This window comes from Paenibacillus chartarius (assembly GCF_042432825.1).
GTDB lineage: Bacteria > Bacillota > Bacilli > Paenibacillales > NBRC-103111 > Gordoniibacillus > Gordoniibacillus chartarius.
In genome coordinates, this window is record NZ_JBHLWN010000039.1 from 1 (window position 1) to 44,023 (window position 44,023).

33 protein-coding genes, 1 pseudogene and 1 riboswitch are annotated in these 44,023 nt (G+C 44.9%); of the genes and pseudogenes, 24 read left to right on the plus strand and 10 right to left on the minus strand.

Annotated features, from left to right (window positions below; translation table 11 throughout):
- Positions 1-174 precede the first annotated feature (174 nt).
- From ACFFK0_RS10340 to ACFFK0_RS10390, 11 genes are all read left to right on the plus strand, one after another.
- Complete coding sequence (locus ACFFK0_RS10340; RefSeq protein WP_377470126.1) at positions 175-783, plus strand: EAL and HDOD domain-containing protein; 609 nt, start codon at positions 175-177, stop codon at positions 781-783.
- A gap of 44 nt (positions 784-827) precedes the next feature.
- Positions 828-2,558 (plus strand): methyl-accepting chemotaxis protein, encoded by a 1,731-nt coding sequence (locus ACFFK0_RS10345; protein WP_377470086.1) that lies wholly within the window; start codon positions 828-830, stop codon positions 2,556-2,558.
- Positions 2,559-2,700: 142 nt separating this feature from the next.
- Positions 2,701-3,063 carry a response regulator gene (locus ACFFK0_RS10350; RefSeq protein ID WP_377470087.1) on the plus strand — a complete coding sequence of 121 codons (363 nt, stop codon included), beginning with the start codon at positions 2,701-2,703 and terminating at the stop codon, positions 3,061-3,063.
- Positions 3,064-3,729: 666 nt separating this feature from the next.
- Positions 3,730-4,026: an S-layer homology domain-containing protein gene (locus tag ACFFK0_RS10355; RefSeq protein WP_377470088.1), complete on the plus strand. Its 297-nt coding sequence runs from the start codon at positions 3,730-3,732 to the stop codon at positions 4,024-4,026.
- A 22-nt stretch (positions 4,027-4,048) separates the two neighbouring features.
- Positions 4,049-4,306, plus strand: a complete 258-nt coding sequence (locus tag ACFFK0_RS10360) for an S-layer homology domain-containing protein (RefSeq protein ID WP_377470089.1) — start codon at positions 4,049-4,051, stop codon at positions 4,304-4,306.
- Positions 4,307-4,810: 504 nt separating this feature from the next.
- Positions 4,811-4,896: riboswitch (cyclic di-GMP riboswitch) on the plus strand.
- A gap of 86 nt (positions 4,897-4,982) precedes the next feature.
- Positions 4,983-5,699, plus strand: a complete 717-nt coding sequence (locus ACFFK0_RS10365) for a response regulator (protein ID WP_377470091.1) — start codon at positions 4,983-4,985, stop codon at positions 5,697-5,699.
- A gap of 219 nt (positions 5,700-5,918) precedes the next feature.
- Positions 5,919-6,485: a hypothetical protein gene (locus tag ACFFK0_RS10370; protein ID WP_377470093.1), complete on the plus strand. Its 567-nt coding sequence runs from the start codon at positions 5,919-5,921 to the stop codon at positions 6,483-6,485.
- Between the two features lie 233 nt (positions 6,486-6,718).
- Positions 6,719-7,048, plus strand: a complete 330-nt coding sequence (locus ACFFK0_RS10375; protein ID WP_377470094.1) for a helix-turn-helix domain-containing protein — start codon at positions 6,719-6,721, stop codon at positions 7,046-7,048.
- A 552-nt stretch (positions 7,049-7,600) separates the two neighbouring features.
- Positions 7,601-8,020 carry an RNA polymerase sigma factor gene (locus ACFFK0_RS10380; protein WP_377470095.1) on the plus strand — a complete coding sequence of 140 codons (420 nt, stop codon included), beginning with the start codon at positions 7,601-7,603 and terminating at the stop codon, positions 8,018-8,020.
- Between the two features lie 117 nt (positions 8,021-8,137).
- Positions 8,138-8,545 (plus strand): DUF6075 family protein, encoded by a 408-nt coding sequence (locus tag ACFFK0_RS10385; protein ID WP_377470096.1) that lies wholly within the window; start codon positions 8,138-8,140, stop codon positions 8,543-8,545.
- Between the two features lie 32 nt (positions 8,546-8,577).
- Complete coding sequence (locus ACFFK0_RS10390; RefSeq protein ID WP_377470097.1) at positions 8,578-10,602, plus strand: C40 family peptidase; 2,025 nt, start codon at positions 8,578-8,580, stop codon at positions 10,600-10,602.
- 421 nt (positions 10,603-11,023) lie between these two features.
- Here ACFFK0_RS10390 and ACFFK0_RS10395 read toward each other — a convergent pair whose 3' ends face one another.
- Positions 11,024-12,076, minus strand: a complete 1,053-nt coding sequence (locus ACFFK0_RS10395) for an ATP-binding protein (RefSeq protein ID WP_377470098.1) — start codon at positions 12,074-12,076, stop codon at positions 11,024-11,026.
- Between the two features lie 228 nt (positions 12,077-12,304).
- On the opposite strand from ACFFK0_RS10395, the gene ACFFK0_RS10400 reads away from it, so the two are divergent.
- Genes ACFFK0_RS10400 through ACFFK0_RS10410 form a run of 3 tightly spaced genes read left to right on the plus strand, consistent with a single transcriptional unit; the run spans position 12,305 to position 16,070 of the window.
- Positions 12,305-13,405, plus strand: a complete 1,101-nt coding sequence (locus ACFFK0_RS10400; RefSeq protein WP_377470099.1) for a GerAB/ArcD/ProY family transporter — start codon at positions 12,305-12,307, stop codon at positions 13,403-13,405.
- Positions 13,402-14,922, plus strand: coding sequence for a spore germination protein (locus tag ACFFK0_RS10405; RefSeq protein ID WP_377470100.1), 1,521 nt, complete (start codon positions 13,402-13,404; stop codon positions 14,920-14,922). The genes ACFFK0_RS10400 and ACFFK0_RS10405 overlap by 4 nt, the downstream gene beginning before the upstream one ends.
- On the plus strand, positions 14,922-16,070 hold the full coding sequence (locus ACFFK0_RS10410) for a Ger(x)C family spore germination protein (protein WP_377470127.1): 1,149 nt from the start codon (positions 14,922-14,924) through the stop codon (positions 16,068-16,070). Before ACFFK0_RS10405 ends, ACFFK0_RS10410 begins: the two co-directional genes overlap by 1 nt.
- A gap of 335 nt (positions 16,071-16,405) precedes the next feature.
- Here the strand turns inward: ACFFK0_RS10410 and ACFFK0_RS10415 are convergent, their stop codons facing one another.
- A complete protein-coding gene (locus tag ACFFK0_RS10415) occupies positions 16,406-16,846 on the minus strand; it encodes a hypothetical protein (protein ID WP_377470101.1) in 441 nt (146 codons plus the stop codon).
- A gap of 12 nt (positions 16,847-16,858) precedes the next feature.
- Entirely contained in the window at positions 16,859-17,911 is a 1,053-nt protein-coding gene (locus tag ACFFK0_RS10420; protein WP_377470102.1) for a DUF3231 family protein, read from the minus strand.
- 467 nt (positions 17,912-18,378) lie between these two features.
- Between ACFFK0_RS10420 and ACFFK0_RS10425 the strand changes: the two genes are divergently transcribed.
- The 4 genes from ACFFK0_RS10425 to ACFFK0_RS10440 all read left to right on the plus strand — a co-directional run bounded on the left by ACFFK0_RS10425 (position 18,379) and on the right by ACFFK0_RS10440 (position 20,406).
- Positions 18,379-18,585: a hypothetical protein gene (locus ACFFK0_RS10425; RefSeq protein ID WP_377470103.1), complete on the plus strand. Its 207-nt coding sequence runs from the start codon at positions 18,379-18,381 to the stop codon at positions 18,583-18,585.
- Positions 18,586-19,074: 489 nt separating this feature from the next.
- A complete protein-coding gene (locus ACFFK0_RS10430; protein ID WP_377470105.1) occupies positions 19,075-19,506 on the plus strand; it encodes an HTH domain-containing protein in 432 nt (143 codons plus the stop codon).
- A gap of 35 nt (positions 19,507-19,541) precedes the next feature.
- The gene (locus ACFFK0_RS10435; protein WP_377470128.1) at positions 19,542-20,255 is read left to right on the plus strand and encodes an IS3 family transposase; all 714 of its coding nucleotides are present in this window, start codon (positions 19,542-19,544) and stop codon (positions 20,253-20,255) included.
- Positions 20,256-20,262: 7 nt separating this feature from the next.
- Positions 20,263-20,406, plus strand: coding sequence for an IS3 family transposase (locus tag ACFFK0_RS10440; RefSeq protein WP_377470107.1), 144 nt, complete (start codon positions 20,263-20,265; stop codon positions 20,404-20,406).
- Positions 20,407-20,494: 88 nt separating this feature from the next.
- On the opposite strand, the gene ACFFK0_RS10445 is transcribed toward ACFFK0_RS10440, so the two are convergent.
- Positions 20,495-20,833 carry a hypothetical protein gene (locus ACFFK0_RS10445; RefSeq protein WP_377470108.1) on the minus strand — a complete coding sequence of 113 codons (339 nt, stop codon included), beginning with the start codon at positions 20,831-20,833 and terminating at the stop codon, positions 20,495-20,497.
- A 442-nt stretch (positions 20,834-21,275) separates the two neighbouring features.
- Between ACFFK0_RS10445 and ACFFK0_RS10450 the strand changes: the two genes are divergently transcribed.
- Positions 21,276-22,407, plus strand: a protein-coding gene (locus ACFFK0_RS10450; protein WP_446686272.1) for an IS3 family transposase whose coding sequence is annotated in 2 segments (ribosomal slippage) — positions 21,276-21,547 and positions 21,546-22,407 — 1,134 coding nt in all. Because the reading frame shifts where the segments join, the coding sequence is not laid out codon by codon here.
- A 77-nt stretch (positions 22,408-22,484) separates the two neighbouring features.
- Here ACFFK0_RS10450 and ACFFK0_RS10455 read toward each other — a convergent pair.
- From ACFFK0_RS10455 to ACFFK0_RS10465, 3 genes and pseudogenes are all read right to left on the minus strand, one after another.
- The gene (locus tag ACFFK0_RS10455; protein WP_377470110.1) at positions 22,485-22,937 is read right to left on the minus strand and encodes a hypothetical protein; all 453 of its coding nucleotides are present in this window, start codon (positions 22,935-22,937) and stop codon (positions 22,485-22,487) included.
- 226 nt (positions 22,938-23,163) lie between these two features.
- Positions 23,164-24,801, minus strand: coding sequence for an IS21 family transposase (istA, locus tag ACFFK0_RS10460; RefSeq protein WP_446686273.1), 1,638 nt, complete (start codon positions 24,799-24,801; stop codon positions 23,164-23,166).
- A gap of 787 nt (positions 24,802-25,588) precedes the next feature.
- A pseudogene (locus ACFFK0_RS10465) lies at positions 25,589-26,506 on the minus strand (IS256 family transposase); the annotation flags it as partial.
- A gap of 1,429 nt (positions 26,507-27,935) precedes the next feature.
- On the opposite strand from ACFFK0_RS10465, the gene ACFFK0_RS10470 reads away from it, so the two are divergent.
- A complete protein-coding gene (locus tag ACFFK0_RS10470) occupies positions 27,936-29,663 on the plus strand; it encodes a recombinase family protein (protein ID WP_377470114.1) in 1,728 nt (575 codons plus the stop codon).
- A 31-nt stretch (positions 29,664-29,694) separates the two neighbouring features.
- On the opposite strand, the gene ACFFK0_RS10475 is transcribed toward ACFFK0_RS10470, so the two are convergent.
- Complete coding sequence (locus ACFFK0_RS10475) at positions 29,695-31,227, minus strand: recombinase family protein (protein WP_377470116.1); 1,533 nt, start codon at positions 31,225-31,227, stop codon at positions 29,695-29,697.
- 746 nt (positions 31,228-31,973) lie between these two features.
- Here ACFFK0_RS10475 and ACFFK0_RS10480 point away from each other — a divergent pair.
- Positions 31,974-32,666, plus strand: a complete 693-nt coding sequence (locus ACFFK0_RS10480; RefSeq protein ID WP_377470117.1) for a helix-turn-helix domain-containing protein — start codon at positions 31,974-31,976, stop codon at positions 32,664-32,666.
- Between the two features lie 294 nt (positions 32,667-32,960).
- On the opposite strand, the gene ACFFK0_RS10485 is transcribed toward ACFFK0_RS10480, so the two are convergent.
- On the minus strand, positions 32,961-33,425 hold the full coding sequence (locus tag ACFFK0_RS10485; protein ID WP_377470118.1) for a hypothetical protein: 465 nt from the start codon (positions 33,423-33,425) through the stop codon (positions 32,961-32,963).
- Positions 33,426-33,558: 133 nt separating this feature from the next.
- On the opposite strand from ACFFK0_RS10485, the gene ACFFK0_RS10490 reads away from it, so the two are divergent.
- A complete protein-coding gene (locus ACFFK0_RS10490) occupies positions 33,559-33,909 on the plus strand; it encodes a helix-turn-helix domain-containing protein (protein ID WP_377470120.1) in 351 nt (116 codons plus the stop codon).
- 625 nt (positions 33,910-34,534) lie between these two features.
- Here ACFFK0_RS10490 and ACFFK0_RS10495 read toward each other — a convergent pair.
- Positions 34,535-41,716, minus strand: a complete 7,182-nt coding sequence (locus ACFFK0_RS10495) for a cadherin-like beta sandwich domain-containing protein (RefSeq protein WP_377470122.1) — start codon at positions 41,714-41,716, stop codon at positions 34,535-34,537.
- Positions 41,717-42,106: 390 nt separating this feature from the next.
- Here ACFFK0_RS10495 and ACFFK0_RS10500 point away from each other — a divergent pair, with 390 nt between their 5' ends.
- Positions 42,107-42,487 (plus strand): hypothetical protein, encoded by a 381-nt coding sequence (locus tag ACFFK0_RS10500; protein WP_377470123.1) that lies wholly within the window; start codon positions 42,107-42,109, stop codon positions 42,485-42,487.
- Positions 42,488-42,710: 223 nt separating this feature from the next.
- Positions 42,711-43,967: a methyl-accepting chemotaxis protein gene (locus ACFFK0_RS10505; RefSeq protein ID WP_377470124.1), complete on the plus strand. Its 1,257-nt coding sequence runs from the start codon at positions 42,711-42,713 to the stop codon at positions 43,965-43,967.
- Positions 43,968-44,023: the final 56 nt, after the last annotated feature.

The window sequence follows — 44,023 nt, forward strand, 5'->3', positions numbered from 1 at the left end:
CTTTCAAAAAGCGGGGTGGTCCCCACCTCTATTCCCGCCAACAGGTCGATTCCAAATATTCGCTCCTCGTCAAATCCTATCCAAGGGAGCTTTGGATGTCAAAGAAGAAAACATGCGAAAAAGTGAGAAAAACGGAGAAAACATTAATTTATTGAGGGAGAAGAGGTCGGCAGCCTGCGTACTAGCGTCATTCAAATTGTGAACGAATTAAATAAAGATGAACCCGATTATCAAGTGATTACCGAGATCATCGAAAGGGATCTGGGCTTATCTTACAAGCTCCTCAAGGCAGCTAACTCGGTTGCCTACGGTGCAGGGAACAAAATATACTCGATCAAGCAGGCTTTAGTTCGTTTTGGGATCGAGGAAATGAAAAAGTGGATGTACCTAATGATGCTTCAAGAGAAACAAAACGTGGATAATCGGGAGCTTATAAAAACATCGCTAATCAGAGGAAAGTTCATGGAGTTGCTATCACTGAAATTAGGAAAGAAGCATAGACACTTCGAATTTTTCTTGACAGGCGTGCTATCCTCCATGGATACTTTGCTACATAAGGATATGCTAGAAGTCGTTCATGAACTGCCCCTAACTCCGGATGTGAAGGAAGCGTTGCTTGGTAAAGATAACGAACTTAGACAAGTTCTAAACTTTGTACTTTTACTTGAAAGAGCGGATTGGCAGCTAGCAGATCGTCAACCGCTATTTAATTATGTACATAAAGAGATCGTTATGTCTCTATATCTCAAATCGATAAAATGGTTCATGAAGCTCAATCACTAATGCTTTCTTCATGAAAATATATAAATATATCTGGGAGGGTCAAGATGAATCTTTTCCATAGAAAAACAAAATCGTGGAATGAATACATCGGCAATACAATTTCATCGGATATCTCGCATGTTGGCGAACGAGTTAAAGAGCGTTTGGGCCTTATGGGGATCAACCAGGACTTACTTACGAAAGTGAAAGAGGCAGCTTCCATTTTAGCCCCGTACAAATCACAGATCGTAGCCCAGTTTTACGAGTCTATCACATCCGTTGAGCAACTTAATAAAATGATTGTTCAACATTCTACCCTAGATCGCCTGAGAATGACGATGGAAAAGTACCTGGAACAGTTCCTGCATGCAGAGGTCAATCAGGAGTATGTGATGACGAGGATTGTTATCGGCCAAGTCCACAGTCGCATTCACTTGACTGCGGAACATTTTATTACAGCCCACCATCTTCTGATTCAGATTATGACAACCATTCTGATGGAAAAGTTACATCATACTCCGGATCGGATGATGAAGGCTGTTCTCGCTGTTCAGAAGCTCGCGGCATTTGATCAGCAGTTAATCGTAGAAGTGTATATGGAAGAAACCTTTAAGTCTTTTTTGTTTGGCGTTTCCGATATGCTCAATCATATTTCTCAACTGGATACGACGCGACAATTGATTCGAGAAATGGATAAGCAGATGGAAGAAACCCACAGTGTTGCTGCGGCAACGGAGGAAATGAACGCTTCCATATTAGAGGTAGCGAATTATGCAACCAAGGTATCGGAAGGAACCGATGATGCCGTTCAATCCGCGGAGCAAAGTAAGCGAGTGATTAACAATGCTTTAAGCGGTATCCAACAAATGGGCGTTGTATACGATCAGGTGATGGAGCAAATGAATCACCTTCATAAGGAATTTGAACATACGCAAGATGTGGTGAAAATCATCAGAGATATTGCAGACCAAACCAATTTGCTTGCATTGAATGCCAGCATTGAAGCTGCCAGAGCCGGCGAGGAAGGAAGAGGCTTCTCGATCGTCGCGGCAGAAGTTCGTAAATTGGCGGAACATACAAAGGAACAAATCAATCAGATTACAAAGAATGTGGCGTCTTTACAAATGGTATCAAATCAAGTCAGACAACAATTAACGGAAACGGGTAAACTTGTTGAGAAAAGCGTCCATGAGGCTCAATTGGCCGATTCGGCGCTTCAAGAGATTGTGTCAACGATTCAGAAGATCAACCATGCAACGACGCAAATCGCAGCAATGGCCGAGGAGCAAACCGCTTCTGTAACGGATATCGCGTTTAGAAATTCTGTTATCTCTAACCATAGTACCGACGCTCAAGAAATTGCTAGGAAAACAGCAAAAACCGTGTTTGATCTGAGTAAACAAATAGAGGGTTACCGAAATTCTTTCTTCAACATTAACGTGAAATTAAACTTCAAGGATACGATTCGCGTCGCCAAAACCGATCATTTATTGTGGAAATGGAAAATATATAACATGCTACTGGGTTTGGAGACACTCAGTTCGGAACAAGTGGCTTCTCACGAGGTTTGCAGGCTTGGGAAATGGTATTACGGGGAATTACCGGATCAGATAAAAAATCAGGCTTCCTATAAGGAGCTTGAAGAACCTCATAAGGCGGTTCACAGTTTTGCGAAAAAAGCCGTAGAGAAATATGAATCCGGCGATGTTGCTGGTGCCCAAGAAGCTTTTAATCAGCTTCAGTTAGCTTCTGATCAGGTTATCGCTTTATTGACTCAGTTGGAGGCGGAATTGTAAGAACGTTAAAAAAATTAGGGCTTGCTGTGGGCTTCAGTTGATGGGGGCGAGTTGATGTAGCCATGACTTGCCCCCATCAGTTTTATATTTTTTTCAGTAACTTTATGATCTAATTGACGAATAATGGCGGGTGACCTTTCTAATGGCGAAAATCATGGTTGTTGATGATACAGCTTTTATGCGACATATGTTAAAATCGATCCTCACAGAAAACGGGCATGAGGTCGTTGCCGAAGCATCGAACGGTGCAGAAGCTGTAGTGAACTACAAGCATTCGCGTCCTGACTTGGTAACGATGGATATTACCATGCCGGAGATCGATGGTATCGAAGGATTAAGGCAAATCATGGAATTTGACCCGAAAGCTAAGGTAATCATGTGCAGTGCCATGGGGCAGCAGGCGATGGTGTTGGAAGCCATTAAAAACGGAGCAAAGGATTTTATCGTCAAACCCTTTCAAAACGAACGAGTAATTGAGGCCGTGAACAAAGTGCTTAGCTTGTAATGCGTATACAATTCTCTTAATAGGGGATCAAAAAGGAAGAAATGATAGAGGGCGAATTAATTTCGAGATTTATATAGATAGACAATATTTTGCCGTCACAAATGGATTCTTGTTAACCGATATTACAATGTAAGGATCATTGGAACGAGCTACACCGCGTACGATCCATTGAACCCGCCGACGTTCGCGGGTGATATAACCGTGAAGGTACGCGTGAAGGATTGTCGGGGCCGATGTCACGATGGAATATTCGACCGACGTTTCACCACCTTAATACCAAAATTTTGGCATCGTCTGCCGTCACATTCGGCGCGGCGGGCGCTGACGGGTTTGTCGTGAACGTTAATGTCTTGTCTGCTCCTGCTGGCGTTCCCGTACCAGCGTGAGTAGCCATCCCCCTCCAAACAACGTCATAACCAGAACTAAAACCATTCGTTCTGGGTCGCCATTATCACCGGAGGACCCGAGCGCTTGGATTTCTCGTGCAAGCGAATGTCACGGCGACGACGTATACGTTAACCGGTTTGACAAACGGAACAACCTACGGACGGCACGGACCCGAACAAGATTACGACAGGTGTCGTCGTCGAACCGGATGGGACGGTCCGTCATGTCCCAACCAAGATCGTTCTCATCGACGGCAAGTATTACGCGAAAATCAGCAGTTTGACGAACAGTACGTATTCGGTGGTTTGGCATCCGCTTGCATTCAGCGACGCCTCGAATCACTGGGCGAAAGACGCGGATAACGACATGGTATCACGCATGATAATCGACGGCGTCGGCAACGGCCGGTTCGATCCCGATCAGGACGTTACGCGGGCGGAATTTGCGGCGATTATCGTTCGCGCTTTAGGACTCAAGTTGGAGAGCGGACCGAGCGTCTTCCCGGATGTGAAGGAATCGGCCTGGTACAGCAGCGCAGTTCGCACCGCTTATGCGTACTACTTGATTGGCGGATAAGAAGACGGCACGTTTCGGCCGAATGACAAAATCACCCCGCGAACAGGCGATGGTCATTCTCTCCAGAGCGATGACGATTACCAAGCTGAAAGCTAAGCTCCCCGTTCAAGCGGCTGACATTGTCCTTCGAACGTATAGAGATGCACATGAGGCATCCGGATGGGCGGTAAACAGCATTGCCGACTGCTTGCAGGCCGGTATCGTATTAGGAAGAAGCGGTACTGCGCTTGCGCCGAAGGATTTCATCACCAGAGCCGAGGTTGCGGTAATGGTTGAGTGACTGCTTCAAAAGTCTGATCTGATATAGTTCGTGGTTCCTAAACTAGGGTTATCCTGTTCATGTCAGTAAGAGGCATGATCGGGATAACCCTTTATTATGGAAAAAAGGGGTTCTTGCCTTTTGGAGGAATTGAGCGGGATTTATGAGAGAAAGGCGATTGAAACAACGGTTATTTCGAGTACTCGTTGTGGTTACTTCCTTGTTCTGCGTCGCCGAAAGCATCACTTCGAGTAACGACTCCAAGCGTGTTGAAGATGTTGTCATTTTTACATATGAATGTTTGATTGTAAGTTACCTTCAGATTTTAGGGAAAAAGCTCAAGTCCGGTTAGGTATATTATGTAGACATAATTGATTTTACATATCATTGAAGTTGGCCGTGGCTAGTCAGCATTTGACAACACGTTCGGAATGGAGAAGAATATTATGAATACGAGGTTTTGAGAAATTACAACGAAGAGCATGGGGCTACCATGTGAATGACGCATAAATCATTTAATAAATGATAGGAAAACGGCAAACCAGATCGAAAGACTGGGACGCAAAGCCACGGGTCTTCTGCATACGTGCAATGATCGCCGGGTTACCCTTTCCAATATGCTGTCAGAACAAGGCACGTCCACCCGAGGGTACGTGTCTTTTGTTGTTATTCCAGAATGAAAACGGGGTGATGATCGATGGAAGAGCGTGCAAGTTATACCACCATAGAAGCCAAAGAAATCATGAATTGGAAAGAAGGAAAAATACAAGTACTGCTAGTGGATAGTGACCCCGTTTGGCAACAACGGATTGTGTCGCTAATCGATACAGAGCCGGATATGAATATATTTCATATTGCAGCAAACAAGGAATCGGCCGTTCGAGCCAGTGTGCAATTAGATTTAGACGTGATAATTCTTGATCTTGCATTAAATTCATCCCAACAGGAAGGATTCGATACAATTGACGAAGTTATGAAGCTCAAACCGTTACCTATCATTATCTTGTCTTTGCTCGATGAGCCTGAAGTCATAGTGGATGCGATACTATCCGGCGCACTCAATTATATTACCAAGATCAACTACGCAGATGTCATAAATGCAGTCAGGGAAGCCTATCGTGGGCAATCTTCTCTTCATTCCGATGTGGCATCCATTATCCGTAATGAAATTGGGCTTGTTAAGCGAAAAGAACTGCATCGAATGCTGACGACTACTGAAAAAGAAATCTTGCAGTTGATCGGTTGGGGCTATAAACAGCCGATAATCCGAGAGTTGCTAGGCATCACATCTAACACAATGAAGACGCATGTCCGTAACATTATTCGAAAATTCAACGCGCGTTCCATTCATGATGCAGCGGAAAAAGCAAAACGCAGAGGCTTGTACGTTCAGCAAGATCATATCACAAGTTAGCGCTTCGCCCTCGTTTCGAGGCGTTTCGTTCTCGTTCGACATTTTATTGAATGAATGGCGTGACGGAAAGATCACCCTCCATTTTTGCTCGTTTTATAGGTACAATGGTGGAAACAGATGGATATTACTAGGAGGTTCTTACCGGAGGTGAAAGACAAAAAGAGGATCGAAGTTGTGAAAATGGTACCACTTTAACTTCTTCGATTTCGCAGGAAAGGAATGATGACGGTGAAAATGGAGCGTGAAACATGTACAACGATGTCGATTGACCATTCAAGCTGGCGTAAATCGTTGAGAAACAATTCACAACAAGGAGGGACTAGTGATGACGCTACTCTAAAACCTATCCCCTACGAGAAAGTAGAAACTTGGTTGAAGTCCTATAAGGACTGGAAGGCGAGACTCAAGTATCTGCAATCGGAGCTTACTTACATACCAGAATTGACGCGAACACTAAATATGGTTGCGGCTCACAGCAGCGGCAGAAAACAAGAAACGGTATTACGAACAGTCATACAACGCATACAAATCACCGAACATGAAATACCGTTGCTGCTTTCCAGAATTGGCCTAATCGACTATGCTTTCTCGGCTCTCACCCCAGAAGAAAGCTTGTTTATTCGGTTGCGATATATTGATAATCTGGCGCCTTCAGACGCCATGAGCCGCCTGGCCCTCTCCCGCCGAGCGTATTTCTATCTTCGGAAGCGGATATTACGCAAGATCTATATGAAAATCAAAGATCGGGCGATTTTGTTAGATTTCGAGTCGTTTGAAGAAGACTGACCCGTTTCAGAAGATGCGAGAATGCATCTTCCTTTTTTGCGCCCATTTTCCATTTTAGTCTTTTATGACTCAATCTGTCCAACCTCAATAAATACGAAGAATATCACGACAACTAATTCGATGAGGTCAAAGTAATTGTATCACACATCATAGATTCTGTTAATACTGAATCTATCGAGTGTTCATTTGATTTTCCCCGCCTTATATTCTGAAAGAATAAGGTGGTGGAAATATTGAACTCTATTCGAAAATTATTAGGTCAGCGCATTCGCACATTGCGGGAACAAAGTGGATGGACGCAAGAGCAGCTTGCAGAGCGGGCTGACCTTCATCCTAATTATATCGGACAAATTGAACGCGGACTCAAAAATGTTTCACTGGATAATATTCATAAGCTAGCTGTTGGTTTGCGCATAAATTTATCTCAATTATTCAATTTTGATGACCAGGAGCTTCCAGCGGCGTCATCAAGGATCGTCCAAATGCTTCAACAATGTTCCAATGAAGATTTGGATTTCCTCATGCAGCATATCGAACATTTGCTGGATTGGAAACAAAAGTAAATTGTGTATCCATAGACTCACTGGAATTGCATCGTACTTGCACTGAACATTGCACTTACTCTGCTCTTGAGGTGCACAAAGTTAGCACGTGATATGCACATGATTCATGTTATGATGATAACGTGGACAAGCAGTACAGCCGCAACCAATCATGATGGCCAGCATTACCCATCGGCAAGCGCCAGTTCTTCCCCTGCTGAACAAGCGGAAAGAACTACGGCGTTTTTTTATTTTGCCAAAAATTCCGGATACGAAGGTGTTGAACCAAGCATAGGGCAGCGCCAAACATCATAGGTCCGAAACTTTCTCGCACGGTGTTGCCGAGTGAGAAAGCGGGTGATGTTGATGTATCCCTGTGACACATAACAGTAGTCGGCGAATTCATTGGTATAAACGTAACATAATTTTACAATCAGGCCTGGTCGCAATCGAGCGTTGGCACGCTCTGCGGCGAGGTCTTTTTTGTTATGCTTCCTGCTTCCCGGGAAGCGTTGGTTGCCGTTCTCCCCCTCCGTTTTGGTTTGCCAACAAACCAAAAACGGAGGGATATAAATGAAAAGAATGAATTTGCGGGAAATGTATCCTTTTTTCAAGACGGATGTATGGGTTGATGTAGACGAAGTAGTTGCCCACGAGATCCACCGTTTCGATTTGAAAGAAAATGCCTACAAACTGAAAACGTATCGCCACCGGGCCTACTATTCGCTTGACCGCGACGACGGGATTGAGCAGGATGTTTTGTTTCTTTCGATTTCACCGGAGGAATATTACGAGCGTAAACTTTCACGCCAGCAACTTTATGAAGCCATGTGCCAATTGCCGGTGAAATCCGCCAGACGGATTTATGCCCATTATTTCTTAGGCATGAGTAAAGTCGATATTGCTAAAGCCGAACATGTCGATGAGCGTGCCGTTCGTAAATCGATCTCCAGAGGATTGAAGCAGATGGAGCAGCTGCTCAAAATCATGTAATTGTAACGCCGAGGGTCCGATTTTCCCGCCAAAATGAATGGATAAATAGAAGGAACGTTTACAGTCAGCGGCTGGTTGCAACCAGCCGCTCATTTTCCATGGGAGGGGCTAGTTGTTATGTATCCGATTCGATTTCGAGATGAAGAACACGAAAGATTCTATGTTCAAATGCTGGAAGACAGACAATGCAGTGATAGTTACCACCGGGCGCTGTTCTATACATTGGGCATTTCCAAAGATACCAGAAGTCATATTCGTGACTTGTTTGATTTTTCGAATGGCGGTATTAAGCCCGAAAGTCTATCAGCCTCTTGGCAAACCGGCAGTTCCATTCGTGTGTGCCGTCTCGCCTTTAATTTGTGGAACGGATGGACCGAAGCAGGCGGAGAACGTTACTCCACTCCCCATGAACTTTTTGATTGCAGCTTCGCCATATATTTTTTTGAAGCAATTCGTCTTCGTTATCCTGACTATTGCCAAAGCCAAGAGCGGATTTTCAGAAAGCTAACCGAACATATTCGCTAAATAGTTTGCATCGACTGGAGTGACTATGGACGATGAAAGAGATTAAACAGAGAACTGTTGTGAAAGACATCAAACGTTTGAACCGAAATCCAAGATTGATGGATCGTGCAAGGAAATCTATCGCTCGTTTCAATCGGCAGACAGACGATGATAAGAAGCCTTCACAATCTCCAGTTGAATATGCGCAGCATCGCTCCATTGGGGCTGCGAAGAAAATGATGCGTGCCCAAATAGGAATGAGTGTGTATGTCAACAACAGATTGATTCGGCGTATTCAAAAAAAGCTGATTCTGCCTGATACCGAAATGGCAATGCAACAGGGGGTTGGTAACATTCAGACTGAGCCTTCGGTCACGCCTAACACGCGACTTACTCGTAGGTTGAGTCTGCGCAAGCCGGCTGATGGAAGATACCTCTTGTCTTCGGGATCGTATTTAGGAAAACACCGCTTTATTCAAAGCCGGGTTCGCGCCCGGCTTTTGCGTTCTCGAACAGATAGCTTTCCTAGCCAAATGAATCGGGATGACGGTCATTCACAACCGGCCGGGAAAAAAGAATCATTCTCTGCTTCGGTGCCTCGTTATACAAGTGGACGTATGAATCGTCATAATAGGCAATCCCCCGAAGGTATGGAGCGGCGGCATTTCAGGAAACCATTCTCCCGTATTCCTTCCGTAATATCCAAAAAAACAGGTTATTCGATCAAACGGAGGGAACGTAATTTTAAGAAATTAACGCCAATTATTAAGATGGGGCAACATTTTGGACAGGGGAAAAATCGTTCGGATGCACAAACGGAAGGAAAAGCGAACGCTATCAAAGAAATCCAACGGGCTGTGCAGATGGCGGTTTCAACTCGTCGATCTATTCAAACCGCGAAAGCTGCCGCGAGATTGAATCTATTTATTATTAGAATGGTTGTAAGAGCCGCGGCCTTGCTTGTCAAGGGATTGACGGCAGTTATGGGAGTCGGGGGTTCGATCATTGCAATTTTATGTATTGTTATGGCGATTGCATCGGTTATTTCCTCCCCCTTTGGTATCTTTATGTCTGGTGAAAATACGGATGCCGATGTGAAGCCACTTTCCCGAATCGTTCAGGAAATGGACGATGAATTTGCCGCCCGACTTGTAGAAATACAGAAATCCGCAGGAAATGTAGACCGTGTTGAATTTCATTATCTTGGCAGTGCAGACAACACGCGAATCGATAATTGGGAGGATATTATCGCCGTTTTTGCTGTGAAGACCGTCATGGATGAGAAGAATGGAATGGATGTTGTCACCCTTGATGCGACAAGAATTGGAATTATCCGATCGGTGTTTTGGGATATGAATCCAATCGAGTCGAGCGTTGAAACGATAGAACACAAGGAATCGATTACGGTAGAACATGAGGATGGGAGCACCAGCGAAGAAACGACTACTCGTTATGAGCGCATACTGCATATTACCATCGCGAGCCAAACTGCGGAGCAACAAGCCGACCAATACAAATTTACGAACGAACAGAGGGAATTGATGAAAGAAATGTTGTCCACGGAGTTTCGCCCGCTTATGTTTGCAATACTTGGTAAAGATTTGGACTATGGATTGACGCCGGATCAACTTGATATTGTTCAAAATCATTTGCCCGAAGGCACTCGTGGCAGCGATGCGGTCAAATTGGCGCTGACTCGTTTGGGCGATCCGTATAGTCAACCGAAAGCCGGTCAGGATCATTATACAGATTGCAGTTATCTTGTCCAATGGGTGTACCGGCAACTTGGGATTAACTTGCCGCGAACAGCGGCAGAACAAGCAAAATTTTGCGTGGAAAATGGCTTAATCGTAAGCGCAGCCGATTTGGTTCCAGGTGACCTTGTATTTTGGAGCTATGAGCAAAATGGCAGATTCATGGATATTACCCATGTCGGCATTTATGCGGGAGATGGTAAAGTGGTGGATGCTTCCTCCAGTCGTGGGCAAGTGGTCTATCGCAATTTATTTGATTCGGATAAACGAGTCCTGTATGGACGACCTCATCATTCTAATCAATTCCCTGATTTGAGAGACTGAAAGCTTTGAAGCTAAGAAAAATAGGAAAGCTGGCAGATGCCCGCGACTCGACAAAGGGCTTTGGGGATTAATAGCAATACAAACTCGGCTCCGGCTGCTCAAGACATGTTTGCCCGAAGCTTGTCTGGATATCCGATCCGAGGAAAGGCCGTCGGGAAGAAGAGGGACAGGAGCCCCTCTTCTTTCGGCACAAATGCCTACGACACATGATTTGAGCGTTATCGTCCAAGATGTGAAGCGCTGAATTGATTTTTACCATTGCGCTTTTTTTACTTTGTTTGAAAAAACGAAATCGTCTGAAACTTTTGGCGTCAGGGCATGTATTAGACGCCTAGAGTGCTAAAAGTATCAGCGTGTAAATGGTATGTTTACGGACAAATAAGGATTCCTTTCCCATTTCTTAGATTCACTTTCATCAGAGCTAACAAGCTATCGGCAATAAAACCTTGACGGTCGTTCCTTGTTTGACGACGCTTTCAATATGAATGCTTCCACCATGATTCTCAATGATTTTGAAGCTCATCATCATACCTAAGCCCGTCCCTTGTTTTTTTGATGTAAAGAATGGTTGCCCAATTTGCATCAGTTTGTCAGGCGGTATCCCACAACCGTGATCGATTACCACAATTTGCACTTCCTTTTCCGATGCTTGTATTTCAATTCGGGCCTCTCCGCCGTCTGGCATCGCATCGATCGCGTTTTTCAAAATGTTAATGAATACTTGTTTCATTTGGTTTTCATCGCATAATACATACAATGTACGCAAATCAGAAGTAAACCGAATGAGGACATTGCTCATTAGTGCTTGAGATCCCATCAGCGTAACAATATAACGTAATAAATGAACAATATCTTTCCGCTGCATCCTTGTTTCATGTGGCTTTGCCAGAATAAGTAGTTCCGCCAAAATCAATTCGATTCGCTGAAATTCGGAGAAGACGATTTCAAAATAGTTCGGTTTAACCCCTTCGGTTTTCATTAACTGAAGAAACCCCCTGATTGCCGTTAAAGGGTTGCGAATTTCATGAGCAATGCCCGCGGCTAATTGTCCAGCCAACGATAACTTGTCTGAATGATGCAGCAGTTCCTCTGCCTTTTTTCGCTCCGTGAGATCCTGAATCTGTGCAATGAAATACGCAGCCCCCGAATCATCGATGACGACTCTCGATGCATGCACTAGCACCCAAATGGTATGGCCATCCTTATGTACATAACGTTTCTTAACTTGAAGGGTGCAAGCCTTCCCTTCAACAATTTGCTGAAATTCTTCCAAGCTTTTTTTAATATCATCAGGGTGAGTGATGTCTTGGAACGTACAATTCATTAGTTCTTCTTCCGAATACCCCAAAATGTCGCATAACGATCGATTAGCACGGAGCCATTTTCCGGTAGGGGAAGTAAGCGCCATGCCGATCGGAGCGTGCTGAAGGGCGGTCGCAAAAAATAAAGCATCGCTATTTATTTCTGTTATCAATTCTGATCACCTCTCATTGTTGTTAAAGGGAATTAAACAAATATCTTCTTCTACAACGGATTTCATTTTCCTGTCCAGGCCGAATTAAATCCATATGTCCAGCATCAGCTTAGATTTCTTGGCTTTTTTGTCCATGGAATATTTCCTCGATTTATGGGAAGGAATGTTGATATGTGAAAACTCAACTAAATGTGAATGACTAATGGTTTGGTTAGGGGACTAATCGTTATGCTTAATAAATCAACTGCGGCCATTGGCACGATTCCATCGTTTTGTATCATCGCCTTAGCTGTAGGGCTAATGAACCATGTCATGGTCATTCCCTCTTTGTTGCAAGAGGCGAAAAGAGACGCATGGTTAAGTGTTTTGTCCATGATTGTGCCGTATACAATTTGGGCGTTACTGCTTTACTACATTATGAAGAAGACCCATCAGCAGCAGATCGTGATTTGGTTACGAGAAAATTACGGAACGATGGCTAGCATCGTGTTTCGAATTTTTTTTATTACCTACCTTTTTTTGATTGTTGTTTTGACCGTTAAGGATACAACCGTTTGGACACATGCTTCCTACCTGCCAAGAACACCGCAACTGGTTTTATCCGCTTCCTTGGTTGTATTATGCGGTTTTGCCGCTCAGTCCGGACTTCGACCTCTTGCGATTGCATCGGGTATTTTGCTGCCATTCGTCGTTATATTTGGGGACTTTGTCATGAGTGCCAATCTACCGAAAAAAAATTACACTTTACTGACGCCTATTATGGAATATGGGGCGGGGCCCGTACTTAAAGGATGCGTGTATGTGGGGGGAGGCCTTGCAGAGTTGATCATTATTCTGCTGTTCCAGCACAGGATAAAGTCGAACATTCGTCCGTGGTCACTATGTCTTTTAGGTATATTTTTGATCCTGTTGGTATTTGGGCCAGTTACAGGTGCTATAGCCGAATTTGGCCCTTTTGAAGCCTCGAAACTGCGATACCCGGCTTATGAAGAATGGCGTCTCGTTTCGATCGGAAAATATATTCGGCATGTGGATTTCTTATCCATTTACCAATGGTTATCGGGGGCATTTGTCCGTGTTTCGATCTCGTTGCTTTTGCTCATCGAGCTATTACCGGGAAGTCGTAATAAGAACGGGAAACTCGTTTGGCTGACGATTCTTGGTATCTTCATTCTAGTCCTTGTCGAGCTTCCCATTAGTGACATGCAATATGCCCGTTTTCTGAAACAGGTGTATTTGCCTTTATCATTATATATGGTTGTAGGGGTGTCGTTTTTTTTGTTAATAGCGGTGATCATCAAAAACTATACTGGGGTGCGACCAAAATGAAATTTATCCGGATATGGAAATCCATCTTTACAAAAAGCACAAATCATATGACCTCGTCTGAAACATTTGTACCTAAGCACCAAAATCACGAATTGTCACCCGAAGGTCTCCGAGCATTGTTTCGCAATTGCGCGGATGTAAAGATGGACAAGTATGACCTTGGCGATGCTGAATCCATACAAGCGGTATACCTCTTTTATTGCGAAGGTTTGGCTGATGTACAGCAAATAAACGAATACGTGCTCCCGCGGCTGGAAAGCATGCTGCATCATTCGAAACCGGGTATGGAACTGGATAAAAAGTTGGAATTGACCCAAATCGTACAGACGCAGGATATGATCACACGCGTTTTTTCGGGGCAGCTCCTTATTTATTATTCCGGTTTGAATACGCTGTACGCGTTGGACATAGCTTCTCCTCCCCATCGTAATCCTTCGGAATCAAACACGGAAATATCCATTAAGGGTCCGAGAGACGGGTTTGTGGAAGAATTAACAACCAACGTGGCCTTGGTACGGAAGCGTCTTCGCACCAACTCCCTTTGTTACGAACAGTTTACGATTGGAACAAGGAGCAACTGCAAAGTTGCTTTACTCTACATCGAAGATATCATTCAGCCTGAAATTATTAGGGAAGCACGAGCACGCTTAAAGCATATTGATATCGATATCTTGTTGGGAGGCAGTCAATTGGAAGTAATCATTTCTGATTCTTCTTCCAGCATATTTCCTCTATTGGATTATTCAGGGCGACCTGATTATGTAGCAGACTGTCTTGTACATGGGCGATTTGCAATTATTGTCGACGGTGGGCCTAATGCGATTATCGGCCCGGCCAATTTAACACTCCTATTAAAGTCGCCTGAAGATCCTTATTTTCCGTTTTATTATTCTACATTTGGGATGTTTTTGCGTTTGATTGGTTTAATAACTACATTACTATTGCCGGGTTTTTGGACTGCTCTTTCGTCCTATAATATTGAGCAAATACCGTATCCGCTCGTAGCCACAATATCAATGTCAAGAATAGGACTCCCTTTACCTGGGCCTCTAGAGGCTTTTTTGATGATCGGTATGTTCGAACTGTTCCGCGAAGCGGGGGAGAGACTGCCCAAAGCAGTCGGTCAAACGGTCGCTGTTGTCGGGGGGATTGTTGTTGGAGACGCTGCGATCCGAGCCGGTCTTGCTTCAACGACTTTACTTGTTGTAGCTGCTTTAACCGCAGTTTCTAGTTTTACATTAGTAAATCAGTCGCTCACAGGTTCGGTTAGCATTATTCGCCTTTGCGTATTGGTTTGCTCTTCCGTGCTGGGGATGTACGGGTTCATTCTATCTGTCATAGCGATTGTTTTTTATCTTTCCCGGTTAGAATCATTCGGAGTGCCTTATCTTGCTCCCTTATCCCCAATAACCTGGAAGGATGTTGTTGCCGCTGTCACCCGAAAACCATGGCACAAAATGAATCGCCGCCCCGAAATCTTAAATACAAAAGACTCTTCAAGGAGGGGGAAATCTTGATGCCCTATTGGAAAAAAGTCATCACTATGTGGTTGATATTCCCGCTTCTTTTAACGGGATGTTGGGACAAAAAGGATATTCAGGATATCAATTATATAACAAGTATCGGATTTGATTACGTCGACAACCAGTATGTCGCGTACGTACAATTGATTGATTTCTCTAGTGTTGCAAAGATGGAATCAGGTAAGCCAAACCAGCCGGTCCCCGTGTGGATCGGTAAAGGTAAAGGAGATACAGCGATAAGTGCTGTCAATGATATATATCCAACATCACAGTTGCGTCTTTTTTATGGCCAAATCAACTCGATTGTCATGAGCGAGAATGTACTGAAAAAGGGGTTAAAAGATGTTGATGAACTGCAACATAGGTACTATGAAATGCGTTACACCCCTTGGGTTTTTGGCACCAGAGAATCATTAGATAAGATTTTTGCGGCTACCCCCTTTTTCAATCTTTCCCCGTTCATGTCTGTGCTTCATCAACCGCAGGAGGGATACAAGCAAAAATCCACTATTCAACCTTTACGTTCAAGAGAATTTGTGTCTAATATCCAGGAACCGGGAATGGCAGCTCTTTTGCCTTCCTTATCCATTACCAATCGGGCTTGGTTAAAGGATGAACACCCGCATGCGATGCTTGAAATGGACGGGGTATTCGTTTTCCAGGACGGAAAATATGAAGGATGGGCCGCTGAGAAAGCCGTTCCCGGACTCCGCTGGGTAAACCCCAAAACCAATCGCAGTCCATTGATCCTTCGTCAAAATGGGGAACCCCAGGCTGCCTTATCACTCGAAAAACCAAAGGTCGACATCGTTCCGAATATCCAGGGGAAGGAAGTTTCCTACACCGTTGACGTAAAGCTTTCTGGTTATATTAGCGAGATCATGCAACCGATGTCCGAACAGCTTATGGAAGAAAAAGCGGCAAAACAAATCCAGGAAGAAATCAAAAAAACATTCGTAAACGGACTTGATATGAAATCGGATCTTTTACAGTTGGGACACGCGCTATATCGTCAGAAAAATAAAGATTGGAAAAGGTTGTACTCTGAAAAAGAGTTGATTTTGACACCGGACTCCCTTAAAGACATAAAGGTGTCCGTTCAATTGAATCACGCAGGCAAATTGAAAGCTACAAATGGGTAATACAACTACAAATTCTATAACAAGGGGGCATGACAAAATGACTTGGATTCGGAAATTTTTATGTTTGCAGATTCGAATCAGTATCGCACTAAACTGGATTATTGCGTTTGTATTCGCATTCCACTTTGCTATAACCGGAAGTATGTATGTACCGGGGCTACCGGTGACCTCACTATTCGTGATATTTTCCAGTATTACGGATGCTGTTATTGTCTTACCGCATTTTCTTGGATACCTGCAGAAGGTTAATAACGCTGAAGATGAAGTAAATGATACTTAGGCCACAGGAGCTTCGTTTCCCCGCCCCAATCTGGAAACAAAAAGCGCCCAATTCCTCATCTAACTTTTCCTAAAAATGTTTTTAGGATCAATCCGATTCCGATTCCAACAATCAATCCTGCAATTCCCAGCCATACAGGTCCTAGAACATCACGGGAATAGATAATTCCTCCCGTGGCAAAGAATGCTCCAAAAGCAAAAGGGAGTACTGAATAAGGAGTTGCTCCACCTCCTGCATCCTTATACGCATCCCACATGCCAAAGATATAGACACAAGGATAAAACATCAGCCACTGGTAGTTTGTCTGGTTTATCGTCCAATCAATTTGACCATGAAAACTTGAGATAATGATCTCGTTTAAATGGGATTGGATGTTGATAAGAAACTCCAGACTGATCAATATGATCCCCTTCAAAATCTTCCCGTTTAATAATTGTCCAAATCCGGGCAAAGCAATACTCCAAAGTAACATTTCGATACGCTTTGACTTTTCCATGTTAATTCAGCATCATGATTTAGCTAACATTTTACGATCTGGAGCAAGCGGGGGTTGTTGCAGCCATCCGTTATCGATTAATACTCTGGATACTTCGTAACCCAGTTTTCCTTTCCTCGCCATTGCCGCAGAATAAATGGGCGCCAAATCCATTCGGGTGCTGACCGACATTCCTGAGCCATAATTGGAAAGAGAAAGTGAAATTAATGTTGAAATAAATGTAAGCATCATTCGATCTGAAAATGGAGGAATTTTCGAATCAGTGATCTCGGAATCCCAGAGCCTGGGTGAAGGTAAAAAATCATTGTGAAGGACGTTCATAAATTCCTCGATGTTATTTTGAGTTGTTTTGACGTTTTCTAACATGACCTCCCGAACTTCTTTTAAATTTGCCACTTGACTAAACGCAATAGCCAATGCTTTATGCAAAATTGTTTTCTTCAAATTAGCGTAAATACTGGATATTTCGAGAACGTCAAGTGTTCGCGATGGCCCTCGAAACCAGCTCAACAAGTAACTTTGCTGATGGGCAAATTCTGGTATACCCGGTATTGATATTTGCGGAAAATTATCAAACACTTCAAATTCTTGCATCAAATTTAGACTCTTTTCATAAAGTTCGATTGCTTGGTTCATGGCTTCTTTGTTAAACTGACGAACCATTTCAGATACGGATATTCCTATAGATAAAGCATATCCAATCATTCCGTTAACAGACATTTCGTTAAGGAAATATAGCCAAAAATGGTCACTGAACAAGCGAGGAGCTTTTAGATTCACATCCGCGTCTGTGAACCCGATTGGAACCGGAAAATCTAAGTCGTGAAATATCTCTTCCAGCTTGTCAACATTATATTGAGCATATTGCAAAGTCAATTGACACAATTGCCTTATTTTGGGATCGTCAAGGAATTGAAGGCTATATTGGTTAAATACAACGTTGATACTGTTCCCCGTATATGCTTGCCAAAGATTTGAAATATTCGTTGGAACAGATTTATTTTGAGGTTCTTGTTGCTGCTGCTGAGCTACTTGCTCAGATCGTTTAATTTCTTGCTCAATCATTAGAAGTTAAACTCCTTTTCGGTTTGTTGAAACACTTTCTCCTGTTGGTTGAGTATAATTTTCCCGTTCTGAACTGGGATACTCTCGCCATTTTGTGGGGGAGTCGAGCACGACGCCCTCACCGGCATTATTAGGTGGAGGGAAGCATTTTTACAGCAGCCCGATGGCCGACTGGATTCCGTTTTCCGATACGTCGGTAGTAGGATGTACTGCAAACGTACAGAAAATTCATCATTTCCCTTGGAACCAAATCATCGACATCGAATATGATAACTGGCTACCTCCCTTGCCCAGGGGAAATTTATTCTTGGTCGGTATAAAAACCGACCCTTTTAATTATCTCGTCCGGGACAAACGTACAAAAAAGTTTTGCCGGAACTAGGTAAATGCCGTTTTCGCATTGGGTTTGAAACCATAAGCTGTCGTTGTAAGTCAATCGTCTAAATTCCAAGGAGGAATAATTCCGGATGCACACATTTACTAAACATGCAATGCCGCTCTATACCCAAGACCATATTACTTATTGCAAACAAATGTATGAGTGGCACATGAAAATGATCCAATATCACGATCAAGTAAGGGCGTATCATATGGAACGGGCTAAACATTTTCAAAAGCTTATGGAGGAAAGAAATAAAACGACCGAAAAATCCAAAGAAAACGACGCTGCATGAAAGTGAGCTGACATGGAGCGATATATGGATATGGAAGGATTCAGGAGAAAGCTCTGGGACAAATATTTAACGACCAGCACCGTTCAAAGAGTAAATATCAGTTTCGATGACTTTTGGTATGATTTTTTGGTGCGCCACTTTGCTTCCGAATCGGCCACAGAAAGGATTTTCGATGAAGTCTGCAAAGACTTGGAGGAAGGGAGGCTGCTAGCTTTATTTATTCTTCATAGCCCGATTTCCCCTCCGTATGTATGGATTACACCCTAACCAACTAAAGATGTGCGCAATTCGCCCCCAACAAAAACGAATTTTTTACATGCGCTCAAAAGTTGTGACAAAAACATTAAAGTCAAAACTCAGCCAAAGGCCCAAACAAAAAGCAGCCTTCAATCGTGAACTGTGACCTACAAGATGGACACTTTGAAAAAAGTGACCTCTTGTGGGTCATTTGTGTTTTAATCAAGGTATAAGGCGAGGAGCGATACGAAAATGGGGAAGTTGAAACGGGTGCTCTTTACAGAGGAGCAGATGAAGAAGCTGGAGCAGAATCCAAACGTACACCACGTGAGCGAGGCGGCCATCACATACACACCTGCATTTAGGCTGGAGGCGCTAAAAGCTTACAAACAGGGGCAGGCACCTTCGGAAATCTTTATTCGTGCCGGCTTCGACCTGGACGTTATTGGCCATAGGAAGCCCAAGGACAGCATGAAGCGGTGGCGTGAAACCTTCGAGCTGTACGGTGAGGAAGGATTGGCTACAGAGCGGCGTGGCAAGGGCAGCACGGGGCGCAGGCCAGCCGGTCAATTGTCAGCAGAAGAGGAATTGAAACGGGCAAAGGCCAAGATCAAGTTGCTGGAAGCGCAGGTAGACCTGCTAAAAAAGGTCGAAGCGCTCGAGCGGCAGAAAAAGAAACGCTAACGTCCTCCGAGCGCTATGAGACCATTAACCGCACCATTCGGGCGTATGGCCTGAAACGAATGACACGCTATCTATGCGAGCTTCTGGAAGTAAGTCCAAGTGGCTACTACAGGTGGATCGGGGCCGAAGAGCAGCGTCAGCTTCCTACAGCCGCCGACGAACGGGACATCCTTATCATCAAACAACACTTTGACGCACTTCGCGGCAAGGCAGGCGCGCTCGTCATAAAGATGCGTTTGGAACAGCTAAGTGGTGTAGTCATGAATCATAAGAAAATTCGCCGCCTTATGCGCAAGGCCGGCCTGGTGGCAGCCATCCGTCAGGCGAACCCCTACCGCAAGATGGCGAAGGCAACTCAAGAGCATATGACGTGTCCGAATCTGCTGGGACGTATATTTAACCAAGGCGAACCAGAGAAAGTGTTTCTCACTGACATCACTTTTTTGCGCTATGGAAGCGGACACTGGGCATACCTTTCCTGTGTAAAAGACGGGGCGACCAGGCAGATCCTTGCCGATTGCGTGGCAGCAACACTCGAGCTTCGGATTGTCGAGCGGACACTACAGCGTCTTTTAGAGCAATTGGATGGAAACATTCATCCGGAAGCAATCCTTCACTCCGACCAAGGGATGCATTACACGCACCCCAAGACCCGTCTTCTCATCGCTGAGGCAGGATTTAGCAGTCGATGTCGCGCAAAGGCAATTGCTGGGACAATGCCCCCATGGAATCCTTCTTCGGTCACCTGAAGACGATGTGGATTTTAGCGATTGCCAAACCATTGACGAAGTGAGAGTGCGAGTGAAGGAGTACATAAGCTACTACAACTCAGAACGATACCAGTGGACATTAAAAAAGACGACCCCCGATGAATTCAGAGGCCATCTACTTGTTAGCTAAGCTCGAGGCGGTTTATTTCAAACTGTCCACAAACCGGGTCACAGTTCATCGGGAGAGGCTGCCATATTTAATCATGAAAAACAAGATACTAACGCTTTGTGCTACTTTTATTTTCCAACATGTAGATGGCTGATGTAATTAATATTAAAAAAGAGCCAGGAAGCAAAAATAATCCAACTGACATCATACCCAGTATTGAAAATACTGTTAACGCTGCTCCGCAGAATAAGGTGCTCTTCCAATTAGCATTTATAATGAAATAAGCGGACAAAAGAAAAATAAGCAATGACAAGATGCCATAAGAAATAATTAGAACTGCGTTGGAATCATCATTATTGTAAGTAAGTGAAGATATGCCAATATAGAGCAAATACAAAGCACCAATAAATCCTAGGACAACGCCAGCGAGGCCTACTTTTCTACTCACGGCTGTTCACCTCTCGTAAAAATAAATAAAGGTAAGGCTCTAACCTTACCTTTATTATATAAAATTTCTTATGGATTATTAATCGGTGGATTCGTACCTGAAGTTATTACTCTAGAGTGTAGAATTAAAAAGTCCTCGCCTGATGCATTTGCAGACCACGAATAAGCCCAAGTGCCTAAATTATTCGCCAGAATAGATGCCGAATGATTGACATATGTTCTCTTGGTTTTGTCGTTCCAGTTATCATTATAATATGCAGAACTATAATCTACTGTTAGTGAACCGAATCCAGAAGTTGCAGAACCAGCAGTGCAAGAAGTTTTATACCATGTAGTAATACCATCGTAAGGAGTGCAATCTGCTGCTTTGGATACGACCGAAGGTGTACAATGAACCCATAGGGTGAGACACAAGGAGGCGATAAATAAGTTATACTGAAGCTATGGAGAAACGGAACCGATATACCGCAGAGTTTAAGACGAAGGTTGTTTTGGAAGTGCTGAGAGAAGAGCAGACAGTGAATGAGATCGCAGGGAAGTATGAACTCAGCCCGGTCATGTTGAGCCGGTGGAAGGCAGAGTTTTTGGAGCGAGCCTCCATGGTGTTCGGGCGGGAAACAAAGGAAGCGGAGAAGGTCAAAAGGAACTACGAAGACAAACAAGAACAACTGGAGAAACTGGTCGGCCAACTGACGCTAGAAGTCAATTGGCTCAAAAAAAAATCTGGTCTCTAAGACAGCGACAAGAGATCGGCAAGCCATGGTGGAACGGGATAACCGGGAGATCAGCATCAAGCGCCAGGCAGAGCTCTTGGGGATCCATCGTACGAGTGTGTACCGGCAGCGGGAGCCACGGCAGGAAACGCAGGAGAATGTTCAACTGATGCACGAGATTGACAAGTTGTACACGAAGCATCCGTATTTCGGCTATCGGCGGATGGCAAGCAAATTGCGAGAACAGGGATGGGCCGTGAATCGCAAACGCATCCAGCGGCTGATGCGCCTAATGGGAATTGAAGTGATCTACCCGGGGCCGAACATAAGCAAACGGTATCATGCCCAGTATATTCGGCCCTACCTGCTACGCGGCTTGGCCATTGATCGTTCGAACCAGGTCTGGGGAATTGATATTACGTATTTGCGGATGGGCAAAGGCTTTATGTATCTCTTCGTGATTATCGACTGGTACAGCCGCAAAATCATCGATTACGAGCTCTCCAGCACACTGGAGAAGGCCTTTGTCTTGAAATGCTTGGAACGGGCGCTGGGGCGCTGTCAGCCGGAGATCATGAACAGCGATCAAGGCAGCCATTTTACGAATCCGGATTACCTGGATTTGTTGGCGGAGCATCAAGTAAAAGTGTCTATGGATGGCAAGGGCCGTGCGCGGGACAACAGCCGTACGGAACGCTTCTTTCGTTCGCTCAAATATGAAGAAATCTATCTGAATGAGTACGAAAATCCTCGAGCGCTTCGTAGAGCGATTACAGCCTATCTACGCTTTTACCATACCCAGCGTCCACATCAGTCGTTGGGTTATGCCAAGCCGGATGAAGTGTATGCGCGGACCGCTTAATGGCGTCCGCTCCCCACTACAAATGAAGGAGGACATAACTTATTTTTTTCGGAATTGTGTCTTGACAATGGGGGGCATTACAGTGTACCTCCTAATGTACCGTCATCTTTCCAAGTCAAATTAAATTTGGAATCTGCTACATTAATGAACACTGGGTCTTCAGTAATAACTCTAACCTGAGCATTATATTGAGCCAATATCCCCAATGGAGTTAATACGTTTTGAGGCTTATCTGAGGGGACTGGAATAATTGTTGTGGTATAAGTAAGATTATTTGGATTAATGTCTATTGAATACGCGTTCGAGGGATCGCCAGTTCTATGAACGCCACTTCCATGTATTTCAATATGATCATTTGTTTTAACAATCCATACTCGATCAAGAATAACTTCACTATCAGAAGTAGGTGATAGATCGAATGTTCCGTTAGCCTGATCACTTACGAGGGCGGTAGATGATGCCGATGCAGAGAAAGGGGTCACAAATGCAGCGAATAACGTAGCTACCATAACTAGACGAAATAGTTTCATTTGAGCACTCTCCCTTTTATCCTTGATAGGTGATGAGCACTTTTCTTCCTGTTAAAAATTACTGAAAACGACACTCCCGTACAACTAACCCAAGTTCAAGATCACAATTCCCGAGGTTTTAACATTATCCTGTTACTGCTAACGCATAATGTCCGCCAATTGACGGCGTAAGTTGTCCTGCTGGTGACGGTCATTCTGTCCGACCTAGATCAGAGAAAAGGGAGAATCACGATAATTCTCCCTGGATAACGCGCTTGATCATGTGATCGTCGATAATCCGATGTTTGTTCTGAGATCCATAGATGAGAGCGTGCGTACATACCTTGTTGATGAGCCGGGCAGCGCCGCTGGAGAAGCGATAAATGTCGTCGATCGCTCCGTCGGTGAAAATGTCATGATCGGCCCCGGCAAACGCAAGGTGGCGACGCATGTACTCGCCAGTCTGGGCACGATCATAATGCGGCAACTTGCACTGCAGATCGATACGTTGCCGAATCGCCGCATACGCCTGAAGGTTCAGCCTATCCCATAGTTCGCTCTGCCCGACAAGAATGAGCGCCATGGGACTCTGCGCATCCATCTTGAAGTTAAGCAGAAACCGCACTTCCTCAAGCATCTCCCGGTCCAGCAGATGCGCCTCGTCCACGACGACGACCGGCTGAAGGCGGTGAATCCCGCGCATGAGTTCGATCTCGCGATGCAGCTGCCGCTTGGCGTCGCCGCGGTAGAACTTCGACTCACAGCCGAGCTGCTCGAGCAGCCCCTTGTAGAAGTGCCTCGGCGTGAGCTTGGAATCCGACAGATACAGCACTTTGAACTTCGCCGGATATTTGTCTACCCGTCCGTAGAGTACACGAGCGGCATCAAACGGGGGCATGGCAGGGAGAAGGAAAGAGCGTTCCTGTTCCAGTCGTTCGATCGCCGTCTGGCCGCTCAACTCGGTTTGCGGTTTTTGGTTGCGCCGTGTACATACCTGCTGCAGATATTGGTTCGCTTCCTCTAACGAGTCGAACTCGTCCCGAAAGGCGAATGCTTTTCGGCGTACGACCTCCACGCTGCGCTCCACATGACCTTTTTCATTGCCGCTGTGGATATTGCAAAAACGGTGCTGAAACCCATAATAAAGCGACAACTGCAGAAGACCTTGCGTCGGCTCCTTTCCCGTTCCAACGAACCGTTTGACCGCCACTTTCATGTTGTCATACACCATCGTTCGATGTACGCCGCCAATATGCTGAAAAAACAAGGCATGTGCTTCCTGAAAGCATTCTGTCGTTTGTTTGGTAAACAAATACGCAAAACGGTAGTTCCCATAAGCGGATGTGAAAACCGCCATTTGAAAAGTTTGTAGTCTACCATTGATTTTAAGTTTCACTTCACCCCAATCGAATTCACAGATTTCCCCAGGTTCATACAGTGCCTTGATGAATGCTTCCTTGGGTTTGCGTTCCAAACCACGGATTGTTCGGAGAACCGTACTGTAGCTAATATCTACGCCTTCGGCTTCCAGTGCTTCGAAGATGTCCATTGCCTTCTTTTGTTGTTTGCGTTGCCCTTGGTTTCGCTTGATTTCATTCTCATTCAAATGCGCTTGGATTTTTTTTGCTATTTCATCGGTCAGTTTCCGTTTCGGTCGGATTCCTACATTGTACTTGGGAGCGGTGGTCAGGGCATCAATTAATGCTTGAATATCTACTGAGTCGTTCCCCTCCGCCAACAACTGCCGTCTCCTTTCCTCATATTGGTGGATGTATTTTCCAACCGTTTCTCGATGAATCCCGGTCAATCTAGCAATTTCCCGGCGTGACCTTCCTTCATGGATGTGCATCATCAAAATCTTCTGCATAATATTCATCGTAATCATTCTCTCCCGGCACCCACTTGTCGATTTATTCTCCAAGTAGGTTTATCGGTTGTGGCCGGTTTTTCAATGATTACGGTGGCCTGTTTTTAAGTTATCATAGACAGTCATTATATTCAGCAACTCCCGGACAGGCAATCCCGCCAGCAATCGGACGTTATGTTTCAGCGGAAACAATTATCCTTCCATAGAAACCCTCCCTCAGTTAATATTTCTTTTCAATATTATAGACACTTTTAGATGCCAATTCGTTTCAAATAGAACAGAAAAATTAAATTTACCTGACGATATAGCTTCAAACTCTAAATAGGGATAGCTAGACGAGACGATTATGCATCTTGAAAAACATGGTGTACCTCTGCAAAGGAAAAAGAAAGCATCAAAATCGAAAAGTTTGTTTGGTTTGAAGAACCTGAAGAATGACTGGTCGAGCTTCTGGAGAACTAACGAGTTGTCATTCATTTGCCACTGAATACGCAGAGAACGATAGCGTAATAATACTTCGGCAGTCAAAGACTTTTCCAAATCCCTGTTCGCCGCTACGTCTTTTATGGGTCAGTCTAAGACATATCTTACGGAAGTTGCCGATTATTCTTTTCAAAAAACCGTGTAGGATTAACAAATTCAGCCTATTACTTTATTTCCCCAGGAAGTGTCAATAAGTTTGTGTAATTAAAGTAGGGACATCCCAATTACTGAGTGCGAGATGGTTATTGAAACTGCAGAGATAGGGTCCAAGGAGAATGTAGCCCAAGCGAAGGCGCGGGAGGCCGTTCTTTTAGTCTTGAACTTAGGCTCCCTCCGAGTAACGTTCCTCGTACATTTCAGCAAGTTTCATTTGCGTATAGGGATCACCGAAGCCTCGTATCGTCTTATTCATCCATTTCTCGTTGTACGCCTGAGCTTCGAGATAAATGATTTTCTCCGCTGCATCCACGCTGGTGATGCTGTTCATAGGGCGGAGACGTTTTCGGAACTCTTTATTCAGCCGCTCAATGGGATTGGAGGTATAAATGGCATCTTTAATGAGCGGCGGGTACTTGAAAAAGGTCAGAAGGGTAGGAAGTTGTTCCTCCCAAGATTTGATCTCTTTCGGGTATTTCTTTTCCCATTTTCCTTTTACGGTATGAAACGCCGTTATGGCCTGATCATGATCCGGAGCGTTATAAATGGTCTTCAGGTCATCCAGAAATTCCGTTTTATCTTGTACACGGATTTTGGGGAATGTACCGTGAACCTTGTGGACGATACAATGCTGGACATCCGCCTGGGGATAGACTTCACGGAAGGCATCCTCCAAACCCGGAAGTCCGTCAAACACGCCGAGCAGCACTTCTTTGGCCCCTCGGCGGTATAGGTCCTTGAGAACGTCTCTCCAGCCATTGGAGCTCTCTTGACCCCCCACATAGAAACCAAGAATTTGCCGGTTCCCGCGTTCATTAATGCCCATGACCAAATAGATCGCTTCACTATCGACGGTATTTCGTCTTAGTTTCACGAACATCCCGTCCAAGTAGATGACCGAATATCGGGTTTCGAGCGGCCGATTTCGCCAGGATTCAACGTCCTCCAGTACGGTGCTGGTAATGTTGCTAATGGTCGTCGGAGAGTATTGCGAACCAAACATGCCCTCGATGAATTTCGCCACCTCCCGCGTGCTCATGCCGCCCTTGTACATGTGAATGACGGCTTCCTCTAACCAACCGTCTAGTTCTGAAAGAGTAGATTGTTGTATAGTTGCCATGAGTAGGGTTCCTTTCTTGGTGACTTCAGCAATCCCGAGAATACCCTACTTTTTTGTTGTCAAGTAAGACTCCAAATCTTACTACACAAACTATTTTACGTCATCTTTCCCCATGACGATAGCCCCTTAAGAGCGATGTTTTTAGATTAAACGACGGGCAACAAGACGAAAAAGCAGACCAAGGCCCAGGTCGGGGCGGTCTACTTTTCGAGTTTGCCGTTTAAAACTTGATGAATTATGATTAAGTTTAAGGGAGAGGGTGGCTGCTACCACCCACTTACATGGCAACCGCTATTCAGGGCGGTCGGCTGAAAAGGTTTAGGCGAAATGGACCGTTACCTTCGCAGGGGGGCGGTCCATTTTCGTTTGGACATCGAACATGTAACAAGCAGCCATGTGAAACCGTAACATGGCTGTTTTCCTTTGATTTCAATTCTCAAATGGCGAACAAACAGCCGATATGGTACATAGGAAAACTTGACAATTTTCCATTTCTACATAAATGAAGTTTGCGTCCCGTGTTCGGGGCGCCTATTTTTTTAGGCGATATTAGAACCCACTGAAATTACTTGGGATAGGCTTTCATTCTGGCAATTGTGCATTTTCAAAAGACGTCTATACCTCAAAGTTTGTCCCATAAGGCGCAAAAGGTTCGACGCCACTGAGCTTCTTTCAAAAAAATTTGATAGTGGGGAGGTCCGATTTTCTACGAAAAATGAAATGAATTGTAGAGGGGCATTATTGTGCCTCTTATCGGATCTTTGAAAACTAAATACAATCTTATCCGGTACGTTCCCCGCTTGGCCTGAAAAGGATAGCCGCATTGCAGGCGCGCCACGACCATTTTGCCGCTTCTTATTTCTGCACGCGCAAAATAAGAACTGGTATAATGCGAGCGATTTTGCCCATGCAATCCATAAATGGTGGTGCCATTTAAGGCGATGACCCATGCGGAGGGATAATGATACTTCCGTCCAGCCACAGTTCAGCGCAATGGGGGCGGCTTGCAGCGATCCTGGAAGAGGTTTGAAGCCTATGAGGACGGCTAACCACTGTCCGCCGGGTAGGATTATTTTGAAGCAACCAAAACAGAGGCGGAAACAGGGATGCGCGACCAAGGTTTTGTTCGTTGCGCATCTCTGTTTTCGGTTTTTAAGAATGATTGGGAGGTAGCTATGAACCATAAGCTGATCCGTTACAGTATGCAAATCGCTATGTTGCGGCAGTTGCTGGCCTTATGTTTGATTACCGAGAGCGAGTTTCATTTGGTAAAGAACAAAACAATGCGGGATTACGGTATCATTTCGGACCTTACTTCTTGATTCGCACATTTGTCGGTCCGCCCACCTCTTATTATACTGATGGCGAGTAAATAAGAATGGAGGACAACACCATGGCTCTTGAAGTTGAAGTGATTAAAGCAAGTCGGAAAATAACGGATCGCAATGCCGGAAAGTTATCGGATGTTCTTCGCGTTGCTCCTTATGCCCGCGTAAGTACAGACACGGAGGAGCAATTGAACAGCTACAAATCGCAAGTCGCCTACTATACCGATCTCGTAAGCAAACGCAGCGACTGGGTGCTTGTCGATATTTATGCGGACGAAGCCATAACCGGGACACAGGTAACGAAGCGCGAGGATTTCCAGCGCATGATTAACGATTGTATGGACGGGAAAATCGATATGATCATCACGAAGTCTATCTCCAGGTTTGCAAGAAACACGCTGGATACGTTGAAATATGTCCGAATGTTGAAGGAAAAGAACATCGCTGTATTTTTTGAAGACGAGAACATCAATACGCTGACAATGGACGGCGAATTGTTACTTGTCATTCTAAGCTCCGTAGCGCAGCAGGAAGTGGAAAACATCTCTGCTAACGTCAAAAAAGGCTTGAAAATGAAAATGAAGCGCGGCGAACTGGTCGGCTTTCAAAGCTGTTTGGGATACGATTATGATGTGAATACAAAAAAGATTACCGTCAATCAAGAAGAAGCCGAAATCGTCCGCTATATTTTTGAACGATATACATCGGGGATCGGCGCCTACGTTATTGCAAAGGAACTTACTGAGGCGGGACATAAAACCAAATACGGAAGAGTCGAATGGCAGGACACAACCGTTCTTGGTATCATAAAGAATGAGAAGTACAAAGGCGATTTGTTGCAAGGAAAGACATTTACTGTCGATCCGATCTCCAAGAGAAGGCTTGATAACTTAGGCGAGGAAGATCAATTTTATATCAGGAATCATCATGAGCCGATTGTCAGCGAGGAAGTTTTTGAAAAAGCGCAGGACATATTGCATCGAAGGGGCGAGAATCGCCGCCGCGGCGCGAAAGGCAAGAGGGACAAGTACAGCAGGAAATTCGCTTTCAGCAGCAAGTTAGAATGTGCTTTTTGTGGAAGTAACCTCTCGCGGCGGAACTGGCATAGCGGAACCCCGCATGAAAAGGTGATATGGCAATGTGTGACCGCCACGAAGAAAGGGAAGAAGTATTGCCCTCAAAGTAAAGCTTTGGAGGAAAAATTGATCGAGGGCGCTTTTGTTGAATCGTATAAATTGGTTTGCCGCAACAATTCGGACGTGTTGGACGAGCTTATGAAAAGAATGGAGTCCGTGTTTAGCGACCAAAATAATCAAAAGCGACTGAACAAAATTATCAGCGATATTCAATCTACGGAGCAAAAACGTTGCAAATTGATTGATTTGTGTCTGGACGAGAAGATTGACAGGGCTACATACGAACAGAAGTATGCGGAGCTCGATGCTTCACTCTCTAAATTGCTCGAAGAAAAGGAACAGTTGGAGCAATCCGCGCAGGATGAAATTAACTTGGGGAGACGGCTTGAACATTTTCGCAAAGTGCTTCAAACGAATGAAGTTCTTACCGCATTCGACCGGAATGTATTCGAAAGTATTGTTGATAAAGTCATTATTGGGGAGAACTCCAATCAGGAAAGTCCCGAGCCGTATAAGCTAACCTTCGTATACAAAACAGGCTTTCATAACAGCATCCAAAGCAAGATGCATAAGCAAAAAAAGACCATGCGAAATGAAAGGGGGAATTTGCCTTCCTATTCCGAGCACAACACATGTGGAGTGTTCAGTGTTACTTAAATGGGCGGGGGATTGATGTCCCCCGCTTGATTTATGCCCCTAATGAAGCGGGGCGGGCGATATTGTAGATAATCTTGATGCTACCATCCGCATGTACTTCGATCTTATTAATGAGCTTTTGGATGATATGCTTTAGCACTTGCTCATTGTCAACGTCTAGCTTCGCTATTTTGTTTACTTGGCGTTGGAAGTCTTGTAAGTAGCGTTCTGTATCCTTTTTGGATTCAATCAATGTTTCAAGTTCTGTTTTTCGTGCGGTCAATCGACTTTGTTCAGCTTGAATGTTCTCGTTAGTAGACTTGAACTGCTCAATGCCTATTACTTTCTGTTGGAATAAGGCTAGTAAGGAACGGAACTCGCCCTCAAGCTTTGCAAGTTGCTTGTTTACTCCTAGCAACTCTTTTGAATATGAAGTCTGATGTAATTCAAGTTCCCCGCCCGCAATTTTGTATAGTTGCTCCATTCGTACATTGTTCGTAATCAATTCCCGCAAGTCGGCTTTTACGAAGTCCAATAACTTATTATTAGCGATGATATGTGAAGAACAATACGCTGACGTGTGTTTTACATATCCCCCACATACGTATGCACCGCCTTCTTTCCTCAGGCGGTCTTTCCGATACATCATTCCCTTACCGCAATCGGAACAACGAGCCACATGAGCAAATGTACTTTCTTGACCGTTGCTTTTATGCTTGCCTTTAGCCCTCATTTTCTCTAGTGCGGCAATGTGTTCCTCATGTGTGATGATGGCGGGGTGAGCATCATTAACGATTATTTGCTTATCAGGAGCTACAGTCTTGCGCTTTTTAGAGATGAAGTCCATTGTTTCCTCTCGATGCTGAACGAGCGCCCCAGTATAGACAACATTTTCTAGGATGACTCGGATACTGCTCTCAAGCCACATCGTCCCCCTGTTGCTCCCACCTGATACAGTTCTAGGCGTGGGGATATTCCTTGAATTAAGATAGCTAGCGATTTTATACCATCCCCAGCCTTTGTATAGGTATAGGTCGAACATTTCCCTGACTATGGGGCTGTATTGCTCATCTAAAGCAAGCTTCCCATCGTCCCCTCGTTTATATCCAAACGCAGTGAGCGAAGCTTGATACTTGCCTAGACGTGCTCCTGTTTGCCTACCAATTTTAATACGGGCTGATAGCTTACGACTTTCTTCCTCGGCAAGTATAGCCTTTAGCCTGAACATGAATTTGGTGTCGCTTGTAGCCGTGTCATAGTTGTCCTCAGGGAAGATTAGTCGAATATTATATCGTTGCTCTAGCTCGTCGGCTACAGTCATACTCTCAACTGAACTTCTACCGAAGCGGGATACAGACTTGGCAATAACAACATCAAATTTCTTTTTCTTGGCATCATGAATAAGTTGCTGAATCGCTTCCCGCTTTAAGAAAGTCGTACCGCTAACCCCATCATCAATGTATGTTCCTGCTAACTGCCAAGCGTTATCTTTAACAATGTTAGTTGTGAATGTAATTTGATTATCAAGGCTGTTACGCTGTTCGTCTCTTTTTGTACTAACTCTTGCATAAATTGCACACCGCATAGGTAGTTCCTCCTCGGAATGGTTTCACCGAACCTATACGAAGTGCTCAAGCCATAATTTAGCCCGCTAAACTACCCCATTCCCCTATCGTATAGCGATAGTAGCAGGAAGGGAGGGCGGCAAACATGAAGCAGGAACCCGAATACACTGGAATACAGACGGTGCAAGAGTCATTGGAACAACTGATAGTTGAATTGGTGCGAGCGGGACTAATAACAATTGATTGTGATGAAGCTTTAACAAGTATATAGACAATGGAACGCTTCCTGTCGCTCATGTGGACTTTGGGAAGCGTTCTTTTGTTTGACCTGACTCTAGACTGTTCAGATTCCATTTATAGCGTCTTATGTCCCCGGGTGACCTAATTCTTGATTATCGCCCTCCCGCTCCCCTAGCCGCCTTGTAGGGCGACAGTATTCGATAATTGGGGAGCGGGGCAAAGCTATTCAGTTTTCAAAGAACTTTAAGCAGGAGTATAAAAGGGGAAGTAGAGTCGGTCAAGAAAAAAAAGAGTCACTGGAATTCGATAAATTTTTTATGTATGCTTCACCTCCCCCTATACCTTGGAGAAAACCGCTTTACGGGGGCGGGGAAGAGAGCGAAGTGATTTCTACCGAGAATTTGTGCAAAAAGTCGGTGCGTCATAGAAGATGAAGCAATAGTAATTTTTCGCGATATTGTTTAATGCTTAACTGCTAGTGATTCCTCCCGTATAGGTTCAGTAGATCAATTTAGGGGGTTACAAAATGAGCGCTAAGAAAGGCATTTTCGACAGAATGATTGAATTAGCAAGCGATAAAGATAATTTGTATTACATCAGCAATAAGCAATATTTCCCGCTACCGCTTCGCATTTCAAGATGCCGGGGATTAAGCTCCCAAGAAAAACTTGTTCTAATGGAATTACTCTACTGTTTTGGCGATAATGATGAAGCGTTTCCTTCTATCGAATATCTAGCGTTTCAACTAGATGTGGATGACAAGACGGTTAGCAAAAATATTAAGAAACTAATTGAAAAGAAGTTCATTAGCGTTTACAAATCACCGAATCGAGTTAACCGTTATTACATTCACTTATTGGAGTCGAATCCTTACATCACTCTTAGCGAGTTGACATTGTGGTTTGAAAAGACGATTCAAACTAGAGGGATTCCAAAACAAGACCTTATACCCCAAATCCGCAAAGAGGTAAGGCGAGTAACCGAGAGCGCAGAATACACTAGCTTCTTGTCCCGCCTTATGATTGTATGTGCAGAGCTTCTGAAATGTTGGAATGAGTACTGTAAGCATCCTGATGCACTATATGCAAAGTCAGAGTATGATAAAAGCTGTCGTCAGGAAAGAGAGATACTAAATGAATATCTTGCTTACTTAAATGAAGTGATGAACGATAAATTTGGAACTAATGTTAGAACTGTTCAACCGTTAGTGACTGTCTAACGGTTTTTCTTTTTGATATCCGTTTTTAGTAGAACCGTTCAAATAGTGAATTGTAGTCCTAATTTGGTATCTGTAACGTACTAGAATTGGAGTTAGCAAACGCCAAATCGGTTTTTACTAGAATACATTTTGGGAGTTGCTATTGGAACAAAAGGGAGAGTAATTACATCTTATTAAAACTATTCAAAATACATATCTTAAAAAAATAAACCACCTGCTGTTTGGCAAGCCAAACAAGCGATGGTTTCAAGGGAGATAATTGGATTATAGAATTATAGGCTTGGTAACATGAAGTTACTTGTGACTTACTTTATCTAGGAACTCTGCGATAAGCTGTGAAGCATCCTCGCCATCATATTTATTAGTATTCGAGAACTTTCCAATCGCTAAACCATTTAAGTTTTGAAATTTCATAGCGTCTTTTGGTCTATAAAGAATATAAAAATTATCAGAGTAGCCAACTCTAATCCCCGCGAGTTTACCGCCCGATCTTGAATCAAAGATTTCAATATCATCAGCACGAACATTCAGGTTATAGTTCGTTCTGTAATAGGAAGCCATTGAACTTTTTAAGTCACTGTTAGGAGCGGGGGCACAGGATTTTAGCATTGCACCGAATAGAAAAAGTGCTCCAACAATAATGATAGCTATGATTCCGAAAAATTGTATAAAGAATAATGTGCTTTTTATCTTATCGTTCGTTTTTCCTCTCCCCGCACTTCTTTTTTTAACTTTGTTTTCAGTAGATTTAATGTTCAAAATAATCTGCCTCCATAAAGTAGTATCAAATGAAAAATAACACCTATGAGTACAAATTTCAATTATTATATTTCTAGTTTGTTTATCTGTAATAGCCGTACAGCCTCTCATAATCTGAATGAGAGGTGGTTATATGGAATTACCTGTTTTGGTAGGAGAGCGTATTAGAAATCTACGCAAAGCTAAAGGTTGGACACAGGAACAACTTGCAGAAGCCGCAACACTTCACTACAGCTATATCGGCGGTGTAGAGCGCGGCGATAGGAATATATCGCTTGAAACATTAGAGAAGATAATCAATGCTCTTAATGTCCCGCCGACCGAGCTTTTCCGTTTTGATGATAATTCGGATGAAATAAGGCGGGCGGCTTTAGATGAGATTTTAACCATGATTACAAGCCGTAAGACAGGCGAGATTGAGATGATAAGCAAGATTAATAAAGAGATATTCAATGCCCTAGATGCCAAGAGCAATGACAGTTAGGCAAACGCGCACCGCTATGTCCCAAAATTCTTAAATTAGCCTAGTGATCTTTCCTGTCAAAATGCTGATAATGAAGGTGTGGTGCGGGGATATGGAATAAACCTTGCCGCACCATACCGCATCATTTTGGCAAATTGCGATCGCGCACCAGTCATGAAAAAAGAAGCCTGATGCACTCTAGGGTGAATCGGGCTTTAATAATTTGGCTTGAGCACTTCATATGGTTCGTAGGTTGTTCTCACTGGATACTCAACACACGTAGAATCGGTAGCTTTATTAGTGAGGACTAGTACAGATCACTGAGATTGCAGTAATGGAGCGGGTTTGGGGAGTAGTACAGATAAGATAGAAAGATGAAACTAAGGCACAAAATTATTAGAGTTGACTGATTTGACGAAATTAATAGACTCCTATTAGGAACTGTTTTAGAACAGACCGAGTCTTTTAACTCCGAGCTCATTCAACTGCTCGACTTGCGATTTGGTTAATGTCTCGGAATGCAGATAAGCACAACGACACCCCCTCCGCTAAGGAAGGGGTGTCGTTGTGCTTATCTGCATGCTCTTTGCGTCTAATCCATTTGCCTAAAGGCTGGGTTGAGCGGAGTATGAATTAAATAATCTGTTTACTTCCTCTCGGTAATCAAATGAAAATTCGATAGGAGCCGCTGAATCAATGCCGCTGTTTCCGCACGAGTAATATGTTTCTTTGGTTCAAGCTTCGGTCCTGTTCCTTGAACAAGTCCGCTGTCAACGGTTTTAGCAATATCCTGCGCTGCCCATGAACTAATGGCCGAATGGTCTTCGAACTTAGAAAGAGACGCAAGTGATACCGTTGGTTTTCTTTGAACAATATTCATAGCGCGCGAGATTAACACAAGGGCTTCTTCGCGTGTGATTGTTTTTTGCGGACCAAAGGTTCCGTCTTCGTAACCCTCGATCAATCTATACTCCACTGCTTTTTGTACAGCACCCATATACCAATCGTCGGATGCTACATCCTTAAATTTATCCGTCCTGCTGTCCTCAGATAGTCCGAGTCCGCGAACGAGTAAAGCTGCAAATTCAGCTCGGGTAATGGACGCGTCTGGTTGGAATTCATTGGCGTTCATACCAGTTACGATAAGACGCGAAGCCATATCCTCTACGGCTTCTTTGGCCCAATGCTCCTGCACGTCGGCAAAAGATTTTTGATTCCAAATCAAGCTGTACGTGCTGTTGGTTAAGCTGTTAATCGCAGCGACATATTTTCCCTCCCGCACAGTTACGGCAGTAGGAACATGATGCACGGAACCGTCTGCATTAAGGACAACAGCCGTTGTTATTTTTGTAGGGTCCACACCTTCAGGAATTGAAATTTCGCGTTGTACGTAAGAGTCAAACTTTTCAATTCGCACACTCTTGCCACTCTGGGCTGCTGTAATTGAAAAATCAAATGACTCGCCTGTTAGTGCGAATCCTTGGCGCCGGCCTGCTTGTTCAAAGAGGTTTGTTTTTTCAGCGGTGCCGGCGGCAATGGATACGTGAACGGTGATACCCGACAGCGGTGTACCGCTACCAAACTGCGCGGAGACCTTACCGATTGCAATGAGATTCGCAGGTATTTCGTAAGCAGCCTCCGGCGTTTCAATGCGAAGAATCCCTCTTCTGTCTTCCAATGCCTTTACGGCATCACCCGTGAGCACGGCTGAAATTTCATCCACTTTTGAAGCTACAGGAATAACCACTGTCGGGTTTTCACTTAGTTCAGCCAGATGGTTTTTCAGTTTCAGTGCATCAATTACTGCTAAAACCGTAGTGGCGTCGCCTTTCTGCACAATTGAAGCCCCAGCGATTTGTTCCTGCTTTAGTCCATTTACGAATACTGCGAATCCTTGAATGGAAGGATCTGATTGCTGAGCAGCTCCTTCAGTGGTAGCAGTAGTCGAGGTGTCGGAGGATTCATTCGAATCGGATTCTATCATACGTTGAACATGAATTGTGTATTTCTTTGTTGTAATGCCGTCCGCTGCCTTAACTATGATTTCGATAGCATTCATCCCATAGTTAAGCTTTACGGGAACAGCGGCCTTGTTAGATACGGCCTGTCCATTAACAGTAAGAGTCGAATTAGCGTCGTAAACAGACGCTATCACCGTCGTGCTGTTATCACGGGAACCTACATACGTCTGGTAACTAAGTACGTTTGGAGCAAAACCAGGCGAAAGGACGGCATTAGCTATCGTAAGATCCTTTAGGTCTGCATTAGAACTTGGCTGCCTATTTACGGTGATGGTATAAAGAAGCTGCCCGTTATTCTGCGAAGTTACTACAACAGGAATCACATTGGCTCCGACATTGAGATTTATCGGAACAGGCACATTGTTACTTGCCGTTATCCCATTAACGGAAACGATAGAATGCTCGTCGTAAACAGCAACGGTAACGGATACGCTGTAAACGTTGTTTGCAACCGTAGTGCTGTAGCTGGTGACCGCGCTGTCGAAAGCCGGACTTAGGCTGGCTATATCAAGACTTAAGTTATTTAGCGCCGGTAAAATATTATTAAGAAGAATGGAAGCGCTGCTGTCTGAAATGTTGCCCGCTTCGTCTCGAAGCTGGAGATGAACCGTTTTAAGGCCGTACCCCGCTTCTAGCGTCCAATCGATAACGGTGCTAATTGGCTGCCAATCATCCCTCCAGGTGATACCATCATTGGAAAGCCGCATGAAGCCTGAGCCGCTTACATTTAACAGCTTGAGACGCACCGCGTTCGTATTCGCAGCAGCCGCCCCGTCATTAATGCTTAGAACAGCAGTTGGTGCCGTCTTATCGATACTAAATCGCACCGTTACTTGGTTATTTGATGCGTCGGTAACCGTTAAATTATAAATTCCCTCTGTGCTTACTACCGTACCATTGACAAACGGTTGACCGTTTAGCTCAGCCGTGCCTTCGTTAAACGTAATCGTGATGTCGTTCTTGGATATTTGACCATCAGTTACTCCGGTGATAATTGGTAACTTTGCATCAAATTCAATTGTATCGGTAAAGGACTCCATGTTGCCGGCTGCGTCGCGAACTTCCATCGTTACACTCTTGGCTCCATCCGAATTCTCAAGCGTCCATGACTTGGTTGAAGCCGCGGACTCCCATGCGCTCCATACACTGTCACCATTGGAGAAACGAACTTGGACAGGGCCGTTTAGATCATGCGCAGTTAGGCCAAGTGTAACCTCTTGTTGATTCGTAAAGCCAGCCCCGCCGTTGATGATCATCGATCCCGTCGGCTTGATGGTGTCTACCACAATGGTATCACTAGATGAGTGGATATTCCCGGCTCTGTCACGTACTTCCATATAAACCGATTTAACACCGTCACCCGCGTTTAAGTTCCATGCCCTAGGTGAAGCAACCGGCTCCCACTGGCTCCACGCCATATCTTCGTTGGCAAGGCGCATTTCCTCGCCGCTATTCACGTCGGTGATGGAGAGATTGACGCTGAACGACGTTGTGAACGACGCTCCGCTTTCAATGGCGACCTCTGAGGTTGGCTCTTTCTTATCCACCGTAAAAGTAACCGACGTTTTGTTGCCGGCCGCATCGGTCACCTCCAATGTAAAGGAGCCGTCTTCACCGACGGTTGTACCGGCCGTAAAAGGCTGTCCGTTAAGTGTGGCCACCCCTTCATTGAACGAGATGGTCAAGTCCGAGCTGCTTAACTGTCCATCGGTTACGCCGGAAACGACCGGTTTAGTCATGTCCAAGATAATATCGCGAGTAATCGCTTCCGTATTCCCCGCAGGGTCGCGAATTTCCATATAGACGGTTTTGATTCCCTCGCCGCCTGCCAGATTCCAGCTTTGAGCAAGGGTGGGTTCCTCCCACTCACTCCAGTCTGCCCCATTATTGCTAAAACGCATTTGTACCGCACCGTTATTGTCCGAAGCGGTGATCTCCAGAGTAACGGCATTCGCCCCGGTATGGCTCGCTCCCCCGTTGATTGTGAAGCCGCCTGCCGGCTTTGTCTTATCGATGCTGAACCGGATTGTTGTGGTATTGTTCACTTCATCAATAACCGTTAGTTCATAGGATCCTTCTGCTATCACTTGTTCACCGCTCTGGAACGAATCCCCATTTAGAGTCGCCGTGCCTTCATTGAACGTGATGGTGAAATCAGCGTTGCTTAATTGCCCGTCGCTTACTCCCGTAACGATTGGTTTGGTTTGATCCACTTCAATCGTGTCGTTGAAGGAAGCCGTGTTTCCGGCCCGATCGCGCATTTCAACGGTAACTTCCCGAACTCCTTCCCCGTCTCTTAGAGTCCATGATTTCGTGGAGGAGAAAGGCACCCAATCTGTCCAGCTACCACCGTCGTTCATCAGACGCATGTCAACCTGACCGTTCGCATCCGAACCGGTAAGATACAACGTTACATCGGTACTACCGGTCTTCGCGGCTCCGCTGTTAATCCCAATCGAGCCTGTCGGCAATTCGCTATCCAATATAATGGTACCGCTATAATCAGCCGTATTGCCGGCTTCATCGCGCAGCTTCATGTAAACGGTTTTCGTGCCGTCTCCCGTTTCTAACGTCCAGGCTTTACCCGCTTTGACTGCTTCCCAGGCACTCCATGCTGAATTGTCATTGGAGAAGGCCATGTCGGCAGCACCTTGAGGATTCGTCACGGTCAAATTGACGTTGGTTGAGCGGGTGAAGCCATCACCGTTTTGGATACTAAATGCTGCCGACGGATTGGTTTTGTCGATTGTAAATACAATAGTCGTCTCATTTCCGGCTTCGTCAGTTATGATTAAGGTATGCGAACCTTCGGCTGTCACTTTATCCCCGCTCTGAAAGGATTGTCCGTCTACCGTGGCCGTTCCTTCGTTAAAGCTGATAATGAGATCTTGATTGGTCAGCTGGCCATTTGTCACACCAATAGCCACCGGTTTCTGAGTATCGAGAACAATGGTGTCGGTATAAGTCTGTGTATTGCCTGCTCCGTCGCGAAGCTCCATATGGACGGTCTTACTTCCATCCGAAGCTGACAGTACCCAAGTCTTGAACGGTATGACATTTTCCCAGGAGCTCCAAGTGCCCGCATCATTGGAAAAACGCATCTGCACGGCTCCGCTTGCATCCGTGCCCTCAATATTTAAGCTGACGGAGGCAGAATTGGCGTAAGCTGCTCCTTCGTTAATAGCAATGGTTCCCGCAGGTGCTGTTGTGTCTAAGGTAATCGTATCGCTGAATGGATTTATGTTACCTGCGGCATCTCGCAGCTCAGCATAGACCGTTCGCATCCCGTCAGCGCCGCTCTCCAGCGTCCAAGCTTTGGATGCGGCAAATGGCTCCCATGTACTCCAATCCACTCCATTACTGCTGAACCGCATGAATGCAGCTCCACCCTGCATATTAGAGAGAGTGAGGTTGACGCTCTCCGTTAGGGTCTCAGCTGCCCCGTTATTAATCGCTATTTCTGCAGTGGGCGGTGTCTTATCGACGGTAAAGACAACGGTACTTGTATTACCCGCAAGATCCGTGACAATCAGTGTATAATCGCCTTCCGCACCCACATTTGAGCCATTGCTGAATGGATATCCATTTAGTATGGCTGTTCCCTCATTAAAAGTGATGGTGAGTTCTTGGTTCGTTACTTGTCCGCTTGTCACCCCTGTTACTATGGGCAATGTAGTATCAAGGGAAATCGATTTGCTCAGAGCGTTAACGTTGCCCAATGCGTCTCTAAGCTCCATGGTTACAGTTTTTGTTCCGTCGCCGGAAGTAAGTGTCCATGCTTTTGAACTCGTTACAGGTTCCCACGCACTCCACGCCCCAGTTTCATTGGAAAAACGCATCTCCACAGGTCCGTTTACATCTGAACCGGCTATATCCAATGTGACATTTCGCGAACTAGTCGTAACTGCATCATAATTAATGGACAACGAGCCGTTCGGTGCTGTGGTATCTAACATAATGTTGTCAGAGTAGACCGCCGATTCCAAAAAGTCGGAGTCCCGCAGCTTCATGTAGACCGTCTTCGTGCCATCCCCCGTTGCGAGAATCCATGATTTAGACGTCGTGTAAGGTTCCCAGCTGCTCCAAGTTACGTTATCGCTTGAAAATTGCATATGTAACGGCTGGTTTTCGGGATCTGATGCCGTCAAGTATAGTGTAACGTCCGGTAACTGCGTAGCTGCAGCGGAACTATTAATGTTAATAGAGCCCGTCGGCGCTTCGTTCACATTCGCAACAAGAATGGTGAAAGTTCTGTCCAATGTATTATTGGCTTTGTCCTTGACACGAATGCCGGCAGAATAGCTGGCTTTAGTCTCATAGTTAAATTGTCTCTTTGTTATCAATTGATTGCCTGAGATTTCAAATGCATCCGTGTCTCCGGAAATCAGTTCGAACACGGCTGTTTCATCACTGTCTGGGTCAACAGCGGTTAGTGTTCCAACTACGGTTCCAGCTGCCATGTTCTCTGCAACCGAAGTGTTAGATAGGTTTATTTGTGTAGGAGCCGAATTGGCAGGTGGAGCCGCTTCGTTCACTGTAATTGTGTACGTGGAACTCGTAGTACCGTCTTGAGCTATTACTACAATTGTAATCTCGGTAGAACCATCCACATCCAGCATAACGGGTACCTGCTGCCCGCTTGGCGTGGCAGCCCCCTTCACAGTCATCGTCGCTGTTGCTTCCTGAAGAGTCGGTGTGACGGTTACGGATGTCGTACCGTATGGAACCGAAGTGGTATAGTTCCTCGTCGCCGAGTTAAACGTTAAGCTGCCCGGTGTCACTTGGAGATTGCTCAGTGAAGCGTTCGAGCCGGCCGGCAAAGAGGGAGTTGCCGTCTTGACGGCCCCCGATGACCCGACCGCAATCCCACGACCTTCGATTACTTTGATACTGCTAAGGGTCTGCCCTCCGCTCGCCAGTCCATTTTCCTTCTCCCAAGTAATGCCGTCCTGAGAGGAGATGATCGTCTCATTTGCCCCTGCAGCATAGAACTTACCTGCACCATACGTAACACTCCATAGGTCTTTGCTAATATTCGACGACCGATTTTGCCAAGTCACCCCGTCGTCAGAAGTATAAATATAGCCGCTAAATCCAACCGCAACAAACTTCCCGTTGCCGTAGGCAATACTGTTTAGCGCTTGCTGTGGTGCAGTTGACATAATCCGATTCCATTGCACACCATCAGTTGAGGAATAAAGCACCGGCGTGTAGTCCGTGCTATCCCCGACTGCGATAAACTTGCCCTCCCCATAGGTAACTCCATAGAATCCGGCGGCGTCACTTCGCGAATAATTCGTCCAATTATGGCCATCTAAGGAAGAAATGATGACACCGTTTGTTTCCCCTACAGCAACGTAAGTAGCATCGTTTCCGTCATTCTTAATTGCGATGGAATTAAGCCTTGCCGAGACGCCCGAAGCACGTTGCGTCCAGTTATCCGCCCCAGCCGGGGATGTGAGAATCACACCATTAGCACAGACTACTACCCACTGTCCCTCCGTGTATTCTGCTGCTACTGCTTGGCAGCCTTTTGATGACAATGGTGTTGCCGCCTTGCTGAATGTCGTTCCATTGTCAGAGGTGGAATAATCACCAAAAGCGGAAAAGATAAGCCACTTGCCATTGCCATAAGCAACGCCATTGAGTGCTCCCGTTAACCCTCCCGAGTTGCCATTGCTCCAAGAGGCCGTTGCCGCTTGGGCTATAGGGGCCCATTGTCCTATTCCACTCGAAAACAGCACCAGTATGCACACAAGCAGTAAACACATGCCCCTTTGAATTTTAGTAAAACAACTTTTTACCATAGAACCCCCCTACAATGATTGCCTTTCGATAAGCTTCTCGATGTATCGATTTCGATGTAACGCTTTTTCACATTTCTATCATAATTTATACCGATGACATCAGTAAACAAAATCAGACAATTTTTTTAAAAACGTTATCCGCTAGCGTAATTTTTTCTTCAGATACTAAGTCTTGAAGATTCCGGTTCAGGCTTAGGGGCTGTAAATACCGTCGAATTTGGGAGTCACTTTTATCAAATGCCAGGGCAACATCATGACGGTTTTTTAGGTCACTATCCTGTGCATCATGCGCACTTTTCCGGCCGGGTGAGACTCCCCAGCATTCATAAAGAAATTTAATTTGTTTAGCAATTTTAATGAGGTCTCGTACCGACCCGCGCAAACAGTAGTTTGAGTAAAGAAAAGCATACCCAGGAATGGGTGATGGGCCTTTTGATTTTAGTTATACGTATCAATATTATTCGTGTAGGTGACTCACAATTTGTTAATCATCAGCTCGAAGGGGTTAATCGGATCGCCGCGGAAGTGGAAGATGATGCCGTTGTAAATAAGGATTCGGTCTCTTATATTGAGCGGTTTCAAAAAAACGTTTCTGCGGTCGTTGATATGTGTGATTTATTTATCCGATTTGTTGCTGCAAGATCTCAAGGAATTCTATCGCCGCTTAATATTAATATTGGAAAGGCGGGAAAGGAGATTTTTGAAGGAGTGCAATCAACTGGTGTAGGAGCACGGCTTGGTCGATTACACTGCCCCACAAGGCGGGAGTGAACAATTAATTACGGGGCGTTAGTTCATTTTTAATGGAATTCCCGAATAGCTTTAGCTTGTTGGTCATTCCTAAACGCAACCCTACCAGTTGACCGTTGGGTATCCCGATTAATACGGGCGAAATATGTTTATTGTTTAATTCAGACGGTGAAAAATTTGATGAAATTTGTCGAATTTCCTGATAAGATAAGTGCAATTGAAAGGGCATCAGGAGGCCAATCATATGAAGATCAAGACTTTGATAAAGGTAGTTGGTATTTCGTTTATTGGCATCATCATTGTTTTGTTTACGTGTATTCGCTTTTTACAAATGAGCTTCGAAGCGACACAGGAATCGGAAAAGGAACAGGCGGAGTTAAAGCAGCTGGGTATAAATTTAGCCGATGCATCAGACTATTTAACCGATCAGGCTCGGCGGTACGTAGTATTTGGTGATAAGAAATTCTACGATAGTTATTGGAAAGAGGTCAACGAAACTAAGACCCGGGATCATGTCATCGAACGTCTGAAAGAGTTACGTGCTCCGCAAAGCGAGCTGGCGTATCTTGAAGAGGCTAAGAAAAATTCCGATGCCTTGATCGCAACGGAAGATGCCGCTATGAAAGCCGTTGCCGCGGGTGATCTAAAGAAGGCTCAGCAGTTCATGTTTGATGATAATTACGATAAGAACAAGACTATTATTATGGCTCCAATAGCTAAGTTCCAAGAAGCAATGAATGATAGGGCGGAGAAAGCCACGGAGGCTCAAGTTTCCCGTTTTTATGTGAGCCTGTATACCGTCTTCGTTGTTCTAGGGGTTACAGCCCTCATGATGCTTACCGCAGTTGCCCTTATATATATAAAATTTAAGCCGCTTGCTGCAATCAACGTTAAGTTGAAAGAGCTTTCCACTAGTGAAGGCGACCTTACTGCTAGGCTTACTATTAACAGCAAGGATGAAATTGGTGAGGTTGCCCAATCCTTTGACCATATGCTTCAAAATCTTCATTCCTTGATCCTGGAGGTAAAGACTACAGCCATTCATATATCCTCCGCGTCGGAACAGCTTTCTTCTAGTGCCGAACAGACCAGCCAGGCTACGGATCTCATCGCTGCTTCCGTAGAGGAGGTAGCAGCTGGTTCCCAAAAACAGGTGAAGGATGCCAAAGATGTCGTAACTGCCGTCTCGGAGATCTCGAGAGGAATGGATCAAGTGGCTAAATCCATCCAGACTGTCGCAGATTTATCATCGACTGCGACTGCTCAAGCGGGCAGCGGAGTGCAAATCGCAAATAAAACCGTCGCCCAAATGATCGCCGCACGTGAAAAAATTGATCTCACCTCTCAGGTAGTGAACTCTCTTGGTGTGAAGTCAGAGGAGATTGGACACATATTGGACCTGATTGCCGATATTGCGAATCAGACCAACTTGTTAGCCCTCAACGCCAGTATTGAAGCCGCGAGAGCCGGTGAACATGGAAGAGGTTTCGCGATAGTATAGAGGCTCGGAATTAAGCAGGTGTTCTGAGTCTGAATGAGGGGTGAATGAGGCAGAAG

Excerpts from the sequence above, each read along its gene's own strand:
- ACFFK0_RS10455 (WP_377470110.1), bottom strand. The coding sequence starts at position 22,937 with ATGAAACTATTTCGTCTAGTTATGGTAGCTACGTTATTCGCTGCATTT.
- ACFFK0_RS10470 (WP_377470114.1), top strand. The coding sequence starts at position 27,936 with ATGGCTCTTGAAGTTGAAGTGATTAAAGCAAGTCGGAAAATAACGGAT.
- ACFFK0_RS10475 (WP_377470116.1), bottom strand. The coding sequence starts at position 31,227 with ATGCGGTGTGCAATTTATGCAAGAGTTAGTACAAAAAGAGACGAACAG.
- ACFFK0_RS10415 (WP_377470101.1), bottom strand. The coding sequence starts at position 16,846 with ATGGAAAAGTCAAAGCGTATCGAAATGTTACTTTGGAGTATTGCTTTG.
- ACFFK0_RS10425 (WP_377470103.1), top strand. The coding sequence starts at position 18,379 with ATGCACACATTTACTAAACATGCAATGCCGCTCTATACCCAAGACCAT.
- ACFFK0_RS10390 (WP_377470097.1), top strand. The coding sequence starts at position 8,578 with ATGAAAGAGATTAAACAGAGAACTGTTGTGAAAGACATCAAACGTTTG.
- ACFFK0_RS10385 (WP_377470096.1), top strand. The coding sequence starts at position 8,138 with ATGTATCCGATTCGATTTCGAGATGAAGAACACGAAAGATTCTATGTT.
- ACFFK0_RS10405 (WP_377470100.1), top strand. The coding sequence starts at position 13,402 with ATGAAATTTATCCGGATATGGAAATCCATCTTTACAAAAAGCACAAAT.
- ACFFK0_RS10350 (WP_377470087.1), top strand. The coding sequence starts at position 2,701 with ATGGCGAAAATCATGGTTGTTGATGATACAGCTTTTATGCGACATATG.
- ACFFK0_RS10480 (WP_377470117.1), top strand. The coding sequence starts at position 31,974 with ATGAGCGCTAAGAAAGGCATTTTCGACAGAATGATTGAATTAGCAAGC.
- ACFFK0_RS10490 (WP_377470120.1), top strand. The coding sequence starts at position 33,559 with ATGGAATTACCTGTTTTGGTAGGAGAGCGTATTAGAAATCTACGCAAA.
- ACFFK0_RS10380 (WP_377470095.1), top strand. The coding sequence starts at position 7,601 with ATGAAAAGAATGAATTTGCGGGAAATGTATCCTTTTTTCAAGACGGAT.
- ACFFK0_RS10370 (WP_377470093.1), top strand. The coding sequence starts at position 5,919 with ATGATGACGGTGAAAATGGAGCGTGAAACATGTACAACGATGTCGATT.
- ACFFK0_RS10345 (WP_377470086.1), top strand. The coding sequence starts at position 828 with ATGAATCTTTTCCATAGAAAAACAAAATCGTGGAATGAATACATCGGC.
- ACFFK0_RS10430 (WP_377470105.1), top strand. The coding sequence starts at position 19,075 with ATGGGGAAGTTGAAACGGGTGCTCTTTACAGAGGAGCAGATGAAGAAG.
- ACFFK0_RS10410 (WP_377470127.1), top strand. The coding sequence starts at position 14,922 with ATGCCCTATTGGAAAAAAGTCATCACTATGTGGTTGATATTCCCGCTT.
- ACFFK0_RS10420 (WP_377470102.1), bottom strand. The coding sequence starts at position 17,911 with ATGATTGAGCAAGAAATTAAACGATCTGAGCAAGTAGCTCAGCAGCAG.
- ACFFK0_RS10400 (WP_377470099.1), top strand. The coding sequence starts at position 12,305 with ATGCTTAATAAATCAACTGCGGCCATTGGCACGATTCCATCGTTTTGT.
- ACFFK0_RS10365 (WP_377470091.1), top strand. The coding sequence starts at position 4,983 with ATGGAAGAGCGTGCAAGTTATACCACCATAGAAGCCAAAGAAATCATG.
- ACFFK0_RS10495 (WP_377470122.1), bottom strand. The coding sequence starts at position 41,716 with ATGGTAAAAAGTTGTTTTACTAAAATTCAAAGGGGCATGTGTTTACTG.
- istA (WP_446686273.1), bottom strand. The coding sequence starts at position 24,801 with ATGATTACGATGAATATTATGCAGAAGATTTTGATGATGCACATCCAT.
- ACFFK0_RS10505 (WP_377470124.1), top strand. The coding sequence starts at position 42,711 with ATGAAGATCAAGACTTTGATAAAGGTAGTTGGTATTTCGTTTATTGGC.
- ACFFK0_RS10360 (WP_377470089.1), top strand. The coding sequence starts at position 4,049 with ATGACAAAATCACCCCGCGAACAGGCGATGGTCATTCTCTCCAGAGCG.